The following is a 57,671-nucleotide window of genomic DNA, read 5'->3' as shown; positions in this document are numbered from 1 at the left end:
AGCTTGCCGAATGCGTGCAGCACGCCGAGGCGGCGGGTGACCGCTTCGAACGACCCGGCGGCGATCGAACGGACCAGCACGGCGTCGGGCAGCGCGCCGTCGAAGCCGGGGATCGACAGTCCGCTCGGGCTGCCGGTGTCGAACGCGATCGCCGCCAGCGGCACGGTTGCGACCACCGCGCCGCGCCGGTCCAGCCTTGCCGCCAGGCCTTTGGCGCGAGCGTCCGAATTGTCGCTGACGATCAGGATGCGGGGGATCATGTCACGCCTCGGATACCGGTATACCGAAGGCGCGAGCGGGCGGCCCGGCAGGCGGATAGATGAATCCATTGCAGCGCCATGGTCTAACCGAGGCTCCGTTCGAGCATCTGCAGATCACGCTCGCCGGCGCGAAACGTATCGCCGGTCTCGATCGCCGAGACGATCACTTCGGCCGGGCTGAACAGCAGCGGATCGATGGCATAGAAATCACCCTTGAATCGCTTGAACACCTCGGCGAAGGGGTGGCCGTGGTCCCGCGAGGCGCGGCTCGGCAGTTGCTCGGCGAGCTCCCTGGCGTCTTTCGCCGAGCCTTTTACGAAGAGCTGAACGCTGCCGCCATAGATGATGGCGTCGTTGGTTCTGCCCATGGCGGTCAGGAAATCCGGATGGGGGGCGGGGACAGGCGCCGTGCCGATGCCGTCGACGACGTTCTCCAGCGGAAATTTGAGATCGTTGGTCTTGTGCAAGGCAACCTCGAGCGCGCGCGCAACGATCTGCACGCCGCCCGCAAGGCTCTGTGTCGGCGCGTAGAGGAAGGTGAGCTTTTCGGTTGCCAGCCCGGTGGCCTTGCCGACCTTCTCAACAATCGCTCGGGGCGGCGGTTCGGCCGTCTCCAGGATAAGCACGGCGGATGAGGCGGTGTCGCGATAGGAAAGGGCTTCGAACAGCGGTTCGACGCGGGCGAGCGCCCGCGCCGGGCCGGATCCCATGGCGAAATAATCCTGGCTCGACAGGTTCCAGCCCGCATACTGGCTGCCCAGGCAGGCAAGCACCGGCTGCGAAGACCGCACTTCGACGGTGAATGGCCATTTCTGCGATGCGCGGTCCATGCCGACCGAAATGCTGCCGAGACCGCCCATCGCGGCCTCCGCCATGCGCAGCCCGGCCTCGACGCCGCCGGCGGCCTTGGCGCCGGCATCGATCAGGCACTCGCCCAATGGCCCCCTGGAAACGGCGATCCGCAGGCGTTCGGCGTTGCCGATCATGCCGTCGATGATGCGCTGTGCATTGTCATTCAGGAATGCCGAACCATCTTTCATGTCCGGTCTCCTTCCCACTGGTGTTGCAATCGGCTGGCTTGTTCCTTGATGAGCCGCCTGGTCAAATCGGCGCTCGGACCGCGCGCGAAAATGGTGCAGACAGGATCGCCAGCGATCAGACCAGTGCCGGGCGACTGATGGTCGGCAGTCCATTCAGGCCAGGCAACCGATGGAAACCGGGCGATCGGCGTCGCGGCGTAGGTCACCATCGATGCCATCGAATCGACGAAGCGCGGCAGGCGGTAAGCCCTGCCTGTCGCGGCGCGCAGATGCGCTTCGATCAGAGGCGCGTCGGCATCGTCGAAAATGTCGAGCGTGGCGCCTGGCCTCGGATTGATCTCGATGAGCTTGTAGCCATCCGGTCCGCGAATGAGATCGGCGCTGCACAATCCAATCAGGCCGGCGCGGCGCGCCAGAGCTGAAAGCCAGCCGCGGATCATCGCCGCCTGCCTGCGATCGAAGCGTCTCAACCGCACAGCGCCGCCATAGCGGTAGGGCGCTGAGGGGGCGGGCGACGCCCATTGTTGGCTGAAACCGACGATATCAGCAGTTTGGCCGTCGCCGACGAACAGGGCCGAGATGCTGCGGCCGGGAACGAAACGCTGGAAATAGCGGCCGGTGGCCGGGGTTTCTCCGGCGGCCCGTCTGATATGCGCGCCACCGGCGCCGCCTGCAGTCTTGACCACCCAGTTCTCCGGATTGGCCGGCCGGTCCCATCGGAATTCCGGATGCGGGATGCCGAGCTCGGCGCAATCGGCGGCCAGCAATTGCGGGTCCTTGATCCTGCGGATCGCGGCGCCGCTATTGCCGACGAGCGGGAAATGGCGCGCGACCTCGTCTACGGTCTCCGTCATCCGCTCGAAGCCCGAGCCCAGGACAATGGCGACCGGCTGGTCGTCTCCAGACAGTTGCCGAAGCGTCTCAATGATGCGCTCGCCGTCGATGCCGCCCTGTAGGTCGCCCGGCAGCATCGTCGCGCGTTCGGCGAGCGCGACCGTGTCGGTGTCGCAAAAGAAATCGGCGACCAGAGGACGATAGCCGGCGCGGCGCGCAGCGGCAGCCAGCGCCCTGCCTGAAATCGCCGCGATCAGGAGAGATCCGGCGTTATTTGGCGGTTTCGCGTGCAAGGGAAAATGCTTCCTGGAAATCCAGCGTGACGGTTTTTTCGGATTCGATCATTCTTTTGAAGAGGCCGAATTCGACCTTGTATTTCACGTTGCCGATGGCAAGCGGACCAATGCCGACAGCTTTTGCCGCTTCGAGTGGATCGCCATTGGCATTGACGGCCACGCCTTCGATGCCGGCCGGCGGAACCGCATTGACGTCGGCGGCAATAAGCAGACCATTGCCTTTCAACTGGGCTTTCGAAACCACCTGGACGCCAGCCTTGGCACACGCCAGGATCACCTCGCTCGCCTCGACCAGCTTCGTTTTGCGGGCGTCGCTCGATCCGTCAGCCGCATCTACGGCGATGTTGAATCGGCTTTTGATCTCGGCCGCGATCTGCTCGACCCTTTCGATGCCGTCATGACCGACAAGCGTGACCCTGGCGCCTTCCCTGGCGGCGATGACGGCTGTGCAGAAGCCGACGACGCCGGTGGCGCCGAAAACAGCGATCCTCGTGTCTTTCAGTCCGCGCTCGAATTTTTTCTCCAGCGCTTTTTCGACCTTGGCCACCATCGCCGCGGCCGTGGTGAATGAGCCGGCCGGATCGGCGAATACCGAAACCTGGAAAGGCGGCACCATCGCTCTTCGCGCTGCGTCGAACATGTCTAGCGCCAGCGAGGCGTCCTTGCCGGCGATGAAGATGCCGGTATCGACGCCCGCATCGGGCGGGCGCGAAAAGATCGCGTCCTGCACGAGGCCTGTCACCTCGCCAAGGCGTACATCGACATAGGGGACGACGGCGTCGAAACCTGCATCGAGCCCCATGTTCACGTCGAAAGGGCTCATATGCTTCAACGGCGTCAGCATGTGCAGGATGTGTTTGCGGGCCATTTCTCGCCTTTCCTCTTGAACCTTATCGTGCTGCGGAGCCGTCAGCTGCCGACGAGATCAAGTTTGGTCGAACTGATCTTCGCGCCGGAATTCCTGCCCTTGACGATCCTGATCTCGATGCCGTCTTCAACGGTCTGCTGAACCGCGCTGACGTAGCTGACTGCGGCGTCTTGCGATGGGGCGAAGGCAAACCCCGTTGGTCCCCACGAACTCTGGCCGATGCCGACGGCGCCTGCTTCATTGAGACCGTGGGCCACCCTCTCGACCCGCTTGGAGGTGAACACGCCGCCTTGCGCCGGGGCAAAATGGGTGCCGATCAGCATTTGGATCGCGGCGACGGCGGCGCCGAAGGCTGGAAGGTCGTGCTCGATCAAAGCCGGCATAATCCCCATCAGCACCCGCCGGCAGATCTCGCCGCTGCCGGACGCCGGGAAGGGTGGCAGCGAACGAAACGCCGCGATCTCGGCATCGCCATGCAGTCCATGCCCGCCGTGGTCGAGGATCATGATGACGCGCCACTCTTCCGGAAACGGCAGGCGCGCCACGACCGGCGGCGGCCTGCCGCTGTCGTCCTTGCCGGCGTCGACAATGACACCACCGCGTTCGAAACTGGCGATGCCGATGCCTGATCGACCGCCCCGCTCGAGCAGGGTCGCGTCGCCGCCGATATCGAGAGGCAGGTTGTGGAGCGTGCGCAGCGCCGAGGCGACGGCAAGGGCGATCTGCGTGCCGGACCCCAGGCCGGCATGGCTCGGGATCGACTGTTCGACCACCAGACCGTGCTGGCCGCGAATGCCGAGATGGCTGCAGAGCGTCGACAAATGCTCGCCGGCGCGACGGCTTTCGGTGCCTTCGACGATGGTCTCGCTGGACCGCGACAGGGTGACGACGGTTTCGGGTTCGCTCAACGGTAGCCCGACGCTGCCAAAGCGACGTCCGGTGTCGCCATTGAGATCGAGGAAGCCAAGATGCAGGCGGGCGGGCACTCGTATGGTAACAGAATTCGACATCTACCCCCCGATGGGTGCATCATAGACGCATCATGGAAGTTTAGGTGCCCGTCGCCATGATAGCTGTTTTCGTCGAAGGGGCAAGCCGGAGAGAGTGCATTCGTTTTATCTTCTTTTGGCCCGGCGCGAAAACGGACCGGGCAATTCGCGGAGGTCGAGATGAGCGAGACAGCTAAGGAAAAGGTCTATTCGGAAGCCGAGATTGCCGATCGGCTCGAGAAGGAGCTGCCGAAATGGCGCTACGAGAACGGCTGGATCCGGCGCAAATACAAGACCCACAGCTGGAAATCGACGCTGATGGTCATCAACACGGTCGGCCATCTCGCCGAGGCGGCGTGGCACCATCCCGACATCACCGCCTCCTATGCCTGGGTCGAGGTGCGCCTGACGAACCACGCAGCGAAGGGCATGACCGACAAAGACTTCGAGTTGGCCAAAAAGATCGAAGATGTCGTCCAGTGGCAGCCGGCAAAGGAAGGCGGCGCGCTGGAAGGCACTCCACCGACCGATCAGCGCTTCGCCTACATCAAATATGATTAAGCGCGGTCGGAATTTGTTGATGGCGTAAGAAAACATTCGCTAATCTGCTGACAGGCGGGGTTCACGGCCAATCCAGTTTCGTCTAGGATCGGGCCGGCACCAGAAAGTAGCGTAGTGAATGGCGGTTGCTTGGATCGGCAACCGGGAAACGCTGGTCGAGCGCGCGGCTGCACATGCCGCCGCGCTGTTGGGGTCAAGCCGGTGCCCGGTTTTCAGCTTGGATACGGACATACACGGCACCAGGGCGGCGATCGCGCTGGCTGAGCTAGTTGGCGCGGCATATGATCATGCCGATGGCGCGGCAGTTTCCCGGGAGACCGCGCTTTTTACCGACAAAGGCGCGATGACCGTTGCGCCCGGCGAGACGCGCCGGCGCGCCGATGTCGTGGTGATTGTGGGCGAACTCCCGCAAATCCATCATGAATTTGTCGGCGAGCTTGCTGAGACGGTTCCCGATCTTTCGGCCAAGAATCAACGCGAATTCTTTCTGGTCGGGTCGAACGAAACGTCCGCGCCGCGATTGAGCAACGGGCGGACGGCGACGCTACTCTCCTGCGGCGAGGCAAGCCTCGGCGCTACGCTGGCGGTGCTTAGGGCGCAGAGCCGGGGGCGTCAGACATCGCAACCAGTGTCGAATTTCGACGATTTCGCCAAAGCCCTGGAGGCTGCGCATTTTCCCGTCTTCCTGTTTTCAGGCGACGCGACCGAAGGGCTGGCGCTGGAGATGCTGCAAGGACTGATCGCCGACCTCAACCGCAAATCGCGCGCGTCTGGCCTGCATCTGCCCGCGAGCGAAAACGGGTGGGGAAGCGCGCTCGCCTCGACCTGGATGACGGGTTTTCCGCTGCGCACCGGCTTTGCGCGCGGCTTCCCGGAATTCGATCCCTGGCGTTACGATGTCGCGCGTATGATCGCTGCCGGCGAAGCCGACCTGCACCTGAGGATCTCTTCCTCAATTGTCCAGCCGCAGAAGAAAAAGAACCGCATGGCGCTGATTGTGCTGGCGAAAACGCAGGAGCCGATAGCGGGTGCTGCTGTAACCATCGCCATCGGCGAGGCGGGCGTCGATCACGAGGCGGTGGTCTATTCCAGCCGCACCGGTTCGCTGAGATCGATCGATGCGCAAGCGGCGTCCGAACTGCCCTCCGCTGCGACTGTCATCCGCCTGGTCGCCAGTCATGTCTCCTCCGAGGCCGCGTTGCCATGCTGACGAAAATCGCGGACGGCGACATTATCGATCCGGTCAACGGCCGTCTCGGCAAGGGCGACCTCTGGATCAGGGACGACAAGATCGTTGCGGCCCCGGCGGGGAGCGCTCCCGACCGGACCATCGACGCTGCCGGCTGCATCGTCATGGCGGGCGCCATCGACATCCATTCCCACATCGGCGGCGGCAACGTGAACACGGCACGGCTGCTCTTGCCGGAACAGCATGCCGCGCATCAGGCGCGGCCGGCGACGACGCCGCTCTCCAACGCCGGCTGGTCGACCTTCCAGACCGGCTGTCTTTACGCCAAGATGGGCTTCACCACGGTCGTCGAGCCGGCGATGTCGCCGGGAGCCGCACTTCACACCCATCTCGAACTGGCCGACATCCCGATCATCGACAAGGCGACGCTCGCCATTCTCGGCAACGACGATTTCCTGCTGTCGATGATCCGCGACGATGCCCCCTCAACGATGATCGAGGACTATGTCGCCTGGACGGTCGCCTCGACGCGGGCGCTTGGGGTCAAGGTGATCAACGCCGGTGCGGCGGCCGCCTTCAAGGAAAACGTCCGCACCTTCTCGCTGGACGATGTGGTGCCTTCCTACGGCGTCAGTTCGCGCAAGATCGTCAAGACGCTGCAGGCAGCCGTCGACAGTCTTGGCGTCCCGCACCCTCTGCATGTCCATTGCAACAATCTGGGCAGCCCTGGATCGGCGGATACGGCGGCCGCGACGATGGCGGCGGCGGAAGGATTGCCGCTGCACCTCGCCCATCTCCAGTTCTATGGCTACGGCACGGAAGGCAAGCGCAGGTTTTCCTCGGCCGCGGCGCGTCTTGCCGAACTGGTCAATGCGACGCCGGAAGTCACCATCGACATCGGCCAGGTGATGTTCGGCCAAACGGTCACCGTCTCCTCCGACGTGATGCGGCAGTTTTCGGCGCGTGGCAGTGCGAGCCCGAAGAAATCCGTCATTCATGACGGCGACGGCAATGGCGGCGGCATCGTGCCCTACAGCTATGGCAAGGATTTCTATGGCGCGATGCAGTGGGCGATCGGGCTCGAGCTTTTTCTCCTGATCGACGATCCCTGGCGTGTCTTCTTCACCACCGACCATCCGAACGGCGCGCCGTTTACCGTCTACCCGGCTCTGTTCGAGCTGCTGATGAGCCGGGAAGCGCGCACCGAAATGATTGCCGGGCTTTCACCTTCCGCCATGGCGCTCTCCACCCTGGCTGCAATCGACCGCGAATACACGTTCGAGGAAATTGCCATCATGACGCGCGCGGCCCCAGCCAAGCTGCTCGGGCTAACAGACCGGGGCCATCTTGGCGCCGGCGCCATAGCCGATGTCGCTGTCTACCGCAGGGACGGGAATATCGCGAAAATGCTGGGGCAGGCGGCGTATGTCTTCAAGGATGGCGATCTCGTCGTGCAGGATGGGGAGATCACCCATTACCGTTGGGGCAAGGCGCTCAGGCTCAATCCGTCGCCGGATAAGGCGATGGTGCGGCGTCTGGAAGACTATCACCAGCAGCGCTACGGCCTGTCGCTGGACTGGTTCAATTTCCCGGATTCCGCGATAGCGCGCGAACAGCCGTTCGGCGAGGTTGCATGCCGAATGTGAGCGTAAATGGCATAACGGTTGACGATACCTTTGCCGAGGCCTTCGGCATGCGCGCGACCGCCATCATCATCACCGCGCCGAACCGGAAATGGGCGCGGCAGGCGGCGATCACGATGACCGGCTTTGCCACCTCGGTGATCGCGTGCGGCTGCGAAGCGGCAATCGATGTCGAACTGCCGCCATCGGCCACACCGGATGGCCGGCCCGGCTGCCGCGTGATGATTTTCGCGATGGGAACAGACGAGCTGCAGAAACAGCTGCTCAATCGCGTCGGCCAGTGTGTTTTGACCTCGCCGGGTTCCGCCTGCTTCGCCGGACTGGAGGGCAGCGCCGATTTGAAGCTCGGTTCGGCGCTGCGTTATTTCGGCGACGGCTGGCAGATCTCCAAGAAAATCGGCGGCAGGCATTTTTGGCGCGTTCCCGTAATGGACGGCGAATTCCTGTGCGAAGCAACGACCGGGCTGACGAAGGGTGCCGTCGGCGGCGGCAATTTCTTCGTCATGGCTGAAAGCAGCGCCAAGGCCTTGATTGCTGCCGAGGCAGCGGTTGCCGCGATAGGCCTGGTGTCCGGCGCGATCGTGCCGTTTCCGGGCGGCATCGCCCGTTCGGGTTCCAAGATCGGTGGTAAATACAAGGGCATGATCGCCTCGGCCAACGAAGCCTACGCGCCGACACTGCGCGGTGTTGTCAGGAGTGAGCTCGGACCCGACATCAACGCCGTTCTGGAAATCGTCATCGACGGCGAGACCAACGATGCCGTTGCCGCCGCGATGAAGGCCGGCATCAAGGCAGTCATCGAGCTTGGGCCGAAGCGAGGCGCGGTTCGCATAAGCGCCGGCAATTACGGCGGCAAGCTCGGCAAGTTCATCTATTCGCTGAAGGATATGCTGCCATGAAGGCGCTGACCTTCACCCTTGTCGCCGAGCCGGCCGAGCGCCTTGACCTGTCACCGCTGACGCCGGAGCGGCTTGCCGGGATGGAAAAGCGCGATATCGAAAAAGTCCAGATCGGCATGTCGAAGCATGGATCGAAGGTCGGCGATATCTTTCGCGTCGCCGGCAACGATCCGCTGGACATCGTGTTCGAAGGTGGAAGCGCGCGCCTCGACCGCGTGGCGGAAGGCATGCGGGGCGGTTCGGTTCGCGTCGCCGGTAATGCCGGCGCCCAGGCCGGGCGTGCCATGCGCGGCGGCAAACTCACGGTCGAAGGCAATGCCGGTCCGCATGCCGGCTCCGGCATGCGCGGCGGCAGGCTTGAAATAACAGGCAACGCCGGTGATCACCTTGGGGCGCCGCTCGCCGGGGAACTGGCCGGCATGAATGGCGGCGTGCTGATCGTCAGGGGCAAAGCCGGCGCTTTTTCCGCCGACCGCATGCGGCGCGGCCTGATCGCGGTGCTGAAAGGCTCAGGCGACCATGCCGGCAGCCGCATGATCGCCGGCACGCTGGTGGTGGCCGGCGGCACCGGCGAGATGCCCGGCTATCTGATGCGTCGCGGTTCGATCCTTCTCGATCGCGCGCCGAGAAGTCTGTCGCCGAGCTTCGTCGAATGCGGCGCGCCAGAGAGCGTTTTCGCCGCCATCATCGATCGCCATCTGATCGCCGATGGTATTTTGAAACGGCCGCTTCTGGGCAATGCGCCGCAAAAATATGGCGGCGACAACGCGGTGCTTGGAATGGGTGAGGTTCTTTTCCCTCGCTGAGGCGTGCAGCAGACGGCATTGCGGTTAAGCCGCCGTGGTGATGGCCGGCATGTCTGCTGGGAGGGTTAGCGGCGGTCGTTGGCAATCAGTTTCGTCAGGCAATCACCCGCCTGGCTCTCAGGCACGCCGAGATCTCTGACACTGTCCATGTGGTTGCGGTTCGTGAGAACAAGCGACGTTGCCAGCGAACCCTGCTGCAGCAGGTTCTCTTCGAATCGATCTGCTTGCTGATGGAAAGGCGGCGTCTCATTGGCTCCGACCAGAACCGTCGCCCTGGTTTGAGGATCATGCCGATAGGCAAGAGGTGTAAACATGGCGACTTCCTCATCGGTGATTCCAATCTCGTTGGCGAGAAAGGAGTTCTGGAGCGGTTTCAAATCGTAGAGCCCGCCGAGCAGAAGGACTGCCCGCACATTCGATGGGGTATTCTCGCTGTTGAACAAAAACGTAGAAAGATGTGCTCCAGCCGAATGGCCGCTGACAGTCAGCTCTGCCGGGTTTCCGCCGTGGTCGGCGATATGGGCCAGAACCCACTGCTTGGCGCGGCGCACCTGGTCGACGATCGTAGCCATTCTGACCTTGGGCATCAGAGCATAGTCGACGATAGCGGCAATCGCACCGGCCTGGGTAATCGTCGTCGCCACGTATGAGTAGTCGCGCTTGGAGAACATTCTCCAGTAGCCGCCATGGATAAACATGTGCACCGGCAGGCCGCTTCTTTTGCCCGAGGGAAAGAACAGGTCGATGGTTTCGGTCTGATCCGGCCCATAGGCAACGTCGGCAGTCATTGGAATGGTTGCGCGAACGGCCTCGCTGCGGTGAACGATGTCCTGCACGATTTGGTCAAAATCCGCGACGTGGTCGCGGATGCGAAACGGATCGCTTTGCACTCTTCCTCCGCTCAGATGCTGATGGCGAGGTATTTCGCCTCCATGAACTCGGCAATGCCGTGATGCTGGCCGCCCTCGCGGCCGAGGCCGCTCTGCTTCACCCCGCCGAAGGGCGCTGCCGGATCGGACATCAAACCGCGGTTGAGAGCGATCATCCCGGCTTCGATCTTGGATGCCACCCGCATTCCACGCGCAAGATCGCGCGTGTAGATGTAGGCGGCAAGGCCGTATTCGGTGTCGTTGGCGCGCGCGATGATTTCGGCTTCCGTTTCGAATTTCGAGATCGGCGCCACCGGCCCAAAAATTTCCTTGTGCGCCATCTCCGCCTCGGCCGGGACGTCGCAGAGCACGGTCGGCGGATAATAGTATCCCGTTCCCGAGCCTGCCTTGCCCCCGCACAGCACCCGCGCGCCACGGGCGACAGCATCGTTGACCAGACGGTCGATCTTGTCGACGGCCTTCCTGGTGATCATCGGGCCGCACTCAGTGGCTGCGTCCGTACCAGCGCCGATCTTGAGTGCCGACATCCGCCTGGCGAGGCATTCGCCAAAGGCATCGTAAACGCCAGACTGGACATAGATGCGGTTTGCAGCCGTGCAGGCTTCGCCGGCGTTGCGCATCTTCGCCACCATCGCCCCATCGACCGCCGCGTCAAGGTCCGCGTCATCGAACACAAGGAATGGCGCGTTGCCGCCAAGTTCCATCGAACACGAAACCACGTGCTTTGCGGCCTCGGCCAGCAGAACGCGCCCTACACCCGTCGAGCCGGTAAAGGAGAGTTTCCTCACCCGCGGATCGGCCAGCAGCGCGGCCGTCACAGGGCCGGGATTGGATGTTGTCAGAACGTTCACCACACCTGGCGGAACGCCTGCTTCCTGGTAGAGCGCGGCAAGCGCGTAGGCCGTGAGCGGGGTCTCGCTGGCTGGCTTCAAAATTACCGTGCATCCGGCAGCCAAGGCGGGCGCGATCTTGCGCGTCGCCATGGCGGCAGGGAAGTTCCAGGGTGTGACAAGAACGCAGATGCCGATGGGCTCGTAGTCGACCACGATCCGGTTCGTGCCGGAAGGCGCCATTCCGAATTCACCGGTGATGCGAACGGCTTCCTCGGCATTCCAGCGAAAGAATTCCGCAGCATAGGCGATCTCGCCACGCGCGTCCCGGAGTGCCTTGCCGTTTTCCAGCGAGATCAGGGTTGCCAGCGTCTCGGAACGTTGCGTCATCAGCTCGAAGCAACGTCTGAGGATTTCGGAACGCTTGCGGGGTGCCGTCGTGCGCCAGCCATCGGCGGCCTTGGCCGCAGCCTCCACGGCGGCCGCGGCATCTTCGATTGTCGCATCGGGAACGGCGGCGATTACCGCCTCGGTGGAAGGGTCCACGACCTGGATTTCCCTGCCGTCGGCGGATTGCCTCCATTGGCCGCCGATATACAAGCCGTGGGAAAATCTATGGAAGTCGGCAGTGTCCTGCTCGTCCTCCAGCACCTGATGAGATATGTTCATGGCCTGCTCCTCGATTGCTCACATGACGTAGGTGGCGAGGTCGCCATCATAGGCAGCCTGGATCAGGCCCCGCATGGCTGCCAGATCGAATGGACGCGGATTGTTCTTGATGAGACGGTCGATGCCGAGCGCCTGTTCGGCCGTCCAATCGAGCTTGTCGGCGGGAAGTCCGAGCTTGGCCAGCGTAGGCGTGATCCCGATCGCTCCAAACAGCCGGCCGATCTCGTCGATCGCCGCGTCGGCCATCTCACCGGTACTCCGGTCCCTCCCGTCGAGACCAAGGGCAAGGCCGATCTCGGTCATCTCGGCGGCCGCGGCGACCCGGTTGTACTTCATGACATACGGCAACATGGTGGCGACACCCAGCCCATGCGCGGTGTGGGTAACGGCTCCGACCGGATATTGCACCGCGTGCGCCGCCGCAGTTCCGGCCGTACCGAACGCGCAGCCGGCTGCAAGCGCGCCCATCATCACTTCGGCCCGAGCGTCCTCGTCGGCGGGGTCGCGGTATGCCTTCTCGAGACTGCGGCCAAGCAGCTTGATCGCGAGCAGCGCAAAATGATCGGTCAGCGCGCTCTTGCCGATGAAGACATGCTGTTGCGGCAGGGTGGGGTCAGTGCCGCGCCTGACGGCGGTAAAAGCCTCGATCGCATGTGTCAGCGCGTCTGCGCCCGCAATCGCTGTCAGTCCCGGGGGACATGTCATCGTCAGCTCCGGGTCGCAGATGGCGGCTGCCGCTATCAGATGCGGGCTGGATATGCCTACTTTCATGGTGCGATCCGGATCGGAGATCACCGCGACAGGGGTCACTTCCGAGCCGGTGCCGGCTGTCGTTGGCACCGCGATCAACGGCAGTGTCGGACCGGGCACCTTGAACTCGCCGTAGTAGTCCTGGAGCAGGCCGCCGTGGCTGATGAGCAACGCGGCGCATTTGGCCATGTCGAGACAACTGCCTCCTCCGATCCCGATCACCATGTCCGGCGCAAACTCTCGCGCCATCTCTACGCAGACGGCAACCGTGTCTCGTGGCACATCGGGCAGCACACGATCGTGCACCAGCACATCGATCGATGCGCACTCGAGCGCCTCCATGATCTCTGCGAAGGAGACAGTTGCGGCAAAGCGCTCGTCCGTACAGACAAGAGCGCGACGGCCCAGCCTGGCCGCAACGGTTGGAATGATATGGCGCTGGCCCTTCCCGAAGAGGATCTCACGCGGCAGCCTTACGGCGGCGAAAAGGCTCATGTTCTGCGTCCCTCGATGATGTTGGGAGTGGCGAAAGCTCGTCGAGCTCCGCCATAAAAAATCCTCTATTAAATCGTATAAGATATAGGATTGTATTCAGCGAAGCATCGTGTTAGCCAGTGATCCTGTCAAGAGGCAAAGATGCAGGTCATGAACTTAAGCAATGCCCGAGAAGCCGACCCCGCTAGCGGACGCATCCAGCGATCCAACAGCCTGGTGGAGGACGTGTATGAAGCGATCTTCGCGCAACTCATGTCACTGAAGATCGCGCCTGGCTCACGGATCACCGTCGACAGCCTGGTCAAGGAACTCGATGTATCCCACACGCCAATCCGTGAAGCGCTTGGCCGCCTCGAAGGCGAAGGCCTTGTGCTGAAGACACATTTGATCGGCTACCGCGCCGCGCCGCAGATAACCAAGCGCCGGTTTGACGAACTTTATGAGCTTCGCCTGCTGCTCGAGCCGCATGGGGCGGCCAAAGCAGCCGCATTGATGGATGAGGCGAAACTTGCGGTGCTTCAGGAGTCCGCAGGGGGCATGGCGCGCCGCGAAGGCAAGGATGAACGCCTGCGTTACTCAAACTTCGCGCGGCAGGACGCCATTTTCCACGACAGGATCATGGAATTTGCGAACAATGATCTCGTGCGCGAGACTCTCGCATTCCAGCACACGCACTTCCACATCTTCCGCCTGATGTTCCATTCACGCGTTACCGAGGAAGCGCTCAACGAGCATGAGGCCATCCTGGCCGCCTTCGCTGCCTCCGATCCTGCTGCGGCGGAACAGGCGATGCGCCGTCATATCGAGCATTCTCGTGATCGTTTGCTGCTGGCGTTCGATTGAGACTGTCACGATGTCCGTCACCGCCCACATCGGGAGCGGCGCCGTCAAGCTGGATGCATCGTTGATCATGCAGGTAAACGCCCGGGACATCCCGGATTGCCATTTCTGAGACGCGCGCCGCCGGGCGAGTGCAATGCCCGCCGGACTTCCATTCACAAAAATCCTTCCATCCACAAAACGAGGAAACCGACCATGCCAGCCAAGAAAATACTAATGTTGACCGGTGAGTTTACCGAAGAATACGAGATCTTCGTCTATCAGCAGGCAATGGAGGCTGTCGGCCACATCGTCCACGTTGTCTGTCCTGACAAGAACGCTGGAGACCTGATCAAGACGTCGCTTCACGATTTCGAAGGTGACCAAACCTACACCGAAAAACCCGGCCACCATGCTTTGCTGAACAAGACCTTTTCGGAGGCGGAAAAACAGCTCGAACAATATCATGCCGTGTATTGCGCGGGCGGTCGTGGCCCCGAGTACATCCGCACGGATAAGCGCGTGCAGGCGATAGTCCGCCATTTCCACGAAAACAAGAAGCCGATCTTTACGATCTGCCATGGCGTCCAGATCCTGATCGCGGTCGACGGCGTCGTGCGTGGCAAGAAAGTGGGTGCGCTGGCTGCCTGCGAGCCGGAAGTGACCCTCGCCGGCGGAACCTACATCGATCTGTCCCCGACTGAGGCCTACGTGGACGGAACAATGGTCTCGGCAAAGGGCTGGACCGCACTTGCCGCATTCATTCGCGAGTGCCTGAAGGTGCTGGGAACGGAAATCCGCCACAACTGAGACAATCGTCCGATGCATTCCAGGCGGGATGCGTCGTGATTGCCAAGGCTGTCGCTGCAGGCGCGGCTCCAAAGGCTGAGAGGCGTCACGGTTGCGTCGGCCGCGTGGCGGCGGCCAGGGCGTCGATGTCGTCGTAGAGCGCCTGGCTGTGGCGGTAGAGCCGGTCGAAAACGGGTTGGGTGCGCCTGTAGGTCTCGGCCCATCTGGGGTTCGGGCCGCTTCTCGCGCGTCGAACAGGCGGCTGAGCGTTTCGTAGGCTACGGCGCCGAAATCCTGCCGGGTCACGGGGCCATCGCAGGGCAAGATCGCGGCGCGGGTCTATGCCGTGGAACTGATCAGCGATCATACCCTGATCACTTGCCAGTTCGGTGGGGCCACCGTAACCGTCAAGGCCGATAAATTGGCGCATTACGACATGGATGAGCCGATCGGCATCACTTTCCAGGACGCCGCTGTCTTCCTGTTCGATTCGGAAACCGGCGCCCGCATCGGCCGCGGCGCCGACTTTCGCTAATTCTCCTCCACAAACACCTCTTCGCGCTTCTTCTTGACCGCCGGCAGGAAGACGATGACGAGCACGGCGAGCGCGATGAAGAGCAGGCCGGCGCTGATCGGCCTCGTCACGAAGGTGGTCGGGTCGCCGCGCGCGAGAATCATGGCGCGGCGCAGGTTTTCCTCGAGCAACGGGCCGAGCACGAAGCCGAGCAGCAGCGGCGCGGGTTCGCAGCGCAGCTTGGTCAGGAGGTAGCCGAGGAAGCCGAAGAAGGCGACGGCGTAGAGGTCGTAGATATTGGTGTTGACGCTGTAAACGCCGATCGAGCAGAAGGCCATGATGATCGGGAAGAGAACGTAATAGGGGATGGTCAGGAGTTTTACCCAAAGCCCGATCAGCGGCAGGTTCAAGATGATCAGCATCAGATTGCCGATCCACATCGAGGCGATGATGCCCCAAAACAGCGCCGGCTGTTCGATCGCGACATTGGGGCCGGGCACAATGCCCTGGATGATCATCGCGCCGATCATCAGCGCCATTACGGGGTTGGCCGGAATGCCGAGCGTCAGCATCGGGATGAAGGAGGTCTGCGCGCCGGCGTTGTTGGCCGATTCCGGTCCGGCGACGCCTTCGATGGCGCCCTTACCGAATTCCCCCGGGTTTTTCGATACGCGCTTTTCGACCGTGTAGGAGGCAAAGGCTGCAAGGATCGCACCGCCTCCCGGCAGGATGCCGAGCGCCGAACCGATGATCGTTCCGCGCACGATGGGCGTCGCCATGCGGCGAAAATCCTCGCGGGTCGGCATAAGGCCGGAGACCCTTCGGATCATTACGGAGCGCTCGTGCTCGTTTTCGAGGTTGCGCAGTATCTCGGCGACGCCGAAGACGCCGACCGCCACCGCGACGAAATTCAGCCCGTCGGCATATTCGCGGATGCCGAGCGTGAAGCGCGGCGTGCCGGTGTAGATGTCGGTGCCGACAAGGCCGAGCAGCAGGCCGAGCACGACCATCGCCAGCGCCTTGACAATCGAGCCGTGGGCGAGCGCGACGGACGAGACAAGGCCGACGATCATCAGCGAAAAATACTCGGCCGCGCCGAATTCGAGCGCGATCGCCGTCAGCGGCGGGGCAAAGATGGCGACGAGGAAGGTCGACACCGTTCCGGCGAAGAACGAGCCTATCGCCGCGATGGCGAGTGCCGCCCCGGCGCGGCCGTTCTTGGCCATCTGGTAGCCGTCGATTGCGGTGACTGCTGACGAGGATTCGCCGGGCATGTTGATGAGGATGGCGGTGGTCGAGCCGCCATATTGCGCGCCGTAATAGATGCCGGCGAGCATGATCAGGGAGGAAACCGGGTCGCCGATCTGGAAGGTGATCGGCAATAGCATGGCGATGGTCGCGGTGGCGCCGATGCCGGGCAGGACGCCGATCAGCGTGCCGAGAAGGACGCCGATCAGGCAGAAACCGAGGTTTGCCAGCGACGTAGCCGTCGAAAAGCCGAGCGCGAGGTTGTCGAGGAGTTCCATGTTCAGCCCCTCACAATACCAGCCATGAGGGCAGCCACGGGCCGAAGCGCCGGAACGGCAGGCCGAGCGCATAGCTGAAGACGAGAAACGCAAACAGCGTCAGGCCGGCGGAGAGCACGAGCGCGGTCAGCGGCCTCATGCGGCCGCTGGCAAAGGATGCGATCAACGCCGTCAGGAAGATCGACGGGATGAAGCCGAGGCCGCGCACGGTCAGGCCGAAGAAGATCGGGGCAGGGAGGATGAACAGCATGCCGCGCCAGGCTATATGGCCGATTGGCTCGCTCTCGAAGCGCACCGCTTCGATGAGGATGACGGCGCCAAGCAGGATCAGCACGATTGCCAGGATCAGGGGAAAATAGCCCGGTCCCATGCGGAAGGCGGTGCCGATTTCGAGGCCGAGCGACTGCAACGCGAAAAATCCGCCTAGAAAGATGAACAGCGCGGCGCATATGCCGTTGGTCGTGTCGATTGTGAAAGGCTTCATGTCCTCCTCCCAGGCCCGCGCCGCGGGCGCGCCGGTGCAGTGCGAAAACGGGCCGAAGCGAAAACGGGGCGCCGGTGGCGCCCCGTTTCAAAACCTCAGTCGGCGTACTGGCCGGCGGCTTCGATGATCGGCTTCCAGCGCGCGATCTCGCCTTCCAGCTTGGCCTTCAGCGCGGCCGGCGTAGCGTCGGCGTCGGACGACGGCTTGGTGCCGAGCTCGGCGAAGCGGGCGGCGACGTTCGGGTCCTTCAGCGCGACCTGAAGCGATTTCGACAGGCGCTCGGTGACCTCGGCAGGCGTGCCCTTGGGCGCGTAGAGGCCATGCCAGATGCCGACCTGCACCTCAGGGAGACCGGCTTCCGTCGTCGTCGGGACATCCGGCAGAACATCGAGGCGTTCCGGCGAGGTGACGGCGTAGGCCTTGATCGTGCCGCCCTGGATCTGCTTGGTGGTATTGGTCGTCTGATCGCACATGATATCGACCTGACCGCCGAGAAGGTCGGTCATGGCCGGTCCGGTGCCCTTGTAGGGCACGGTGACCAGCGGCGTGCGGATCGCACTCATGAACAGCATGCCGCACAGATGCGAGGCCGCGCCTATACCGGCATTGGCGACGGTGACGGTATCCTTGTTGGCCTTGGCGTAGTCGACCAGCCCCTTCAGATCGGTCGGCTCGAGGTCCTTGCGGCCGACGATGGTCATCGGCACCTCGGTGACGAGGCCGACATATTCGAAGCTGTTCAGCGTGTCGTATGCGAGCTTTCGGTACAGCGTCGCGCTTGTCGCCATGCCGATGTGGTGGAGGAGCAACGTATAGCCGTCCGGCTCGGCGTTCGCGACGCGGCCGGCGCCCAGTGTGCCGCCGGCGCCGCCGACATTCTCGACGATGATCTGCTGGCCGAGATCCTTCGACATGGCTTCCGCGACGAGGCGCGTGACCGTGTCGGTCGGGCCGCCGGCCGAAAACGGCACCACGACGGTAACGGTGCGTTCGGGATAGGTTTGCGCGCCCGCGGCCAACGAATAAAGCGTGACGGCTGCGGCGGCGGCCAGAGCGGCGGCGAATTTTCTCATCGTGATTTCCTCCCAGGATATGAATTCACAACCGCTGCCTGGAATTCCTTTCAACACCGGCTGTGGATAGAGCAATAACTAGCGCAAGCTAACGGATTGCAATCGGTCTCAAACCGCAAACTGCTATTATACACAAGTCCGCGCAATAAGGTGGAAAGGTGCCATCGTGCCGGAGGCGGGCTGCGGAACACCCAATGGTCGAATCTGATGGCATATTTAACGAGTACCGGTTGCGAACCGCCCTGTGCCCTTCTCCAGACTATGGGGCAGAGGTGGAGATCGGCTCGCCTGATGTCGAGTTGCGAATGGCATGTTCCACGCCGCGGAGTTCGGCCAATCCCTTGAGCCGACCGATGGCCGGATAGCCGGGCTGGGCCCCACGCGTCAGGTCATCGAGGATATCCTGGCCATGGTCGGGGCGCATCGGGATGACGGCGTCCGGGCGGCCTGCCTTCTTGCGCCGCGCTTCCTCTTGAAGCAGGGCCGCCACCACCGCCACCATGTCGGTGTCGCCGGCAAGGTGCTCGTCCTCGTGGAACGAGCAGGGGGTGCCGGCCGCTTCCTTGCGCACATTGCGCAGATGCGCGAAGTGGATTTTTGGTCCCATCCGCTCGATCATGGCGGGCAGATCATTATCCGGTCTTGCGCCGAGCGATCCCGTGCACAGTGTCGCTCCGTTGGCCGGACTGTCGACTGCGTCCAGAATATACCTGTAGTCGGCCTCGGTCGACATCACGCGCGGCAGGCCCAGCAGCGGAAACGGCGGATCATCGGGGTGGCAGCAGAGACGCAGGCCGAGGCGTTCGGCCGTAGGCACGACCTCCGCCAGGAAATCGACGAAATGTTCGCGCAGGGTTGTTGCGTCGATGCGGTCGTAACTTGAGAGTTGAGCCGCGAGACCGTCGAGAGACGTGTCTTCGGTCGAGCCGGGCAGGCCGGAATTGACGCTTTTTGCCAGAATCTTCCGCGCAAGGTCATCCATCTGCGCGTATCGCCGCTCCGCCTCGGAGACGATCTCCGGTGTGTAATCGCCGAGTGCCCCTTGGCGTTTCAGGATTTGGATGTCGAATGCGGCGAAGTCGATCAGATCGAAGCGCATGGTGGTGCCGCCATGCGGCAGGCGCCAGGCGAGATCGGTGCGGGTCCAATCGAGCACGGGCATGAAATTGTAGCAGATGACCGAAATGCCGGCCCGCGCCAGGTTTTCCAACGATGTCTTGTAATTGGCAATATGGCTGCGCCATTCGCCGACCTGCGTCTTGATCGCTTCGGAAACCGGCAGGCTCTCGACAATCTCCCAGTTCAGATCGCTTGCGCTTCCATCCGGCAAAGACGCGACTTCGCGCTGACGTCTTTCGATTTCGGCGGGCAGCCAGACGGCGCCGTGAGGAACGTGGTGAAGGGCCGAGACGATGCCTTGCGCCCCGGCTTGACGCGCATCCGCGATCGTCACCTTGTCGACCGGGCCGAACCAACGCCACACATGTCTCATTCGAACACTCCGTTAAAAAGGATCGCCATGCGGCTGCCCGACCGCGCTTCCCGCCGCGGTGACCGGCTCGCTGCTTCTCTTCATCGGCTGCTACCAGATTCCGGTGTCGGCGCGAATGGCGATAGCGGCTGGCATCAATCAACGCCAGCGCGAAGTTCCTGGCTAGAGCAGCGCTTCGTACAGATCCCCGATCTTTTCTATTTCGAAATCCGCTGCCCTGCTTTTCAGGACGGCGGCAGAAGTGGGGTGGTCCAGCATCTCAGCCATCGCCTTTGCCAGGGCCCCGGCATCGCCGACCGGCACCAAGGCGCCGAAACGACCGTCACCGAGAATCTCGCGCGGGCCATGCGGCGCATCTGTGGAGACTACGGGGACGCCAGCAGCCATGGCCTCGACCAACACATTGCCGAAGCCCTCGCTCGTCGAGGAAAGGACGAACAGATCGGCTGCGGCATAACAGGCCGCGGGATCGTTGACGTAGCCAGCAAAGAGCACATCGGCGGCGATACCAGATTCCTGGGCATAGGTGCGCAACTCGGCAGCCAGCGGACCTTCGCCGAAGATTACAAGCCGAGCGCGGCGGCCGGCGCGCAGGTTAGCGAAGGCCTGGAGCAAGGTCCGATGATCCTTGACCGGCACCAGGCGCCCGGCGGTAGCGATGACCGGGCCATCGCCCATCGTCGCCAGCTTTGTCTGCCATGTATAGGAATCTTGCTGGAGCGCCGCAGCCGGTGGCAGCGGATTGTTGATGACGACAACCTTGGATTTGGGAAAGCCGCGGGCCGCAATGTCGCGGCCGACACCCAGTGAGACGGCGATGGCTTTGGTTGCGCGCGCTGCAACCAACGCGGAAAGCCAGACCGCTATTCTCGCGCCGAGACTGCTGGAAGGCAGTGAGGCCGCCGCGTGGAAGCTTGGAAAGAACCGCGCTCGGCTTCGCGCCAAGAGAAGCGCCAGCGCCACGACCAGATTGGCAAATTCGGGGGCGCTATAAACCGCATGCGGACCAAGGCGGCTGAACAAACGTGCGCTTCGCACGATGCTTTTCAGCGTCTCCCACTTGCCGTAACCCTCGTCCCGGATGGGAAGGTCGAAATCGACAAGATGCACCGCGGGGGAGAGCAGCGCGGCGTTGGGTCCTTCAGCGTTCCAGGTAAAAAGTGTGACATCGTGGCCACGTGATGCCAATTCATTTGCCATGAGGACGAAGACACGCTCGGCGCCGCCGCCCCTGAGACTGGCAATGTGAAAAACAATGCGCTTCGCCATGCCTGGATTCAGGCTCGGCTGACGTCGATGCCTGATCGGTTCGGCGGCTGGCGAATGTCGCGAACGATGCCCATGGCAATTGCCAGCAGCATGCCTAGCGCAAAGCCGGCGAAAGCTCCCAGGCCTGCCATCAGGGGGGTGCGGGGCGGCCACGAGCGTCCCTGTGGCGGCACGGCGGTGGAAATCACCTGTACATTCGTGGTGTCGATCTGCTCGCGCTCGGTGATTTGGCGCGAGCGAGACAGGAAGCTTTCATAGACTGCCCGCCTCGAGGCGGCGTCGCGTTCAAGCTCACGCAGGGCGACCTGGGACTCGCTGTCGGTGAAAACACTGCTCTTCAGATCGTTCATCTTGGCGCTGAGGGAAGCCAATGAGGCGTTGGCCTTATCCAGGTTGGCTTTTGCGGTGCCGACCGTGCGGGCGAACTCTGCCCTGAGTTGGGAACTGACGGTCTCGAATTCTGTCCTAAGCCGGACAATCGTCGGGTGGCGCGGACCAAAGGTCATGGATTGTGAATCGATTTGCTGCCGCAGGCTATTTGCCTTGTCGCGCAGTGCTGCGAGTGCTGCCGAAACCGCGGGGTCAGGATTGGCTCCATTGACACCGGAGGCAACCAAGGCGTCGTAACTTGCCTGCGCTGCGATGACGCGCGATTGCGCCTCTCCAATTTCGCTATTGAGCTGCGTCATCGTCTGCGAGCTGACAAGCTGGCCATTGCTGGCGGACAGGTTGTGGCTGCGCCTGTAGCTCTCGACCTTCTCTTCGGCCACTTGCACATCGCGCTTGAGTTGGCCGAGCCGGCCCTCAAGAGCAGCTGCGGCACGGCTGGCACCAGCAGCTTCGGCCTTGGCCAGTTCGTCCTGGAAAGCCTTCACTATGGCTTGCGAGATCAGGATCGCCTTGCCGGTGGTTTCTGCCGATACCGAGAGGGTTGTGACGAACGACGTTTCATCTGCAGCGACGCTGACCCGCTCCGCCAGGCTTTTCTGGGCGATAAGCTTCGGATCGGACTTGGCGCCACTCGCTGCAGCACCAGACGTGGAGGCGCTCTGGTCCGGGTCAAAAAACTCCGGATCGTTGGCCAGACCGAGTTCGTCCACTACCCGTGCAAGCACGTTGCCCGAGGTCAAGATGCGCTGCTTGCTGCGCGCGTTAAGGATTTGGCTGTCGACCTGGCCCGGTTGCGAGTAGAGATCGTTTTCCACAACCTGCAAATTGGCAGGATTGATGAGGATTTCTGTCGTAACGGTATAACGCTGTTTGCTCAGCAACCCATAGGCGGCACCGATGACGCCGCCGGCCACTGCCAGCATCAATGCCAAGACGAGCCCGGCACGCAGCCAGACAAACAGGCGTCGAAAATCGAGCTCAAGGAAATCGCCGATCTTGTCGAGCGTCACCGTCGGGACAGGCTCGGGCGTGTGCGGAGTGACAGGGGCGGAGGTGCGTGCCATGACTGGGGCATCCTGTTGCAGCCTTGCCCTGCTGGCGCGCCGTGCATTGGCGATCCGCTCGAGTGCGCTGATATCGGAATCCGCTGCAGAGGGAGGGGTTGTGCCGGAAGCGGCGGACATGGTGCTAACTCTTGTTATTCGCTACGCGGGCCAGCACTACAGAAAGAACGTTAACATCTCATTTTCCAAGTTGGCATATTTTGCCGAGTCACACGCCGCGTCCGTTCGGCGGTCCCTTGAATGGATCTCGTTGGCCAGAATGCCGCTTGAATACCCCGATTTGGATGGGCCATGAGTTATCCCGCTGCCGCATGGGAACGATTGCTGTCCAGCCAGGCGCGCCGTCAGAACGCGCTGTCGATTCTGTTTTTCCTATGCGCTGCGTTGGCGTTCCTGCTCCGCTTCACGGTTTCACCGCAGATTATGAACATGGTCGTCGACTATACGGCCGACGGTGGTTCATTCTACGAGAAACTGCATTTCGGCACCTATGCTATCTTTCTGCTGCTTCCGTTCGTTCTTTTCAGCCGGCCGTTTCTGCTGCAGGGCGACGAAATTGGAATCTTCAAGGCTTTGCTGCTCTATTCTGCGCTGATTTTCGCGCTGGTGCCGTATCTGTTCATCACCGGCCGCGCCGGCTCCTCCGGGTTCATCATCGATACCTATCTGGTGGCGGGCGCCGCAGGCCTGTTGATGCTGGCCATGAATGCGGAAGTGCGGCGGGCGTTGGGCGACGTCGTGCTTGGAATGGTGATCGTCAGCGCCGTGATGGGCACGGTCGAAGCGGTGACTCAACATCGATTTCTGCCTTACGGTCTCAACGAACTGCAGTTCAGGCCGATCGGGCTATCGGCGCACCCGTTGGCACTAGGAGCGCTCTGCGCCACTGTCATTGGATTCGTACCGCTGACACGCTGGCGCATATGGGTGCGGGTGCTGGCGATCTTCGTATTGCTCGTCGGTTGTGCTGCGTCAGGCGCTCGCGCCGCCCTGTTGCTAGCTGCCGGAGAAACCCTCATTCTGCTGATGTTCGTGCCTTGGCCGCGCCTGACCCTCAAACACCAGCGGCAGGCCAAGTCTGTCGTGCTGCTGTTCGCCCTGGCGGCCGGCGCAGTGCTGGTGGCCATACTGTTTTCGGGCGGACTGCTGAACCGATTCGGCAACACGATCTTTGACGAAAATTTCATGGCTCGGGTGACGATCTACCAAGTGTTCGGACTTGTTAGCTGGAAAGACATCCTGTTTGGCATGAACGTCGACGACCTGCTGGCGATCGTCAACGAGAAGCTGCATCTGCCCTACATCGAGAGCGCGCCGGTGGTCATCATCATGCTCTTCGGCTTGCCCATAGCCGTGCTCTTCATCACGCTGGTATTCTGGTTCATTTTTCGGCTGCTGCGCGCGGCGCCGCTGCCGGCATGGATCGGCACCATGACGTTCCTGCTTGCTGCGCTCTCGAACAACGCGCTCTCGTCAAAATCGCCGGAGATCGCGATTATCGTGGTGCTGCTGCTTGCCTATAGAAACGCGCCGTATAGAAACCGGCCGAACAGCACATCGTCGGCTGCGGCTGCATCCGAGCGCATACCGGATCGGCTCGGATAAGCACAGGCTCCAGACGCGTCAGCCGGCGCTATCCACAACCTCAACGTTGCCTGCGCGATTAAGCGTGTGAATGCCCGTGCGGGCCCATGCCGGCCCCGGGCCGATCGGGCGGGGCGGCGCAAAACGGACGTCGAAATCGTCAAGCCTATCCAGCCGCATCAAGCCGAGACCGCCGCCATAGGCTTTCGACCCGTTTTGCACCGGCAGAACTACGGCGTCACCCTGGCGAATAAAGGCGCCGCCGGGCCGAGCGGCCGAGTGATCGACGGCGATGGGATTGAGCGCATGCGCGACCCACGGCCCGCGCAGCGAGGGTGCGGAATAGAGCGTCATCGTATCCGACGCGCTGCCGTAACCGAACCGCTCCGTCCCCAACAGCCAGAAGCGCCCATCCAATTCGAGCAGCGTGGCGTCATTGAAATCCTTGTCCGTCATCAGCACGGTGTCGCGTACCCAGCGATCCGGAAACTGCGCGGCGCGGTAGAGCACAAGCTCGCGCGCCGCCCCACTTTCCGGAATCATGAAAATCTCGCCGGCCTGAGCGAACAGCTGCGGATACGACAGGTGGTGCATTTCCTCCAATACCACCCTCGGCACACCGAAGGTGCCATCTTCGCCCAGCTCGGCGACAGAAATCACGCCGCGACCCGTAGCGTAGGGAAATTCCTCGACAAACAGATAGTGGCGGCCATCCCGCTCGAGGACGAATGGATCGGCATAGAATCGCTGGCCATCGTCCGCCAGCACGGTGAACGGCTTACCGTCAAGTTGCCCGGTTTCGGCGACACCTGGCCCGTCGATCAGCCGATAGGCAACCTGCCAATAAAAGGGGCGCCGTCCAAGTCTGAGTTTTTGCACGGCGCGATCGACCAACGCCCTGCAGAAAAAGGGCAGATAATGCCGGACAAAACCGCCGTTCCTTAGGATCGGTGCCGGGTTATCGGCAACTGGCACAAGTTCGCCCGCGGAAAAACGGGCGACGCTTTGCGCAACCAGCGAGATGGCCCCAGCGAGCAGGTCGTTGCAGCTGCGAGATAGCCAGAGCCGGTCGCCGAGCATCGGTCGCCCGCGGGCGACTGTGACGCCATCGAGGCGAACGGCAAGTTCGGGCGATCGCCCGCTCGCCAGCATCTCGGCCACACCGGCGGGGAAGGTGCTGTGGCCGCAAAATTCGAGCGTCAGAACCGGCGTGCCTCGTCGTGCGGCAGTGCCGGTGAGATCGATTACGAGGTCGGCTGGACCAGAACCGCCAGACGACAACGGCTCGGACCGGCTTGCCAATGAGGGACCGAAGCGCCGGCTCTCGACCGCCAGCACAATATCCAGGCCGCGTGCGATCGGCGCAGGCGTCGGCGCGCGGCAACTCGAAACCACGTGACCAGCTGCGTTCAACCGCACCAGGAGCTCATTTTCCCAGCGCCGAGATCCGACGGTGTGGCCGATAATTAAAATATTAGTCAATCGAATATGTTCTTTTTCAAGACTACTGTGCCAGGATACCTATCGGTTTAGGCTTTCATAAGAGTTACCGGGGAGAACGCGGGCTTGGCTGTTAATCATATATTAAGATTTAAGGTCCCGAAGGCGGCTTCTGCCGCTATTATAGCTCTTGTGGCGAATAACCAGCAGGTCGCGATGCCTTCTGGCGACCAGGATCAGCAATGAACGTCCTTTCACATCCGAAACTGCCGTTCAGGCAAAAACTGCTGATCGTGTTCGGCACGAGGCCGGAGGCGCTCAAATGCTTTCCGGTAGTGCGTGCCGCGCTTGCCCATCCGGGTCTTGTTACCGAGACATGCATCACCGGCCAGCATCGCGAGATGGTCGACCAGGTCATCGAACTGACCGGCCTGCCGGTGCATCACGACCTCAACATCATGCAGCCCGGCCAGACATTGTTCGACGTCACCTCGCGCGTGCTGCTGGGCATGGCCGAAGTGCTGGAGAAGGCGAAGCCCGATATCGTCCTCGTGCAAGGCGACACGACCACGGCGATGACTGCGGCTCTGGCTGCTTTCTACAAACGCATCCCGGTAGCCCATATCGAGGCAGGATTGCGCAGCCACGATATCAACTCTCCCTTTCCAGAGGAACTGAACCGCAAGATTGCCGGCGACATAGCGACGTGGCATTTCGCGCCGACCATCCAGGCGCGCGACAATCTCATCGCCGAAGGAAAGGCTGCGAACACCATCTTCGTGACCGGCAACACTGTGATCGACACGCTGTTGCATTTTTCCGGCGCGATCGACGCCGACAAGTCGATGAGCGCCAAGCTCGCCGCCCATTTCCCGTTCCTCGATCCCGCCAAGAAAATGATCCTCGTTACCGGTCATCGCCGTGAGAATTTCGACGGCGGCATCCATCGTATCTGCACGGCGCTGAAGGGGTTGGCGGTGCGCGAGGACGTGCAGATCGTCTATCCGGTCCATCCCAACCCCAACGTGCGCTCGGTGGTCAACGCAGAACTGGGTGGCGTGGCGAATATCCACCTGGTCGACCCGCAGGACTATCTGCCGTTCCTGTTCCTGCAGAAGCAGAGCTATCTGGTGCTGACCGATAGCGGCGGCGTGCAGGAAGAAGCGCCTTCGCTCGGCAAGCCGGTGCTGGTGATGCGCGAGAATACCGAGCGGCCCGAGGGGATTGCGGCGGGCACCGCCCGTCTCGTCGGCACCGATATCCAAAAAATCCTGTCGAATGCCAACAGCCTGCTCGACGATCAGGCTGCCTATCGCGGCATGGCGGAACGACACAACCCGTATGGCGATGGCCGGGCCGGTAACCGGATCGTTGAGGAATTGCTGCATCATGGCTGAGATCAAAACCGTTTCCGTTATCGGCATGGGCTATATCGGCCTGCCGACCTGTGCCATCTTCGCCAGCCGAGGGCTCGACGTCATTGGTGTCGACGTCAACGAAGCGGTGGTCGAGAAGGTCAATCGCGGCGAAATCCACATCGTCGAGCCGGACCTCGATGGTTTGATCCAGAAGGTTGTAGCCAACGGCAAGCTTAGGGCCTTCAGTACGCCGCAGCCGGCGGACGCGTATGTCATCGCAGTGCCGACCCCGATGACCGAGGACCACAAGCCTGACGTGAGCTATGTGCTCGCGGCGGCACGAAGCATCGCCTCCGTGCTGAAGCGGGGAGACCTTGTGGTGCTGGAATCGACATCGCCGGTCGGCACGACGCGCATCATGACGGGACTACTTGCCGAATTGCGGCCCGATCTCAAATTTCCTCTGGTGCATGGCGAAGAGGCCGATGTCCTGGTCGCCTATTCGCCCGAGCGCGTGTTGCCGGGAAAGGTCCTTACCGAGTTGATCAACAACGATCGCTCAATCGGCGGACTGTCGCGCAAGTCGTCGGAACGCACCGCAGCACTCTATTCAACCTTTGTTGCCGGCGACCTGTTCACGACCCAGGCCGAAAGCGCGGAGCTGGTGAAGTTGACCGAGAATGCGTTCCGCGACGTCAATATCGCCTTTGCCAACGAGCTTGCGGCAGTGTGCCAGGATCTGTCGCTCAACGTCTGGGAGGTGATCGATCTGGCTAACCGGCATCCCCGCGTGAACATCCTTCAGCCGAGCCCGGGCGTCGGCGGCCACTGCATTGCGGTCGATCCGTATTTTATCATCGATGCCGCGCCTAACAGCACGCGGCTGATGGCTTCGGCACGCCGGATCAATTCCGAGCGTCCCTTGTCGGTGGTCAGAGATATAGAAGCCCTGCTAGATCCTTCCCGCAAGCAGACGATCGCTTGTCTTGGCCTCAGCTTCAAAGCCAATATCGACGATATGCGCGAGAGTCCGGCTGTCGAGGTGGTGAAGCTTTTGTCAGATATTCCCAACCTGAAGATCATCGCGGCCGAACCCAACACAAATAGGCTGCCGCATGAACTCGAGGGTAAAGGCATCGTCTTCACCGATGCGCTTTCCGCCATCGACCAGTGCGATATCGTCGTCCTGCTGGTCGACCATCGGCAGTTTAATCTGGTTGATCCCGAAGCGCTCAAGGACAAGAAGCTCATCGACACAAGGGGTTTGTGGACCTGGCGCAAAGCACGCAAGCCCGACGCCCGCATCGAAGGCAAGAAATCAGCGCTCGAACACCTGGCACTTCCTGCAGGTGCAGAGGAGGCCGCATGAACGCGCACGACCCGGCATGGGCGCAGCATCGCCTGTTAGCGTCACGGCGCCGGGAATTCCTTGGCGCGCCGATCCATGCGCTGACCATGGCCGAGACGCTGGCCATCGCCGATGAGGCGATGACCCTGCGGCGGCCGCTGCATCATGTGGTCGTGAATGTCGCCAAGCTCGTGAACATGCGCAACAACGCCGAACTGCACGAGGACGTGGCAACGGCGGATGTAGTCAACGTCGATGGCATCGGGGTGCTTTGGGGTGCGCGTCTTTGTGGCGTCGCGCTTCCGGAGCGCGTAGCGGGTGTCGATATCATGATCAATCTGCTGAGCCTCTGCGACAAGCGGGGCTACAGGCTCTTTCTCCTGGGCGCCGAACAATCCGTTCTCGATGCGGTTAGAATGCGACTTGCCAGGGATCATCCGGGCCTCATCGTCGCTGGCATGCGCAATGGCTATTTCAAGCCGGAAGACGAGGCCGGCATCGTCGAGGCGATCAACGCCTCGGGCGCCGACTGCCTGTTGGTGGCGATGCCGACGCCGCGCAAGGAGCGCTTTCTCAAGCGCTATCGTGACGAACTCACTGCGAGTTTCGTCATGGGCGTGGGCGGTAGTTTCGACGTCTATGGCGGCAAGGTTGCCCGGGCGCCAAAACTGATTCAAGCGATCGGTCTGGAGTGGTTGTTTCGCGTGGCACAGGAGCCGCGACGCTTGTGGCGCCGCTACTATGACACCAACACTGCCTACGCAGCGCTGCTGTGCCGCGAGTTCTGGAACCGCCGGGGACGCCGAAAGGTCGATCTGTAAGTAGCGACTACCCCAACAGGGCACCGGACTGGGGCTACAGCATCGGTCGGAAATCGGAACCGCTTTTTCCAAAACTACGATACGATGCTCTTCGCGGTTGAACAATTGCACGCGCCATCGCAGGTCTATGCGAGCCGTAGCCGCGCCCGCAGCTTGGCTACGAATTGCATCGCGGCGGCAGGATAAAACAGCCAGGTCAGCCCGAAGAAAACCACTGCGCCAGTGGTGCCGCCCGCGACGAGCGAGAAGATGGCCGGCATATCGCCGACTAGAGCGCTGGCAAGGCTGGCGGCCAGCCCCGTGCAGACCGAGATGACGATCGAAACGCCGATGTCTCGCCATGGCACCGGCACCGGCGTGAGCCGTTCGCTGATGATGATGCAGGCCAAAAGACCTGCCAGCGATCCGCCCGCCAGCGCCAAAGCAGCGCCGACCTCCGCCATCGGGGGGATCAACAGCACAGACAGTGCGATTGTCGCCACCGAGCCGAAGGAATTGGCGATGATCAGCAGCCACGGCCGCTTGTGCGCGTGCACCACGGTGCCATAGACGAAGCTGGCGAGATTGGCACACAGCACGCTGAAGGCGATGATCGGAAAGAGCAGGCCGAAACGGCCGTGATATTCGGAGGGCAGCAAGAGCTGCGTGATATCGCTGCTGAGTGCGACCAGCATCGCTGCAACCGGCAGGCAAAGGCGCATCATCAAGGCCATCAATTGCGACAGCAGCCGGCCCGATGCCGCAGGCCCGTCGTCGTCGAACCGGCTGACCACCTCGGGAAAGGCGCCCATATTGATGGAGTTGGCGACCATATCGATGGGCTGGCGGGCCAGTGCATAGGCTGCGGCGAAGATCGCCACCGCGCCGGCGTCGTAATAGATCTTGAGGAATACACGCTCTGCGCTGTGCAGGCCGAAGCCTACCAGCGCCATGATGACCAGGGGCACACCGAGGACGAAGAACTCTTTCTGGGTGAAGCGTGGCGGACCGGCAATCACGCGTCGGGATGCCATTAGGCCCGCCACGATACCGGCGATTAAAACGCCGAGGCTCGAGCCGAGCGATACCGTCAGGAAGGAATCCTGGAACATGACAATTGCGCCGATCGGCAGCGCGAGTTGCAGCACGGCGCGCAGGAACTCGAGCATCGAATAGACCGAATGACGCTGCTGCATCTGCAGCACCGTCAATGCGAAGCGGCCGATGGAACCGGCCATCAGGTAGCTGCAGACGGCGATCGCGAACTCGACCCAGCGCTCCGGCACGATCACTGCAGAGGCGATGACGGATATGATCAGCGCCAGGGCCGTGCTGGCAAGCAACACCCGCCCGGCCAGCATCAGGCTGCCACGGCTGACGTCGCCTTTGCCCCCAAGCCTGAGCAAAGCGATGCGCAGCCAGTTGGTGACGGCAACGTCTGTCATTTCGCCGACGGTCACAACCAGGGTCAGCAGGCCATACTCGGTCTGATCGATCAGCCGCGTTACGATGACCAGCAGGAGCAGCGCGGAAATCCGCGTCAGCAGGATCGCCGGGGCATAGATGAGCGTGGAGCGCAGCAGCAAAGAGTTGTCCCCGGAAAATTCACCTTCGATTAACCGTCGACCGGCGGAAAATCCAGCGCGATGACGGCAAAGGGTGAACAGATTCAGTTTGAACTAACGGATTCGTCGTAAACCTTGTTTGAAACCTTTGCTTGTCGTTCCGAATGGAGTCATGTTGCAGCGTCCACTCCACAATCAAAAAGTCCATGTCCTTGTCGCGACGCCTTCGGGCGTTTCGGGGCAGGGGGGCATCGACCGCATCATGGGCGCGCTGAAGCAGGAGTTTGAGCGGCAGGAGATCGCCGACATCGATGTACGCTTCCTTGCCAGCCGCGGCTCAGGGCATGTCGGGTTTTCGATCTTCTATATGTTTGACTTTTGCTTGCGGATGCTTGCGGCGCGTTTGGCGAAGCGCGCCGATGTCATCCACATCAATATATCAGTCTCCGGCAGCACCTATCGCAAGATGGTGATCGCCGCCTGCGCACGGCTGCTGTCGATACCCTATGTCCTGCATTTGCACGGGGCGCAGTACGAGACATTCTGGAAAGACGATCGCAGTTTCATGAGCCGCCGCATCGAAGCTCTGTTCGAGCGTGCCGGTCGGGTGATCGTCTTGGGCGGGCTTTGGCGCGACTTCGTCGCCAGCCGGGCACCGGGGGCGGCGGGCAACATTGTCATCGTTCCCAACGCCACGGCGGTTCCCTCCTTGGCGCATGTCGGTGGCGGCGACCATGCGCATATCCTGTTCCTTGGCCGCATCGGCGACCGCAAGGGCGTACCGCAATTGCTGGATGCGCTGCACCGCATGGATCCGATCAAAAGTTGGCGCGCCACGATCGCCGGCGATGGCGAAGTCGAGGAGGCCCGAACGAGAACGGCCGAACTCGGCCTTGCCGAGCGCGTTACCCTTCCTGGCTGGGTCGGGCCCGACGAGGTCGCATCGCTGATCGCTTCGGCGGATATTCTGGTGCTACCCTCCTTTGCCGAAAACCTGCCCGTCTCTGTCATCGAAGGCATGGCCGCAGGTCTCGCGGTAGTGACGACGCCTGTCGGCGCCGTGGAGGATATCATCACCAACGAGGAATCCGGGTTGCTGGTGCCGCCCGGCGATGTTGCGGCGTTGACCGAGGCGCTGACACGGTTGGTTGAAAATCCGGCATTGAGAGCCAGGCTTGGTGCTGCCGCGATGGCCGTGCATCGGGACCGGCTTGAGCTCGCACCGTTTGTCGGCGCGATTTGTGAAGTCTGGAGGTCCGTCGCGTCAAAGGCTCAATCGGTCAAGCGCTGACGCTGTCCTGTGTGACCGTGGACGCTGAGCTTGCGCGCCGTCGCTTGAGTTCGGCAGGTGACCCTATGACGCGCAGCTTTGGGTCAAGCGCGACACCGATCCATTGGCGTCACTGCGGCGCTCCAAGCCCAAATTCGCGATGGAATATCTCCAAATTCAACAGCGCCCAAATTAGCTTTTCGTGGTCTGCGGCACCCTTGGTGTGCTCCGAGACGATTTGATCAAGGTGTTTGGCGCTCAAATAGCTGCGAATGACGGATCGAGAGGAGCAAAGATGGTCGTCCACGTAGTTCCTCATTGACCCGCGAAACCATTCGGCGACGGGCACCTTGAACCCGACCTTGCGGCGGTTGAGAATTTCCTCAGGAAGCATGTTGGCCATACTGTTGCGCAAGATCAGCTTGCCCTTCCGCCAACCCACCTTGTAGCGATCGGGCAATTTGCTGACGAACGCAACCAGATCGCGATCGAGGAACGGCATTCTTCCTTCGATTGAACCGGCCATCATCATCCGGTCGCCTCGTTCCAAGAGATTGTCAGGCAACCACGATGTCTGATCGAAAAACAGCGCGCGGCGAAGATGGGATGCCTTCGCGCTCGAGGAGAACGGGAAGTCGTTGCGTTCATTGCGGCAATTGGCCGGCGCACCGATGAGGCGACCGTGTTCCCGCGCTGTCATGGCCCCAAACCAGGAGATCATCCGAGTGGCAAAGTCCCTTTCGCCCGCGCTTCGGGCAAATGTATCGAACTTGGCCGATGCGCCAGGCATGGCGCGTATCAGAGGGGCGAGAACGTTGTTGTGGAGCAAGGCTGGAACGAGCGACCGGTAGATTCCAGCCAGTGACTCCGCGCGATGTTTGGGATACCCGCCGAGAATCTCGTCTGCCCCTTCCCCTGTGAGCACCATCTTGACGTCCTGCGAGGCTCGCTCCGACATCAGGTAAATTGGAATGTCCGAACTTTGTGAAACAGGCGCCCCCAGATGGCGAATCAACTTGGGCAGGTGGTCAATCAGGTCGTCCGCCTCAATGACCAGTTCGCAATGATCGGTCTTGAAATGATCGGCGACGCGTCGGGCGAATGGGAGTTCACTGTAAGCCGGTTCGCTGAAACCGACCGAAAATGTACGAATAGGCTTGTCGCTGTGCTTGGTCATCAGGGCGACGATTGCTGACGAGTCGAGTCCTCCGGAGAGAAAGGCGCCAAATGGTGCATCGCTGCGCATTCTGATCTCGACGGAATGGTCGAGCAGTTCCAGAAATCGCCGCTTGGCGGTTTCGTCGTCGATGTCCTCGGTCAGATCGGTTTGATCTGGAGGCGTATAATAGCGCGTTTCCGTCACTGTCCCTTGCGACCAAACAGCATAGCTTCCGGGGTTGAGTTTGCGGATTTGTTTAAAAAGCGTGCGCGGTCCAGGCACGTACCGCCAGCGCAGATACTCGTGCACAGCGTCCAGATCGAGCTGCTGCGCGTTTGGCTGCGATGACAACAACGCGTTGATCTCCGAGGCAAACGACAGCAATTTTTCGCTTTCCATGAGGTAAAGGGGCTTTTTGCCGAAGGGATCGCGGCCGAGAATCAATTCGTGCCTCTGAGCATCCCAGAGCGCAAAAGCGAACATGCCGCTCAATCGGTCAAACATGGATAAGTGCCACTGATCATAAGCTCTGAGCAGCACCTCAGTATCGGAGCGCGTTCGAAAATGATGACCGAGGCCGATCAGTTCCTGGCGCAACTCGATATAGTTGTATATTTCGCCGTTGAAAATAATTCTGAGACGGCCGTCGTCGATATGCATCGGCTGATTTGAATCGGCGTTTAAGTCAATAATCGCCAGGCGGCGATGCACCAATGCCAATTGGTTCCCGCCGGCGTTCAAGTCCAAGAACTCGATGCCTTCGGCATCGGGACCACGATGCCGCAACGTGTTGGACATTCTGGCGGCCCGATCCTGTGGGTTCTCGACTCTCGGCCCGATCCAGCCGGCAATTCCGCACATTATCTTTTCCCTGGGCGCGCGTATTCGCGACGCTATTTACGACGAATGTATTAAACACTTGGTTGCCGACGAACCGGATCGCGGAGAAAGCCGCCAAGGTGGTTCAAAGGCGGGCTTGACCGGTTCGATAGGCTCTGCCGGTCCTGAATGAAGTGCTGCCGACGGTTGCCGCGGAGACGGCAGCTCGTGCCGTCGCGTGATTGATCACTAGCTTGTGGCGGGGACAGGATTGGCGTTGCCGCCCGGCTGCTCATCCGTCAAGAGGCGCAATGGCTACGGCAGGCCCAGTGCCCGCAACACCTCCTGGTCCGGGACCGCACGCCCTTCGGGCCGGATAACGGTCATCCCATAGGGATTGGAGAATTCCCAGACAGACCATGGTATCACGAAGCGTTCCGCCTGCTGGCGCACCGCCTTGAGATAGCGCAGACGGTCGGCGTCGAATGCGCCCATGCGGCCGTCCGCAGACATGAGGATCACACCGAATTCACCCATGAAGAGCCGCCGGCTTGGAATGCCATGCGCCTCGGCCCAGTCGACCGCCTGACGGAAGCTCGCCTCGAGTTGGCTCGGACCCCAATTCTGCTCGAAATATCGGGCGATTGCTTCACGCGCCGCGACCATGTTCATCATTTGCTCGACCGGGCTCAGGCCGGCGGCGTCCATCTGCGCCTTAAGGGTTTCGGTCACCTTTTCGGGCGTACTGCTGTCGGCCGGCCAGGGCAGGCCCGAGGCGAAGGCGCCTGTCCCGTCGGGCCGCTGGTGCGTGAAACTGTGCGGCTCGTACATATGGAAGCTGTAGTAGAGGTTCGGATCGTCAAAGCCCGGGGTGAGATTGACCAGCCCGGCAATGCTGCCGCCACAGGCGCCTGTTGCGACGATGGTGAGTTCGCTGCTGACTGCGCGAATATCGCGGACCGTGTCTGCCATGATCCGCTGCCAGTCATCGCTGCCGCTTGAATCACAGGGGTAGTATGCCGGCTCGTTGTAAGGCTCGAAGGCTATCTTGTCGGTGCCAACCCTGGCCAGCATGGTGGCCACCGCCACAACCATTTCGCGATAGCTGGCAACGCCTTCGCTGTCGGCACCGTCATAGATCATCTCCATGCTGTAGGCCGGAACCTGGGTGACGCCGTGCAGGTCGAAAACCACCTTAAGGCCGGCCGACGTGACCCGCTCGACCGCTGCGGCAAGTATGTCCAGCGCCTGCTGCCGTTTGGCGCCCTCGCTGGCAAGCAGAGGGCCGGGGTCGACGCTCAGCCGGACGAAGTCGAAGCCCATCGATCGAATGCGCGCAAACACTTCGCCATCCGGCCAATCGGTGAGCGGCCTATGTCCAGCGCGCCACTCCTCCTCACTGCGATAGGGCGGCCAACTGTAGGATCCATCGTCCTCGACCGGCGACCAGTTGAGCCATTCATGCACGCCGACGCCGCGCTGAAGCTGGATCGGCGCAGCGTTGGCGGCTATCGCCATGCCGAGCACCCACGCTGCAACCCACGCCATCCTTCTCATCGCCACTCTCCGCATCATGGTCGGAGATATTAACCGCAGGATCGGAAAAGGAGGATTGCCGTCGTGCGGCTTTTCGACAGCATGGTATATAAGAATCGAAACCTTGTCGGAGCGCGTATGAGAGTCGGCTGGTACATCAACCGGTTGCGCAGCATGGAGCCGGCCGAGGTGTTGCACCGGCTGGGCGAGCAGCGTCGAAGGATCGCTTCACGCCGCCGCGACGACGGCTGGGAGCGTTATGCTTCGCCCCAGTTGCACCCGGTGCTGCGTGGATTGCGCGATGCTGCGCTGGCTGCGACACCGGAGCAACGGCGAGCCATAGCGGCGGCGGCGCAAAACACGCTTGGCGGCCAGTTTTCCGCACTTGGGCGGACATGGCCACGGCGCGATCCCGATCGGCTGTTTCCTCCCGAGCTTTGGCGCCTTGATCCGGTGACCGGCAGGCTTTGGCCGGGTCCCGAGGCCCATACTTTCGATATCGATTTTCGCCATGGCGGCGGCCGCGGCGATGTAAAATACGTTTGGGAGATCAACCGGCTGCAGCAGTTGCCGCCACTGGGCGCCCACCTGCTTCTCGCCGGCGACGACCAGTCCCGGATGGCCATAGAGGCGGCGATCGACAGCTGGCATTCAGCCAATCCGCCGTTTCGAGGGGTTTGCTGGGCCTCCGGCATCGAAGTAGCGCTGCGAGCCATCAGCCTGATTGTCACCATGGACCTGGTCGGCGACCGATTAGGCGCGGCGACACGGCAGCAAGTGGGTGAAATACTGGCGGCAAGCGCCTATTGGCTGCCGCGGTTCCCTTCTCGATTTTCGTCCGCCAACAACCATCTCGTCGCAGAATTGGCTGGCGAGTATCTGATCGGCCTGGCGTTGGGGACCGAATCCAACGCTGTCCGCGGCGCCCTCCTGGCTGAGGCGCGCAAGCAGATTCTCGCCGATGGCGCCGGTGCCGAGCAGACCCCGACATATGCGGCCTTCACCGCCGAACTAATTTTGCTGTGCGCCGCTGCGGCACGCCAGGCCGGAACGCCGTTTCCCACGCCCGTCGAAGGGCGTCTGGCCGCATTTGCCAATTTCGTCGCTTGGCTCTCCCCAGCTGCCGGCTTTGGCGACAACGATGAAGGTCGCGTGCTGACGCTCGGGGACGAGTCGGACTATGTCCGATCCGTCGCCGCCGCCATCCATGGCTTTTTGCAGATGCCGGGCAACGCGGCGGCGCCACACGATTTTCGGGCGCTTTTCTTTGGCAGGCCGTCGGAACCGGCACCGGCGTCGCATGGGCTGCAAACGTTCACGCAGGGCGGGCTCTCCGTCTGGCGCGGTGAGATGAATGGCCGCAGCATCGATCTGACGTTCGACCACGGTCCTCTCGGCTATCTCTCGATAGCGGCTCACGGCCATGCCGACGCGCTGTCGCTCACCTTGTGCATCGATGGCGAGCCGGTGCTGGTCGACCCCGGCACCTGGCTCTACGGTTCGGGAGGCGTCTGGCGCGACTGGTTCCGCTCGACACCGGCGCATAACACGCTGAATATCGAGGGCAAAAGCCAAAGCATCATCGCCGGGATGTTCAACTGGTCGCACAAGGCGCTTGCGGCATTGGTGGAGAGCGAGCCGGGAACGCACTGGAAGCTGCGCGCCCGGCATGACGGGTATAGAAGCCGCTTCGGTGTCGTGCATCAGCGCACCGTGACGCACCAGGCCGACGGGATCGTCGTGACCGACCAACTGCTCGGCGGCAGGCGCGTGGCCGAGGTCGTCTTTCAACTCGCAGCCGGCCTCGGCACCAACCGAGACGGAAGCACGATCATAGTGCTGCGCGGCGACGAGCCGCTGATGACCATTCGGTTTCCGGACGCTGCGGTCGACATCCGCGCCGGCGGCGACGCACCGGGGCAGGGCGGCTGGGTTTCACCGCGTTTTGGCGCCAGGCAGCCAGCCGAACGCATCGCCTGGCACGGCGAAGTGGGCGAAGACGGAATTAAGATCCACCTCGCGGCAATCCCACCGTCGCAAAGATAGCGACCGGCGCAGCAGCAGAGCGGGCCATCCGCTGTTCCGGCCGTATTCGAGATTAATTACGTTCCGACATTTAGCGTTTTGTTACGGTTGAACTGCTAGTCTGGCGCAAATCCGGCATGCTTTTGCTCGTTGCAGCCGCAATAGCCACTTGGTTGCGGGCAACATGCAGTGGGTTTGGCAAGTTTTTTGCTCCGCAATTCGTCGGAACGCCATCTTACGGCCCAGGAGCCACTGCACCGATGTTTTCTGAATTCGCCAGAGTGATTGTGGAAAAGCTTTCGAACCTCAATCTGCTGACGCTCGGCCTCCTGTTTTTCACGGCACTGGGGAGCGCGGTGGTCGCTTACTGGCGGACTGTCGAGCATAAATCCCTGAGGGAATTTTTCGATTTCGCTTTCCCGGCAGAAGTCATCCTGCATCCGTCGGCGCGAGCGGATGTCCTATTCTGGGTCACCAAACGGGCGATAATGCCTTTCCTGCTCATCCCTGCCGGCGTCACCTTCGTTGCCGCCGTGGGCTATGGGACGCACCAGGCAATCGGCTGGCTGCTTGATATCCAGGCGCCGCTCATCGATGGCCCGGCCGGACCGGTGACGATCGTCATCTTCACCGCAACCATGCTGATCGCCTACGACATTTCGTACTATCTCTACCATGTCGCCCAGCACCACTTCCCGTTCCTGTGGGAATTGCACAAAGTGCATCATTCGGCCGAGGTGATGGTGGGAATCACCAAGGATCGGGTTCATCCGCTGGACGACCTGATGAACCGTATCTGGGATGGCGTCATCCCGGGAATATGCTTCGGCATCTGGAGCCTGATCGCGCTCGATCCTGTAGAGATCGCTATCTTCGGCATCAACGTCTACGTCATTCGCAACATCCTGATGATGGACTTTGTTCGCCATACCCATTTCAAGATATCCTTCGGCCCTTTGAACAACATCATCCTGTGTCCGCACTGGCACCAGGTGCACCACAGCATCGACCCTCGCCACTACGACAAGAATTTTGGCCTGCTGTTTTCGTTCTGGGATCGCCTGTTCGGGACGCAGTTTGTCCCGGATCCGGATGAAGACCTCAAATTTGGCCTGATAGATCGCGATGTGCGCGACTATCAATCGCTCTTTGGGCTTTACATCCTGCCGCTCAAGAAGATGGGAGGGCATGTCGTCCGACTGTTCCAGAGGCGTCCCGATGTCATCGCACAGCCACAGGATCGTTCCCCTTCATGAACACCATTGTTCCGATTGACGCTTCGAGCGCAGAGCGCCTGGAAGTTGTCCGCTCGGCGGATCGCCTGGCTGCGATCGAGGCCGATTGGATGCATCTTTGGCACCGCACCGATGGGCTGATCTTTCAGAGCCATGCCTGGATTTCGGCATGGTGGAATACCGTAGCGGACCGTGACCAGCGCGCGCTGCGGATCGGCCTGGTCTGGAATGGCGACAGGCTCGTTGCCGTCTTTCCCATGGCGATCGGCAAGCGCAAAGGCCTGCGGTTTCTCGAATGGGCGGCCGGCAGCTATACCGATTACGGGGATATTCTCGTTGCTCCGGAATGCTCCTCATCGGCGCTGCAGGACGTATGGGCCCAGATCTGTGAAGCCGGTGGCTTCGATATTGCCTTTCTCAATCATCTCTTGCCGGGTGCGGCGGTCCGCAAAATTTTCACTCCGGATACCTCCGGCGGGATCAGGCTTCGCCCCAATCACAGAGAGGAAGTCAGCTATCGCGTCGCCGGACAATGGGAGAGCGGAGCCGCGTGGTTCGCGGAGCAATCGAAAAAAACGCGGCAGAACTATCGGCGCGGCGTCAAGACGTTGGAAGAAGCCGGGGAAATGAAATTTCGCCTGCTTGCGCCAGACGAGCCACTGCAGCCGGTACTGGACCGGCTCTCTGCCCTGAAGCGCAGATGGCTGGTGGAGCGCAAGCGTGAATCCCAACTTTTCGAAGAGGGAGCGCCAGTACTCGCCGCACTCGTCGAGGCGCTGGCGCGCGCCGGCGTGCTGCACATTTTCGTACTTGAATGCAATGGCGCGATGGTCGCAGTCTCCATCAACTTCGTCCAGCACCACACCATGATGGCCTTCGTGACCACTTTCGATCCGGATTTCAGCCAGGCGTCGCCCGGCATGATCCTGATGATGGACTACATACGGTGGTCGATCGATCACGGCTTGGGCACGGTCGATTTCCTGTGCGGCGCAGAGTCGTTCAAGCACAAATTCGCCACCCAGGGTGTTGTCCTGCAATCCGTTCTTGGGACGCGCACGGCGCAAGGCTCGCTCGCTTCTCTTGCCGATCGTATGCGTCAGAGGGTCCGGCATGTACGCGGGCTACCGACAGCTTGATTTCGGCTTGACGGCCCCGGAACGCCGTGTGTGCGAGTATTATCGCCCCCTCATCAGTTCGCCGGGCAGCAGAACCGCTCAAAGTGCCGATTGCGTCTGAGATGGAACGACCCGCCAGACCTTGTTGCCGACATCATCCGCCACCAGCAGGGCGCCGCGCCGGTCTATCGCCACTCCGACAGGACGGCCAAAGGCCTTGTCGTCCTCGCTCAGGAAGCCGGTGAGGATGTCCTGAGGCGGGCCGGAGGGCTTGCCGCCGGCAAACGGTATGAAAATCACCTTGTAGCCGCTGCGCGGCTTGCGATTCCACGAGCCATGCTGGCCGACGAACGCGCCATTCCTGTATTGAGGACCGAACAGGTCGCCCGTGTTGAAGGTCAGTCCCAATGAAGCCGTGTGCGCCCCGAGCGCATAGTCCGGCTTGATCGCCTGGGCGACGAGGTCGGGCCGCTGCGGCTTGACGCGATTATCGACATGCTGGCCGTAGTAGCTGTAAGGCCAGCCGTAGAAGCCGCCATCCTTCACTGAAGTCATGTAGTCCGGCACGAGGTCGCTGCCGATCTCGTCGCGCTCGTTGACGGCGACCCAGAGTTCGCCGCTTTCCGGATTCCAGGACAGGCCGTTCGGATTGCGCAGCCCGGAGGCGAAGAGACGCGACTGCTTCGAGGCGAGGTCGATTTCCAGCACTGCGGCGCGGTTCTCCTCTTCCTCCAAGCCGTTCTCGCCGACATTGGAATTGGATCCGACCGTCGCATAGAGCTTCGTGCCGTCCTGTGAGGCGGTCATGTCCTTGGTCCAGTGGTGGTTCCTCCCCGCAGGCAGGTCGACGATCTTCTCCGCCGGTGCGGTGATCTCGGTCGCGCCCTCCTGGTAGGGAAAGGCCACAATTGCATTGGCGTTGGCGACGTAGAGCTTGCCGTTAAGTAGCGTCATGCCGAATGGCGAGAACAGCCCGGTGAGAAAGGCCGTTTTGGTTTCCGCCACTCCGTCGCCATCCTGATCGCGCAGCAACGAGATGCGATTGGCGCTAGACGTTTGCGCGCCGGCCTGGGTCTGGAAGAGGTCTATGAAGAAGCGGCGTATGCTGCGTAAGCTCTCTATGAAGAAGCTGCGTATGCTGCGTATTCTGAAGCCCTCGTCCGGCTTGGGCGGGGCATTGCTCTCGGCCACCAGCACGTCGCCGTTTGGCAGCAGGTATAGCCAGCGCGGATGGTCGAGCCCGCCGGCAAACTCGTTGACTGCAAATCCCTGGGCCGCCGTCGGCTTCGTGCCCTGCGGCCATGGCGCGGCCTTGGCGACATGGACAGTCGGCAGCCAAGTCGGATTGGGCTCCGGCAGGGTCGGGTTGGGGCCATAGGTCTCCGCGATCGGAACCGTCGCCTCTTCGCGCGACAGAAAGAAGACCGCTCCGCCGGCGACGACGAAAAGAACGATCAGCACGAGAAGGGTGGCAAGCAACTTTTTCACCAGAACCTCGAAAACGTCGAAAGAACGCAAACGCGCTTATCGCGTTCCGGTTGCGGATGGAGCGGCGGATAGTGCGAAGTAGGCCGCAAGCGCGCGGACGTCGTCGTCCGTGAGACCCTTCGCGGCATTGGCCATGAGATGGCCGAAGCGCGTTCCACCCCGCTTTCCCGCCCTGAACAGCCCAAGCTGCGCCTCGATATAGCGCTCGGGCTGGCCGGCGATGGAGGGATAAAGCGGGCTGCGGTCCTGTCGTCCGTGACAGCCGAGACAGGCTGGCACGCCGGCCTCCTTGATACCCCTCTCGGCGATTTCCCTGCCGCGCCGGACAAGTGCTGGATCGCCCTCGCCGCCGGGGTGCATCGTGGGCAGGGCGGCGAAATGCTTGGCCAGATCCGGCCAGGATTGAGGCCCTGCCGCAATGGCGGGCAGGCTCATCAAGCCGCTTGCCCGACCTTCCTCGGCATAGGCACGTAGGCTTTCAAGGAGATAGGCCTCGCTCTGCCCGGCGAGAACGGGGATCGCAGGACCGCGCCCGAGGCCGTCCCCACCGTGGCAGCGGCCGCAATCCGCGAGCGCCTGCCGTAGGGTAGCGGCAGCGCTTTCAGGAGGCGCAAGCCTTGCTCCATAGGCGAGGTCACGGTAGGTGGCTTCGCCCATCGACGGCAGTTCGCGCAGGAAGGCTACCATCGCCCAGACCTCGTCGTCGCGTTCCTGCGTCGGCCAGGCCGGCATGCCGGTGAAGCGCACGCCGTGCTTGACGATGCGGAAAAGTTCCGCGTCGGACCATTCGCCGACGGCCCCGGCAAGGTCAGGCGGCTGCGGCAGCATTCTCATGACGACAGGAGATCGCGGCTCCCCCGGCGCACCGTGACAGATGGCGCAGCCGCGCGCGAAGTGTCCGGCGGCGGGCTGGATCGCATGACGCGGCAGAGCTTCTGGAACGTCGACCGCCAGCGCATAGGTGCGCACAGCCGATCGCATGGCGAAATGGAGAAACCATTCCGTGATCTTCCAGTGGCCGCTTGACGCACCGACGTTGAAAAAGCCGATCCAGGCGGCCAGCACCACGACGAAGGGCAGAATGGCAAGCGCGATGGCGAGTTTCTTCCAACTGATATGCATCAGACCGCCTTCCGCGGCGGGGCGGCGAGCAAGCGCGCGAAAAGCGTCACGCCGCCGGCCAGATAGACCGCCGCGCCGACCAAAAGCATGATTACGCCGCCAAGTTCCTGATCCTGCTGCGCGGAAAGCGCGACGCCGAAGCAGCTTATCTCGCCCGCCCCGTAAAGCGGCCTCGGGGTCAGCGCCAGCAGCGCCCCGAGCAAGGTCATATGGATGGACGTCAGAAGCAAGGCGAAGGCGCCGGCGGCATTGCCTGTGATGTCCGAACCGCGGCGCGGCAGGCAGGCCAGCCACAGGAACAGCCCGGCGGCGAGGAACGTGGCCTGCTCGATGGCGGTCGCAAACAGCGAGCTTTGCGCCAGCGTCCGCAAGGCCGGCGCGTGCCAGGACCAGACAATGATAAGCTCGACGAGGGAGGCGGGGAGGGCGAGGGTGAACGCCCGGTTTGCATCTGGTTCCGGGCGGAGCGGGATCCCAATCGCCATCAGCGGCGCAGCGATCGCTACCACTCCCATATGCGCCAGCATGTGCGCCGAAAACGAATCCCGCCAGGCATCGAGCAGCGGTCCGACCCAGACCAGGGCGAGGACGAGGAGACCGAGGATGAGGCAGGCGCGTCTCACCGGATACACTCCGTCAGGAACAATGCGGGCATCGCGGTGAAGATCACGGCGATGAAGCTGAGACCCGAGAGCAGCAGCGTCGCAAAGCCCTGGAACAGGGTCCGGTCGCGTCTCGTCGGATCGTCATGCGGCGGATCGTCTGTGCCGAAGCCCCATTGCCGCCAGGCGAGCCATGCGGATAGCGCGATGAGCGAGAGGGCGATCAGAGTGGCGGCGGCGATGCCCGCGCGCACAGCGCTGAAACTCAGCCCGACGAGCTCGGGCTTAGCGCAATAGACCGCCGCGCCGATGTAGCAAACGAGGAAATGCGCAGCCCACACCACGGGCGCGGTAAACAGCGTCCAGAGCGTTTCAATCTCTTTCGGGATGAGCCGCATCGCCGCCTCACATCGCTGCCGGAAAGAGGCCAATGGTGGTGAAGGTGATGACGGCGGTGACCAGCAGGAAATGCCAGTAGAGCACCACATTGCTTAGCTCCATGTCATGCTTCGGCGTCAGTCGGCCGGCCAGCGAGCGGGCCAGGCAATAGCCCTGCATTACCGTGCCGAGCGAGGCATGGGCGAGCACCCAGATCACGAGGATCCACACGATTGCGGGATAGACGTGGCGCGTCGGGTCCATGCCGGGAGACCACGGCGCGCCCAAGCCTGCGGCGCACGCGGCAACGGTCGTCAGCAGCGACAGCACCAGCAAGCCGCGCACAGTGGCCGTGGCGCCGCGCCTGTTGAACATGCGGGCCGCCACCATCAGGCCCCACGCTGCAGCGAACAGGATGGCAGCCAGCAGCGACCAGATCGCATCAGGCCCGGCAATCCCCGCGGTGAAGTCGGCATGGATCGTCCAGTAGAAGAAATAGCCGAAGACGAGGCTGGCGAAGGCCGTGCCGTCGCCCACCATGGTGATGAACATCGCCCACCAGCCGACCGAATCGGGGCCGGAGGCATAAAGCGGCAGGCTGAGGCTCAGGCCGACATCCTTTTCCGGCTTCTCGGGGATTTCGCCAGTGCCCGTCCAGAGCCAGTAGATGACGGCGCAAAAACAGGTGATTGCGGCCATCGCCGTCGCGATCCACCAGTGGAAGGTAAGCGCGATGAAGGAGGCTCCGAGCGAAAGGGCCGAGACGATGGTCACATTGGAAGTGCCGCCGACACGCAGCACCTGGATCGGGTCGGCGTCGAGCACAGAGGTGACCAGTCCCTCGCGCCGTCCCTCTTCCGCGTCGGGGAGGTAATAGCGGCCTTCATTGACCTTGCGCGCAAGATCCTTCTGGTCCCAGAGGGGATAGCGGCTGCGCACGATGGGTATCGAGCGCACGCCCCAGTTCTCCTCCGGTTCGGAAATCCATTCCAGCGTGCCGGCATTCCACGGGTTGAGTTCGCCGCGCGGCTCCCGGTGCTTCGGCCTGAGCACGTCGAAGACAACCACCAGCATGCCCGCGGCGAAAATGAAGGCTCCGGCCGTCGAGATCAGGTTCAGCCAATCCCAGCCGATTTCGGCCGGATAGGTGAAGACGCGCCGGGGCATGCCGCGCAGGCCGCTCAGATGCATGGGGAAGAATGCGATGTTGAAGCCGCAGAACATCAGCCAGAAGGCGAGCCGCCCCAACCGGTCGGAGAGCTTCTTCGCGTCGATCAGCGGGTAATAATAGTAGAGCCCGGCCACGACCGGGAAAAGCATGCCGCCGATCAGCACATAATGGAGGTGCGCGACGACAAAATACGTGTCGTGCGCCTGCCAGTCGAAAGGTGCGAGCGCCACCATCACGCCCGTCAGTCCGCCGATGACGAAGATCGCAAGTCCTCCGGTGCCGAACAGCATCGGGGTCGAGAAGATCACCCGGCCGGCCAGCATGGTGGCGATAAAGACGAAGATCTGCACGCCCGTCGGGATCGCCACCGCCTCGGAGGCCGCCGAGAAGAAGGCAAGCGAGATCTGCGGCAGGCCTGTCGCAAACATGTGGTGTACCCACAGGCCGAAAGAAAGGAATCCCGTTCCCACTGCCGCGAGCACGATCCAGGAATAACCGATGATTGGACGCTGGGAAAAAGTCGGCACGATCATCGCCATCAGCGCGATAGCCGGCAGGAAGATGATGTAGACTTCCGGATGGCCGAATATCCAGAACAGATGCTGCCACAGCAGCGGGTCGCCGCCGCGCGCTGCGTCGAAGAACGGCCAGTCGAACATCCGTTCCATCTCGAACAGGAGGTCGCCGGCGATCAGCGGCGGGAAAGCGAACAGGATCATTCCAGCAACGATCAACAGGTACCAGGCGAAGAGCGGCATCAGGTTGATGCGCATGCCCGGCGCGCGGCATTTCATGATGCCGACGATGAGCTCGACGGCGGCCGCGATCGAGGCGACTTCGATGAAGGAAAGGCCGAGCAGCCAGATGTCGGCGCCGATGCCGGAGAACTCCTTGTCGGTGGCGAGCGGCGGATACATGAACCAGCCTGCCGACGGCGCCGCGTTGAAGAAGATGGAGCCGCAGACGAAGATACCGCCGAGGAAAAAGCTCCAAAAACTGAACGCCCCCAGGCGCGGAAACGGCATCTCGCGCGCGCCCAGCATCGGCGGCAGGAGGAAGATCGCGACTGCCTCGAAGATCGGCACCGCGAACAGGAACATCATCACCGTACCGTGCAGGGTGAAAGCCTGGTTGAAGAAGTCGGCCGACAGGAAGTCGTTGTCGGGCACGGCGAGCTGCAGGCGCATCAGCAGCGCGAGCGCGCCGGCGAACAGCATGAAGGCGAAAGCCGCCGAGCCGTACCAGAGGCCAATCTGGAAATTGTTCACCGAGGTCCAGTAGCGCCAGCCGGCCGGATTGGCCCAGACGGCGCGCAGCCGCTCCTCCTGCGCCTTGTATTCCTCCGGCGACCGCTTCTTGATCGCAGCGCTCATTGCAGGCCTCTCAGCCAGGCGGCGATGGCGCGAATGTCGTCCGGCGGCAACATGTTGAACGCCGGCATCCTGGAGCCGGGCTTGATTAGTTCGGACCGGGCGATGAAGCGGGCGACGGCGTCTTCGGTGTTGGGCAGGATGCCGGCTCCGACGGTGGCGCGGGAACCGAGATGCGAAAGATCCGGGCCGATCAGGCCGCGCGCATCGGTGCCCGCGACGAAATGGCAGGACCCGCAGCCATGGCGCAGAAACAGCGCGCCGCCGCTCGCGCCGGCGCCTTCCGCGGGAATTGCTTGGGCGGCGAGCCAGGACCGGAATGCTTCGGGCTCCATCGCCACGGCCGAGAACGCCATCAGCGCGTGAGACGTGCCGCAATATTCCGCACAGGGCCCGCGGAAGATGCCGGGTTTCGTAGCCATAAGCGAAAGCCGGTTGGTGCGACCGGGGATCATATCCATCTTGCCGCCGAGCGGTGGGATCCAGAAGGAATGGATCACATCGGCGCTTTTCAGGGTGAATTCGACGCGCTCGCCGACCGGCAGCCTGATCTCGTTGGCGGACGCGACCGGCGGTCCCTGAGCTGGGCGGTAGACAACTTCCCACCAGAACTGCCTGCCGGTGATTTCAATCCGCAGGCCGGCGGCGCTCGCCTGGGCGAAGGGCCGAAGCCCAGGCATCAGCCACAGTGCATAGGCGAGCAGGGCACAAAGCGTGACCGACGGGAAGACCACGCCGCCCCAAAGGATGATCCTGCTGGCAGACTTTTCGGCCAGCCTGCGGCGGTTGAATAGGGCTGAATGAAGAAGCACGCCGACCACGCCCAGCCAGATGACGGCACCGCCACTTAGCATTATCCAAAACAGTATGGCTATCTGCTGCGCTTCCGCTCCCGCGGGCTCAAGTACCGACCAGGCGCCGGCAAAGCCGCTCGCGAGCGATAATGACGCAGCGGACAGGCTGAAATATTGAACCATTTCCAACCCCTCTGCCGTAAACCGGCGAGAGGGGCGGAAGGTTCCGGGCAACTGAGCTTTCGAACTAGCTGCATTCGCCGTTGCTATTTTGGCAATTTTTCAACGAGTGACGAAACAATTGCGCTCGATCCCCGTTTGCCCGTCATAGTTAGCGTTGGGGCTAGTGTTAGGGCGAATGTTGGGGGCGAGCCTTGGTTGCGAAAGGAGGCGACGATGAGCGCAACCGGCTCGAAGGTTTTTGACAAAAACCCTGCAGACGACAAACATCTGGCTGGACGAGATCATGGCACTTCCTGCGGCGGGTGGCCGAGAGGATGAAATCCACTCGACCCGTGAGTCCCGAGGTGCGACGAAATCCGTGTTCAAAGTTCTCGCCAGGCATGTCGACGTCGGCCAGTCGGTCAAGGTGCGAGACGCGTTGCCGAAGCAGATCCAGGCGCTTTGGCCCGATTGCAGCAGCAAGACAAAAGTCTGAGCTCTCGATACGGTTCTCAGCTGCCTCGGCCCGGCCGGTCCTTTTCCTCGCGATACAGTCGCTCAGTGGCCCGATCGCTTTCTCTACGCTCTGCAGGCCCCCGACGGCGCCACGTGAGGAGTGCGTAAGCGATCAGGATTGCTAGCAGTAGCGGACCGCCGGCAACGACGATCATCCACATACTGTTCTCGAACATGGAACATCTCCTTTCCCTCGTTGCCGAGAAGGAGCGAAACCGTTGCTCCCTTCCGCTCCAGGGGTGGACAGTGCACTGTAGTTCTCTTCACCGAATAACCTGTGCGCCGCCAACTCAACTGCTAAGCGCAGGCGGCCTGGTTCATTCCTCCAGAAAAACAGCTTGTCCGCGACGGGGTGTTGCACTCGGCACGCGCTGATGGAAGAATGGACATCCCTCGGAAACGTTCCATTATGCGGGCCATTCGCTGGCTGGCTTTCAGGCGTTCACTATATATGTCTCGACCCCTAACATCCGGTCGCAGACGCACTACGTGATGATAGGGAACCACAAAGGCTTTCCGATAGTTGAATGAAGGGCGACAGCAACCAGACCGGCCGGGGCGAGGATACCATGCGCGAGAACCAGTCCGACGTCTTCGATCTGTTTTCGGAGATTTACACGAATGCGGCGCAAGAGGAGATAAGCATCCAGCAATATCTCCTTGCCTGCCGCGAGGATAAATCGATGTATGCCTCGGCGCCCGAACGGATGGTCGAGGCGATCGGCGAGCCTACCCTGATCGACACCAGCATGGATGAGCGGCTCGGCCGCATTTTCGCCAACAGGACAATCAAGGTCTATCCCACCTTCTCCGAGTTTTATGGCATGGAGGACACGATCGAGCGCATAGCCGGCTATTTCCGCTATGCCTCTCAAGGGCTCGAGGAACGCAAGCAGATCCTCTATCTGCTTGGCCCTGTCGGCGGCGGTAAGTCCTCGCTCGCAGAACGGCTGAAGAAGCTGATGGAGCAGCGTCCGATCTATACGCTGAAGGTGGGCGGCCAGATCAGCCCGGTTTTCGAATCGCCGCTCGGGCTTTTCAATCCTGACCGCATGGGCGACCTTTTGGAGGACAAATACGGCATCGCGCGGCGCCGGCTGAACGGCCTCATCTCGCCGTGGGCGGCCAAGCGCCTCGATGAACTGTCCGGCGACATCTCCAAGTTCAGCGTCGTGAAGCTGATGCCTTCGCGGCTGCGCCAGATCGGCATCGCCAAGACCGAGCCGGGCGATGAGAACAACCAGGACGTTTCGGCCCTGGTCGGCAAGGTCGATATACGACAACTCGAGAATTTCAGCCAATCCGATCCGGACGCCTATTCCTACAGCGGCGGCCTGAACCGGACCACGCAAGGGTTGCTTGAGTTCGTCGAGATGTTCAAGGCGCCGATCAAAGTCCTCCATCCGTTGCTGACCGCTACCCAGGAAGGCAGCTACAACGGTACGGAGAACTTCGGATCTTTCCCTTATCAGGGCATCGTCGTAGCCCATTCCAACGAGTCGGAATGGCTGCAGTTCAAGAACAACAAGAACAACGAGGCGTTCCTCGACCGCATCCTGGTGGTCAAGGTGCCGTACTGCCTGCAGGTCACCGAAGAAAGGCAGATCTACGAAAAGCTGCTGCGCGAAAGCGAGTTGGCTTCCAGTCCCTGTGCACCGGAGGTGCTGGACATTCTCAGCCGGTTCACCGTCTCGACCCGTCTGGCCGAGCACGACAACTCGCCGCTTTACACCAAGATGCGCGTTTATGACGGCGAGAACCTCAAGGACATAGATCCCAAGGCGAAGTCGGTTCAGGAATACCGCGATGCCGCCGGTGTCGACGAGGGCATGACCGGCGTCAGCACGCGCTTTGCTTTCAAGATCCTGTCGCAGACATTCAACTACGACACCAAGGAAGTGGCCGCCGATCCTGTGCATCTGATGTACATTCTGGAGGAGGCTATCAAGCGCGAGCAGTTCCCGAAGGAAACGGAGGCTGCCTATCTCGACTTCATAAAGTCGGAACTGGCGACGCGTTATGCCGAGTTCATCGGCCATGAGATTCAGAAGGCCTATCTGGAATCCTACAGCGAATACGGCCAGAACCTGTTCGACCGCTACATCGCCTACGCCGATGCCTGGATCGAGGATCAGGACTACAAAGACCCCGATACAGGCCAGATCCTCAATCGCGAGGTACTGGACAACGAACTGTCGCAAGTCGAAAAGCCGGCCGGCATTGCCAATCCCAAGGACTTCCGCAATGAGGTCGTGAAGTTCACGTTGCGCGCCCGGGCGAGGAACAATGGCCGCAACCCCTCATGGACAAGCTATGAAAAGCTCCGCGAAGTCATCGAGAAGCGGATGTTCGGCCAAGTCGAGGATCTGCTCCCGGTGATCAGCTTCGGCTCCAAGCAGGACAGCGTAACGGAGAAACGGCATACTGAGTTCGTGCATCGGATGGTCGGACGCGGTTACACCGAACGTCAGGTCCGCCGGCTGGTGGACTGGTACATGCGGGTGAACAAGGCGGGCTGAGTCCGGCCGGGATGGTTCCATGCCGATCTTTGTCGATCGCCGACTGAACCCGAAGGACAAGAGCCTCGGCAACCGCCAGCGCTTCCTGAAGCGTGCGCGCGAAGAGCTGAAGCGAAGCATCCGGGATCGGATTCGTACCGGCAAGATCGCTGATGTCGACAGCGAGCACGCTGTCTCGATGCCGGCGAGGGGCACAGCCGAGCCGAGCTTCAGCGATGCGAAAGACAGCGGCAGGCGGCAGCACATCCTGCCGGGCAATAAGCATTTCGCCCCGGGCGACCGGGTTCCTAAGCCCGGTCAGGGCGGCGGCGGTTCGTCTCCCGGGAAAACGGTCTCGGAGGACGATTTTCGTTTCGTGCTCTCGCGCGAGGAGGTGCTCGACCTCTTCTTCGAGGATCTCGAACTTCCCGACATGGTCAAGCTCAACCTCAAGGAGATACTTGCCTTCAAGCCGCGCCGCGCCGGGTTCGCCGCGACCGGTTCGCCGACCAACATCAATGTCGGGCGCACGATGCGAAACAGCCATGGTCGCCGGATTGCGCTCAGGCGCCCGAAGCAGGAGGAGCTTGATGCGATTGCGGAGCAACTCGCAATCCTGGAGGCAGAGCCCCAGAGCGCGGGGCCGGTACGCCAACGCATCGCAGCGTTGCGGGAAGAGCTCGAGCGTCTTGAGCGCCGCCGCAAGCGGATCGCCTATGTCGATCCCGTCGACATCCGCTTCAACCGTTTCGACCCCCAGCCCGTGCCGAATGCCAATGCGGTCATGTTCTGTCTCATGGACGTATCCGGCTCGATGGGTGAACGCGAGAAGGATCTGGCCAAGCGCTTCTTCGTGCTGCTGCACCTGTTCCTGAAACGGCGCTACGACCGCACCGAAATCGTCTTCATCCGCCATACGCACGAGGCCCAGGAGGTGGACGAGGAAACCTTCTTCTACAATACGCAAAGCGGCGGTACGGTCGTTTCCACGGCACTCGAGGAGATGCGCCGCATCATCGAGCAACGCTATCCCAGCAACGAGTGGAACATCTATGCCGCCCAGGCATCGGACGGCGACAATTTCGTCACCGATTCCGAGCGCTGCATCGGCCTGATGGACGGCCAGATCATGCGCCTGTGCCAGTATTTCGCCTATGTCGAGATCATCGACGAACGCGAGAGCCATATTTTCGGCAGCACCGACAATGGAACCTCGCTGTGGCGCGCCTACAGCGCTGTCAACCAGAGATGGCCGAACTTCCAGATGAGCCGTATCGCCAACGCAGCCGACATCTATCCGGTCTTTCGCCAGCTCTTTGCCAGGCAGCCGGTCTTCCAGAAAAGCGCTTGAGGGGAGCCGATGGCGAACCAGACCAGCAAGTCCGGCCAAACCAGCAAATCAGGCCAAACCAGCAAATCAGGATTGCTCTTTTCAGGGTCTGACTGGGATTTCAAGACACTGTCGCGCGCCTACCAGGCGATCGAGGCGCTCGCGATCGAAGAGCTTCACCTCGACGTCTATCCGGTGCAGATGGAGATCATTTCGTCCCAGCAGATGCTCGACGCCTATTCCTCGGTCGGCATGCCGCTGATGTATCGCCACTGGTCCTTCGGCAAGCATTTTCTCTACCAGGAATTGCTCTATCGCAAAGGCGGGCGGGGGCTCGCCTATGAACTGGTGATCAATTCCAATCCTTGCATCGTCTACCTGATGGAGGAAAACACCATGGCCCTGCAGGCCCTGGTGACAGCTCATGCAGCGCTTGGCCACAATCATTTTTTCAAGAACAATCATCTGTTTCGGCAATGGACGGATGCCAGCGCTATCCTGAGCTATCTGGACTTCGCCAAGGGTTACATTGCCCGTTGCGAGGAGCGGCACGGCGTCGCCGCGGTGGAGGCGATCCTCGATGCTGCCCACGCACTGATGGAACAGGGCGTGTTCAGATACCGCCGACCGCCGAAGCTCTCGTCGGAGCGGCAGCGTGAAGGCGTTCGCGAGCGCCTGGAGTACGAAGAGCGGTCTTACAACGATTTGTGGCGCACGCTCCCGCCTTCGAAGGACGGGACCAAGGCCAAGGAAACGGACGCCGGCATCGCAGAGCGGAAGAAAACGCTCAACCTGCCCGAGGAGAACCTGCTCTACTTCCTGGAAAAAAACAGCCTGGTCCTGGAGCCTTGGCAGCGTGAAATCATCAGGATCGTCCGCGTCGTCGCGCAATATTTCTATCCGCAGCGGCAAACGCAGGTGATGAACGAAGGCTGCGCCACTTTCGTGCACTACACACTCATGAACATGCTGTTCGATCGCGGCCTGATCAGCGAAGGTGCGATGCTGGAAATCCTGCGCAACCATTCGAACGTGATCTTTCAGCCGGGCTTCGACGATCCGCGTTTTTCCGGCATCAATCCTTATGCCTTGGGCCTCGACATGATGCAGGACATCCTGCGCATATCGACTGAGCCGACCGCCGAGGATCGTGACTGGTTCCCCGATATCGCCGGCAACGGCAATTGGCGCGAAACTCTGCTCGACGCGTGGGCGAACCATCGCGACGAATCATTCATCCGCCAGTATCTGAGCCCCGCCCTGATGCGGAAATGGCGGTTCTTTATCCTCGCCGATGCCGCTAGCGAACCGCATTACGAAGTCGCGTCGATCCACAATGAGCGTGGTTACGAAAAGATTCGCGCGGGGCTCGCCCAGAACTACGACATCGGTGCGAGCCGGCCGGATATCCAAGTGGTGGATGTGGATCTGCTCGGTGACCGACAATTGCGGCTGGAGCACAAGGTGAAGAACGGCATCATGCTGGAGGAGGCCAGTCGCGACGCCGCCCTTCGCCATATCCGGACCCTGTGGGGCTATGAGGTCAGCCTGGCGGCGATCGATGCGCAAACGGGCGGGACGCTCAACGAACGTTCGACCAGCCAAATCGGGGAATGACCAGAACCTGGGATGGCCGGCGACGGCGTCGTTCTACAGCCGGGTTTCCACTCTTGGGTCCGATGCTCTGGCCGTCGGACCCGGGAAGGTCGGTTTCGTCGGAATCTCGGATGGTGTCTCGGGAGGAATTTCGACGGGCTGCCTTTGCGGGCTGGGAACGGGATCGGGCGAAGGCGGAGGAACGCCCGGAGGCTCATCCGGCGGAGTTTCCGGCGGAGCAGGCGGCCGGGCAGGCTCAGGATTCGGATTATCCGGCATCGGCACGGGATTGTTCGGATCAGGATCAGGATCGGACATGGGATATTCTCCGAAGCTTGCTTCACATCTCCTGCGCGCCGCGACAATCATAAAATGCGCGCACCTCCCTGACCCGTGCCTCGTAACACGCAGCGACGCTACTTGTTCGTCCGCATCCTTTGCCTTGGATTGATCCCGCCAAGGGCGTTGGTGTCGTTCTCGACATCGCCTTCGATCGTGTTTTCGCCTTCGAGTAAGAGTTCGTCGCCTTCCTTGATCGTGCCCTTGGAGGTCCCGATACCGGGATTGCTCCTCAGATCGGCATCGCTCGGCTTTTTCCACTTTGGATGTTTGGTTCCGCTCATGGCACAACTCCTTCGAAAAGGGTCCTGTTGTAGAAAACAGCAGGGCGCGATGAATGTTCCGCCGAAACTCACTTTCATGCGCCGTTGTCCGAGAGGCGGCTAAAGCCCGAACGGATAGGTGTCGGGAACGCCCGTTCCCATATGCTCCGGCCCAAGCGGCGTCACCGCGACGGTTTCGTCAAACCAGGCGAAGGCGTCAAACTGCTGGGCAAGAGACGCATCCGCGTAATGGCTGCGCAGTTCGGTTTCCGGCCGATAAATCACGCCGATGAAGCGCTCCAGCCGGCGCTCCAGAAGCCGCTCGCGAAGATCGTCGTCGCGTTTGATGTCGAGCAGGAAACGCGAGACGCCGCAATCATGGCAAAGCCGCTCGTAGCTATCGTTGTGGGAAGGCCGCACCTGCTTTATTTCCATCTCGCTGTCCCAGTCGGAGGCCGCGGCCACTGTCCCGGAATGCGTACTGAGCCCGATCAAGGCCGCCTCGTCGCCGAAACGCTGGCGGCAGAGCTGGCCGATGTTTACTTCGTCCCTGACAATTCCCATTTCGGTATAGCGTGCATCTCCGATGTGGGAATTATGCGCCCACACGACCGCCTTGGCGTTCGGCCCGCGGGCTTCCAGCAGATGCTCGAGTGTCTCGAACATATGGGTGTCGCGCAGGTTCCAAGACTGCGCGCCGCCATAGTACATAATCCGATAGTAGCGTTCCGCGGAAGCGATCAGCCGGGCATTCTGGGTGGCATCCAGAAAATCAACGCCGTCCTGCTGCGCATAGTCGAGCTGCTTGGCAAGCAGTTCGCGGCATTGTTCAAGCACGGCCTGCTCGCATTTCTCGTAGCCCGATGTGAGCGCGACACGGCCGTAGGTGGATGGTTCATGTTGCCAAGGCGTCAGGCAGCCATAGCGTTCACGCGCGATCTTTGCTGCCGGCGGATCGACCCGATCGAGATATTGCAGAACCGCGCCGATCGATCCGCTCATATTGTAGATGTCGAGGCCATAGAAGCCCGCCAGCCGGGACGATATCCTGATCCGCTCATTGTGTTGTCGCATCCAGTCGACAAACGCGGCAACGTCGGTGTTGCGCCACATCCAGGTGGGAAACCGCTGGAACGGCGGACCGGCGTTGGCCCGCGGCGGCCGATGGCGGACGTAGCGGTCGATCGCCGCTGCGTCAGGCCAGTCGGCTTCGACCGCGACGATGGTGAAGCCGTGCTTCTCGATAAGCCTGCGGGTGATCGCCGCACGGGCCCGGTAGAACTCCGACGTACCGTGGCTCGCTTCACCGAGCAGGACGACGCGCCGGTCGCCAAACCGGTCGAACAATTCGCCGAACGCCGGATCGTCGAAATCCGGCAGCGGTTCGGCCGCTGCCGCGATCATTTCCGGCAGGCTGCGCGTGCGTGCGCGTCCGGACCGACGATCAGCAATACGGCTGCCGCTCTCGGGCCAGCCCTGCTCGCCGATGAGCGGGACAAACCGCACGCCGCCGAAATCCTCCTCGCTGTAAGTTGCAGCGCCGGTTCGGGTGACCTTGAGAAGGCGCTGATCATCCGGTTCGTCGCCTACCGGGATCACGAGCCTGCCGCCGACGTCGAGCTGTTGCTGAAGGGCAAGCGGCGCACCGGGTCCGCCGGCGGCGACCAGAATGGCGTCGAAGGGCGCTGCGTCGGGCCAGCCTTTAGTGCCATCGCCGGTGCGGACTTCAATATTGTCATAGCCAAGCTCTTCGAACCGCTGTCTCGCCGTTTCGGCCAACCCGGCGTGGCGTTCGATCGTGTAGACGCGTTCGACGATCCGGCTCATCACGGCAGCCGCGTACCCTGAGCCGGTGCCAACCTCCAGGACATGGTCGCCCGGTCCGATCTCTGCCATCTCGATCATCAAGGCGACGATGTAGGGCTGCGATATCGTCTGACCTTCGGCGATCGGCAGCGGCCCATCCTCGTAGGCGAATTCTTCAAAGCCGGGTGCGACGAAAGCCTCGCGTGGAACCTCACGCATCGCTTCCAGCACCTCGCGGTCATGGATGCCACGGCGGCTGAGCTGGACTTCGACCATTCGGTCGCGTGCATCGGGAAGATCGAGCATCTTTTGCTCCTCTTTCGGGCTGGCGGTGCTCCGCACTGATTGTCCCCCAATCGTGCCTAACGGCTCCCCGGCGACAATCCCTCGATCGGCGTGCACTCTGCTCGCGCTTGATCTCATTTCGGCGGCTCGTCTCCTTAACCGTTGGCGAGCTTCCAGGTTCCTGCAAAAGAGCGATTGGCAGGCGCGGATGGCGGCTCCAGCCGAACTTATTTCCGTGAAAATCCTTTCTCCGAGGCAATCTCACTCCAGATATCGACGGGCGAACGCATTCTGGAGATGTTTCGATGAACGACGAGGCTCGGACCACTGCGCAGACAACAGGCCTTGATCAGGTCAATCTCATGGATCGCTATTGGCGCGCCGCGAACTACATTTCGGTCGGCCAGATCTACCTGCTCGACAATCCGCTGCTGCGCGAGCCCGTGAAAGCCGAGCACGTCAAGCCGCGGCTGCTCGGCCATTGGGGCACGACACCTGGCCTCAACTTCATCTACGTCCACCTGAACCGCGTTATCCGGGAACGCGGTCTCGACGTTCTGTTTATCTGCGGCCCAGGTCATGGCGGCCCGGCGATGGTGGCGAACACGTGGCTTGAGGGCACCTACAGCGAGATCTATCCTGAGATCGGCCAGGGCGAAGACGGCCTGAGGAGACTCTTCAGGCAATTCTCCTTCCCCGGTGGAGTGCCGAGCCACGCTGCTCCGGAAACGCCCGGCTCGATCCATGAAGGCGGAGAACTGGGATATGCGCTGGTCCATGCCTTCGGCGCAGCCTTCGACAATCCTGATCTGGTGGTCGCCTGCGTCGTCGGCGACGGTGAAGCGGAGACCGGTCCGCTCGCGGCGGCATGGCACTCCAACAAGTTCCTCAACCCGGCATCCGACGGCGCCGTGCTGCCGATCCTGCATCTCAACGGCTACAAGATCGCCAACCCGACGATCCTTGCCCGCATGGATGACGTGGAATTGCGGGGCCTGTTCGCCGGCTATGGCTACGAGCCACTTTTCGTCGAAGGACACGAGCCGATTCCCATGCATCGGTTGATGGCCACGAAGCTGGACACTGCGCTGGACAGAATCCGCTCGATCCAGAAGCGCGCCCGAGCGTCGGGCTGGCAGGGAGAGCGTCCGCTGTGGCCGATGATCGTGCTGCGCAGCCCGAAGGGGTGGACCGGACCGAAGGAGGTCGACGGCAAGAAGGTCGAGGATTTCTGGCGCTCGCATCAAGTTCCGGTGTCGAACGCGCGCGGCAACGAGGCGCACCGCAAGATCCTCGAAGATTGGATGCGGAGCTATGAGCCGGAAAAGCTGTTCGACAACAGTGGGCATCTGCGTCCAGAGTTGGCGGCGCTTGCGCCAACGGGGTCAAAGCGCATGGGCGCAACCCCCTATGCCAATGGCGGATTGCTGAAGCGCGACCTCGTGCTTCCCGATTGGAAAAGCCTGGCGCTCGACGTGGCGCGTCCGGGAGGTGCCACAGCCGAGGCGACGCGGATTCTCGGAAGCTATCTCCGCGACGTCATACGCCTGAATGCGGAGGCCAGGAATTTCCGGCTGATGGGGCCGGATGAGACGTCCTCCAACCGCCTTGACGACGTCTTCGAGGTTACGGACCGGGTCTGGATGCAGCGGATCGAGCCCTACGACGTCCAGCTCTCCCGTGACGGCCGTGTCATGGAAGTGCTCAGCGAGCATCTCTGCCAGGGTTGGCTGGAGGGCTATCTGCTGACCGGCCGGCATGGCATGTTTTCCTGTTACGAGGCGTTCATCCACATCGTCGATTCCATGGTCAACCAGCATGCGAAATGGCTGAAGACATCCCGCGAGCTTGCCTGGCGCAAGCCGATCGCTTCACTCAATTACCTGCTGACCTCTCATGTCTGGCGGCAGGATCACAACGGCTTCAGCCACCAGGATCCGGGCTTTGCCGATCTCGTCGCCAACAAGAAGGCCGATACCGTCAGGCTCTATTTCCCGCCGGATGCCAACACGCTGCTCTGGATCACCGACCATTGCATGAGAACCTACAACCGCATCAACGTTATCACCGCCGGCAAGCAGCCGGCGCCGCAATGGCTGTCTGTTGAAGATGCAGAAACGCACTGCAGCGCGGGGGCGGGGATCTGGGAATGGGCCGGAACGGTTGCGAAGGGCGAGGATCCGGATGTGGTGATGGCCTGCGCCGGCGACGTGCCGACACTGGAGACGCTCGCTGCCACCGACATCTTGCGTTCG

Annotated in this window: 49 protein-coding genes (2 of these 49 cut by a window edge); 23 read left to right on the top strand and 26 right to left on the bottom strand. The window is 61.8% G+C overall.

All coding sequences use genetic code 11. From position 1 onward, the window contains the following. The 5 genes from EOA78_RS03250 to EOA78_RS03230 form a co-directional block, all read right to left on the bottom strand. Nucleotides 1-260 carry the 5' portion of a RimK family alpha-L-glutamate ligase gene (locus EOA78_RS03250; RefSeq protein WP_127313861.1) on the bottom strand. Its footprint begins 685 nt before the window's first position, so the window shows 260 of its 945 coding nt (coding positions 1-260); its start codon is at nt 258-260; its stop codon lies beyond the left edge, outside the window. An 83-nt stretch (nt 261-343) separates the two neighbouring features. After that, nucleotides 344-1,300: a methenyltetrahydromethanopterin cyclohydrolase gene (mch, locus tag EOA78_RS03245; RefSeq protein ID WP_127313860.1), complete on the bottom strand. Its 957-nt coding sequence runs from the start codon at nt 1,298-1,300 to the stop codon at nt 344-346. Beyond that, complete coding sequence (locus EOA78_RS03240) at nt 1,297-2,427, bottom strand: ATP-grasp domain-containing protein (RefSeq protein WP_245477291.1); 1,131 nt, start codon at nt 2,425-2,427, stop codon at nt 1,297-1,299. Before EOA78_RS03240 ends, mch begins: the two co-directional genes overlap by 4 nt. Beyond that, nucleotides 2,405-3,298: an NAD(P)-dependent methylenetetrahydromethanopterin dehydrogenase gene (locus EOA78_RS03235; protein WP_127313859.1), complete on the bottom strand. Its 894-nt coding sequence runs from the start codon at nt 3,296-3,298 to the stop codon at nt 2,405-2,407. Before EOA78_RS03235 ends, EOA78_RS03240 begins: the two co-directional genes overlap by 23 nt. A 41-nt stretch (nt 3,299-3,339) precedes the next feature. Beyond that, the gene (locus EOA78_RS03230; protein ID WP_127313858.1) at nt 3,340-4,308 is read right to left on the bottom strand and encodes a beta-ribofuranosylaminobenzene 5'-phosphate synthase family protein; all 969 of its coding nucleotides are present in this window, start codon (nt 4,306-4,308) and stop codon (nt 3,340-3,342) included. A gap of 159 nt (nt 4,309-4,467) precedes the next feature. Here EOA78_RS03230 and EOA78_RS03225 point away from each other — a divergent pair, with 159 nt between their 5' ends. The 5 genes from EOA78_RS03225 to EOA78_RS03205 all read left to right on the top strand — a co-directional run bounded on the left by EOA78_RS03225 (nt 4,468) and on the right by EOA78_RS03205 (nt 9,385). Continuing rightward, a complete protein-coding gene (locus EOA78_RS03225) occupies nt 4,468-4,848 on the top strand; it encodes a 4a-hydroxytetrahydrobiopterin dehydratase (RefSeq protein WP_127313857.1) in 381 nt (126 codons plus the stop codon). A gap of 118 nt (nt 4,849-4,966) precedes the next feature. Then, complete coding sequence (locus EOA78_RS03220) at nt 4,967-6,058, top strand: tungsten formylmethanofuran dehydrogenase (protein WP_127313856.1); 1,092 nt, start codon at nt 4,967-4,969, stop codon at nt 6,056-6,058. Beyond that, nucleotides 6,052-7,683 carry a formylmethanofuran dehydrogenase subunit A gene (locus EOA78_RS03215; RefSeq protein WP_127313855.1) on the top strand — a complete coding sequence of 544 codons (1,632 nt, stop codon included), beginning with the start codon at nt 6,052-6,054 and terminating at the stop codon, nt 7,681-7,683. Before EOA78_RS03220 ends, EOA78_RS03215 begins: the two co-directional genes overlap by 7 nt. Beyond that, entirely contained in the window at nt 7,671-8,579 is a 909-nt protein-coding gene (gene fhcD, locus EOA78_RS03210; protein ID WP_127313854.1) for a formylmethanofuran--tetrahydromethanopterin N-formyltransferase, read from the top strand. Before EOA78_RS03215 ends, fhcD begins: the two co-directional genes overlap by 13 nt. After that, complete coding sequence (locus EOA78_RS03205; RefSeq protein ID WP_127313853.1) at nt 8,576-9,385, top strand: formylmethanofuran dehydrogenase subunit C; 810 nt, start codon at nt 8,576-8,578, stop codon at nt 9,383-9,385. Before fhcD ends, EOA78_RS03205 begins: the two co-directional genes overlap by 4 nt. Before the next feature lie 65 nt (nt 9,386-9,450). Here the strand turns inward: EOA78_RS03205 and EOA78_RS03200 are convergent, their stop codons facing one another. Genes EOA78_RS03200 through EOA78_RS03190 form a run of 3 tightly spaced genes read right to left on the bottom strand, consistent with a single transcriptional unit; the run spans nt 9,451 to nt 13,019 of the window. Further along, nucleotides 9,451-10,275, bottom strand: a complete 825-nt coding sequence (locus EOA78_RS03200) for an alpha/beta hydrolase (RefSeq protein WP_127313852.1) — start codon at nt 10,273-10,275, stop codon at nt 9,451-9,453. Between the two features lie 11 nt (nt 10,276-10,286). Then, the gene (locus EOA78_RS03195; protein WP_127313851.1) at nt 10,287-11,774 is read right to left on the bottom strand and encodes an NAD-dependent succinate-semialdehyde dehydrogenase; all 1,488 of its coding nucleotides are present in this window, start codon (nt 11,772-11,774) and stop codon (nt 10,287-10,289) included. A gap of 18 nt (nt 11,775-11,792) precedes the next feature. Next, the gene (locus EOA78_RS03190; RefSeq protein ID WP_127313850.1) at nt 11,793-13,019 is read right to left on the bottom strand and encodes an iron-containing alcohol dehydrogenase; all 1,227 of its coding nucleotides are present in this window, start codon (nt 13,017-13,019) and stop codon (nt 11,793-11,795) included. A 141-nt stretch (nt 13,020-13,160) separates the two neighbouring features. Here EOA78_RS03190 and EOA78_RS03185 point away from each other — a divergent pair, with 141 nt between their 5' ends. The 3 genes from EOA78_RS03185 to EOA78_RS03170 all read left to right on the top strand — a co-directional run bounded on the left by EOA78_RS03185 (nt 13,161) and on the right by EOA78_RS03170 (nt 15,162). Beyond that, the gene (locus EOA78_RS03185) at nt 13,161-13,862 is read left to right on the top strand and encodes a GntR family transcriptional regulator (protein WP_127313849.1); all 702 of its coding nucleotides are present in this window, start codon (nt 13,161-13,163) and stop codon (nt 13,860-13,862) included. A gap of 192 nt (nt 13,863-14,054) precedes the next feature. Then, nucleotides 14,055-14,648 carry a DJ-1/PfpI family protein gene (locus EOA78_RS03180; RefSeq protein WP_127313848.1) on the top strand — a complete coding sequence of 198 codons (594 nt, stop codon included), beginning with the start codon at nt 14,055-14,057 and terminating at the stop codon, nt 14,646-14,648. 325 nt (nt 14,649-14,973) lie between these two features. Further along, entirely contained in the window at nt 14,974-15,162 is a 189-nt protein-coding gene (locus EOA78_RS03170) for a hypothetical protein (RefSeq protein ID WP_127313846.1), read from the top strand. Here EOA78_RS03170 and EOA78_RS03165 read toward each other — a convergent pair. The 6 genes from EOA78_RS03165 to EOA78_RS03140 form a co-directional block, all read right to left on the bottom strand. Further along, complete coding sequence (locus EOA78_RS03165) at nt 15,159-16,667, bottom strand: tripartite tricarboxylate transporter permease (protein WP_127313845.1); 1,509 nt, start codon at nt 16,665-16,667, stop codon at nt 15,159-15,161. The genes EOA78_RS03170 and EOA78_RS03165 overlap by 4 nt on opposite strands. A gap of 10 nt (nt 16,668-16,677) precedes the next feature. Then, nucleotides 16,678-17,151, bottom strand: coding sequence for a tripartite tricarboxylate transporter TctB family protein (locus tag EOA78_RS03160; protein WP_127313844.1), 474 nt, complete (start codon nt 17,149-17,151; stop codon nt 16,678-16,680). A 95-nt stretch (nt 17,152-17,246) separates the two neighbouring features. Beyond that, entirely contained in the window at nt 17,247-18,224 is a 978-nt protein-coding gene (locus EOA78_RS03155; protein ID WP_127313843.1) for a tripartite tricarboxylate transporter substrate-binding protein, read from the bottom strand. A 259-nt stretch (nt 18,225-18,483) separates the two neighbouring features. Further along, nucleotides 18,484-19,716: a mannonate dehydratase gene (gene uxuA / locus EOA78_RS03150; RefSeq protein WP_127313842.1), complete on the bottom strand. Its 1,233-nt coding sequence runs from the start codon at nt 19,714-19,716 to the stop codon at nt 18,484-18,486. Between the two features lie 162 nt (nt 19,717-19,878). After that, on the bottom strand, nt 19,879-20,985 hold the full coding sequence (locus tag EOA78_RS03145) for a glycosyltransferase (protein WP_127313841.1): 1,107 nt from the start codon (nt 20,983-20,985) through the stop codon (nt 19,879-19,881). An 8-nt stretch (nt 20,986-20,993) separates the two neighbouring features. After that, nucleotides 20,994-22,385 carry a GumC family protein gene (locus EOA78_RS03140; RefSeq protein ID WP_245477285.1) on the bottom strand — a complete coding sequence of 464 codons (1,392 nt, stop codon included), beginning with the start codon at nt 22,383-22,385 and terminating at the stop codon, nt 20,994-20,996. Between the two features lie 52 nt (nt 22,386-22,437). On the opposite strand from EOA78_RS03140, the gene EOA78_RS36840 reads away from it, so the two are divergent. Further along, entirely contained in the window at nt 22,438-22,734 is a 297-nt protein-coding gene (locus EOA78_RS36840; protein WP_245477266.1) for a hypothetical protein, read from the top strand. Then, a complete protein-coding gene (locus tag EOA78_RS03135; RefSeq protein ID WP_127313839.1) occupies nt 22,731-24,044 on the top strand; it encodes a VpsF family polysaccharide biosynthesis protein in 1,314 nt (437 codons plus the stop codon). Before EOA78_RS36840 ends, EOA78_RS03135 begins: the two co-directional genes overlap by 4 nt. An 18-nt stretch (nt 24,045-24,062) precedes the next feature. Here the strand turns inward: EOA78_RS03135 and EOA78_RS03130 are convergent, their stop codons facing one another. Continuing rightward, nucleotides 24,063-25,175: a hypothetical protein gene (locus EOA78_RS03130; protein ID WP_245477265.1), complete on the bottom strand. Its 1,113-nt coding sequence runs from the start codon at nt 25,173-25,175 to the stop codon at nt 24,063-24,065. A 530-nt stretch (nt 25,176-25,705) separates the two neighbouring features. On the opposite strand from EOA78_RS03130, the gene wecB reads away from it, so the two are divergent. From wecB to EOA78_RS03115, 3 genes are all read left to right on the top strand, one after another. After that, nucleotides 25,706-26,860 carry a UDP-N-acetylglucosamine 2-epimerase (non-hydrolyzing) gene (gene wecB / locus EOA78_RS03125; protein WP_127313837.1) on the top strand — a complete coding sequence of 385 codons (1,155 nt, stop codon included), beginning with the start codon at nt 25,706-25,708 and terminating at the stop codon, nt 26,858-26,860. Next, nucleotides 26,853-28,190 carry a UDP-N-acetyl-D-mannosamine dehydrogenase gene (gene wecC / locus EOA78_RS03120; RefSeq protein ID WP_127313836.1) on the top strand — a complete coding sequence of 446 codons (1,338 nt, stop codon included), beginning with the start codon at nt 26,853-26,855 and terminating at the stop codon, nt 28,188-28,190. The genes wecB and wecC overlap by 8 nt, the downstream gene beginning before the upstream one ends. A gap of 86 nt (nt 28,191-28,276) precedes the next feature. Continuing rightward, nucleotides 28,277-28,990 (top strand): WecB/TagA/CpsF family glycosyltransferase, encoded by a 714-nt coding sequence (locus tag EOA78_RS03115; protein WP_245477260.1) that lies wholly within the window; start codon nt 28,277-28,279, stop codon nt 28,988-28,990. A gap of 125 nt (nt 28,991-29,115) precedes the next feature. Here the strand turns inward: EOA78_RS03115 and EOA78_RS03110 are convergent, their stop codons facing one another. Then, on the bottom strand, nt 29,116-30,555 hold the full coding sequence (locus EOA78_RS03110) for a polysaccharide biosynthesis C-terminal domain-containing protein (protein ID WP_127313834.1): 1,440 nt from the start codon (nt 30,553-30,555) through the stop codon (nt 29,116-29,118). Nucleotides 30,556-30,706: 151 nt separating this feature from the next. Here EOA78_RS03110 and EOA78_RS03105 point away from each other — a divergent pair, with 151 nt between their 5' ends. Then, a complete protein-coding gene (locus tag EOA78_RS03105; protein WP_127313833.1) occupies nt 30,707-31,825 on the top strand; it encodes a glycosyltransferase family 4 protein in 1,119 nt (372 codons plus the stop codon). Between the two features lie 109 nt (nt 31,826-31,934). Here the strand turns inward: EOA78_RS03105 and asnB are convergent, their stop codons facing one another. Further along, nucleotides 31,935-33,761, bottom strand: coding sequence for an asparagine synthase (glutamine-hydrolyzing) (gene asnB, locus EOA78_RS03100; RefSeq protein WP_245477255.1), 1,827 nt, complete (start codon nt 33,759-33,761; stop codon nt 31,935-31,937). Here asnB and EOA78_RS35805 point away from each other — a divergent pair. After that, a complete protein-coding gene (locus EOA78_RS35805; RefSeq protein WP_164783616.1) occupies nt 33,754-33,975 on the top strand; it encodes a hypothetical protein in 222 nt (73 codons plus the stop codon). The genes asnB and EOA78_RS35805 overlap by 8 nt on opposite strands. A gap of 122 nt (nt 33,976-34,097) precedes the next feature. Here the strand turns inward: EOA78_RS35805 and EOA78_RS03095 are convergent, their stop codons facing one another. Next, on the bottom strand, nt 34,098-35,339 hold the full coding sequence (locus tag EOA78_RS03095) for a cellulase family glycosylhydrolase (protein ID WP_127313831.1): 1,242 nt from the start codon (nt 35,337-35,339) through the stop codon (nt 34,098-34,100). Nucleotides 35,340-35,456: 117 nt separating this feature from the next. Here EOA78_RS03095 and EOA78_RS03090 point away from each other — a divergent pair, with 117 nt between their 5' ends. From EOA78_RS03090 to EOA78_RS03080, 3 genes are all read left to right on the top strand, one after another. Next, nucleotides 35,457-37,364: a heparinase II/III-family protein gene (locus EOA78_RS03090; RefSeq protein ID WP_127313830.1), complete on the top strand. Its 1,908-nt coding sequence runs from the start codon at nt 35,457-35,459 to the stop codon at nt 37,362-37,364. Nucleotides 37,365-37,603: 239 nt separating this feature from the next. Then, nucleotides 37,604-38,599, top strand: coding sequence for a sterol desaturase family protein (locus EOA78_RS03085; RefSeq protein ID WP_127313829.1), 996 nt, complete (start codon nt 37,604-37,606; stop codon nt 38,597-38,599). A 236-nt stretch (nt 38,600-38,835) separates the two neighbouring features. Continuing rightward, entirely contained in the window at nt 38,836-39,717 is an 882-nt protein-coding gene (locus EOA78_RS03080) for a GNAT family N-acetyltransferase (RefSeq protein ID WP_245477249.1), read from the top strand. Nucleotides 39,718-39,795: 78 nt separating this feature from the next. Here EOA78_RS03080 and EOA78_RS03075 read toward each other — a convergent pair whose 3' ends face one another. The 6 genes from EOA78_RS03075 to coxB form a co-directional block, all read right to left on the bottom strand. After that, a complete protein-coding gene (locus EOA78_RS03075) occupies nt 39,796-41,112 on the bottom strand; it encodes a sorbosone dehydrogenase family protein (RefSeq protein ID WP_245477320.1) in 1,317 nt (438 codons plus the stop codon). A gap of 108 nt (nt 41,113-41,220) precedes the next feature. Continuing rightward, nucleotides 41,221-42,306, bottom strand: coding sequence for a c-type cytochrome (locus EOA78_RS03070; protein ID WP_164783621.1), 1,086 nt, complete (start codon nt 42,304-42,306; stop codon nt 41,221-41,223). Next, nucleotides 42,306-42,929, bottom strand: a complete 624-nt coding sequence (locus EOA78_RS03065) for a cytochrome c oxidase assembly protein (protein WP_164783620.1) — start codon at nt 42,927-42,929, stop codon at nt 42,306-42,308. The genes EOA78_RS03070 and EOA78_RS03065 overlap by 1 nt, the downstream gene beginning before the upstream one ends. Further along, nucleotides 42,926-43,306 carry a hypothetical protein gene (locus EOA78_RS03060; protein WP_127313825.1) on the bottom strand — a complete coding sequence of 127 codons (381 nt, stop codon included), beginning with the start codon at nt 43,304-43,306 and terminating at the stop codon, nt 42,926-42,928. Before EOA78_RS03060 ends, EOA78_RS03065 begins: the two co-directional genes overlap by 4 nt. 7 nt (nt 43,307-43,313) lie before the next feature. After that, a complete protein-coding gene (gene ctaD, locus EOA78_RS03055; protein ID WP_127313824.1) occupies nt 43,314-45,830 on the bottom strand; it encodes a cytochrome c oxidase subunit I in 2,517 nt (838 codons plus the stop codon). Beyond that, nucleotides 45,827-46,804 carry a cytochrome c oxidase subunit II gene (gene coxB / locus EOA78_RS03050; RefSeq protein WP_127313823.1) on the bottom strand — a complete coding sequence of 326 codons (978 nt, stop codon included), beginning with the start codon at nt 46,802-46,804 and terminating at the stop codon, nt 45,827-45,829. The genes ctaD and coxB overlap by 4 nt, the downstream gene beginning before the upstream one ends. Before the next feature lie 238 nt (nt 46,805-47,042). Between coxB and EOA78_RS03045 the strand changes: the two genes are divergently transcribed. The 4 genes from EOA78_RS03045 to EOA78_RS03025 all read left to right on the top strand — a co-directional run bounded on the left by EOA78_RS03045 (nt 47,043) and on the right by EOA78_RS03025 (nt 52,744). Beyond that, entirely contained in the window at nt 47,043-47,279 is a 237-nt protein-coding gene (locus tag EOA78_RS03045) for a hypothetical protein (RefSeq protein ID WP_245477244.1), read from the top strand. 589 nt (nt 47,280-47,868) lie between these two features. Beyond that, entirely contained in the window at nt 47,869-49,818 is a 1,950-nt protein-coding gene (locus EOA78_RS03035) for a PrkA family serine protein kinase (RefSeq protein WP_127313889.1), read from the top strand. Nucleotides 49,819-49,837: 19 nt separating this feature from the next. Continuing rightward, nucleotides 49,838-51,148 carry a YeaH/YhbH family protein gene (locus tag EOA78_RS03030; RefSeq protein ID WP_127313821.1) on the top strand — a complete coding sequence of 437 codons (1,311 nt, stop codon included), beginning with the start codon at nt 49,838-49,840 and terminating at the stop codon, nt 51,146-51,148. Between the two features lie 9 nt (nt 51,149-51,157). Next, nucleotides 51,158-52,744, top strand: a complete 1,587-nt coding sequence (locus tag EOA78_RS03025) for a SpoVR family protein (protein WP_127313820.1) — start codon at nt 51,158-51,160, stop codon at nt 52,742-52,744. Between the two features lie 395 nt (nt 52,745-53,139). Here EOA78_RS03025 and EOA78_RS03020 read toward each other — a convergent pair whose 3' ends face one another. Beyond that, nucleotides 53,140-53,346, bottom strand: coding sequence for a hypothetical protein (locus EOA78_RS03020; RefSeq protein ID WP_127313819.1), 207 nt, complete (start codon nt 53,344-53,346; stop codon nt 53,140-53,142). A 99-nt stretch (nt 53,347-53,445) separates the two neighbouring features. Continuing rightward, complete coding sequence (locus tag EOA78_RS03015; RefSeq protein ID WP_127313818.1) at nt 53,446-55,437, bottom strand: protein-L-isoaspartate(D-aspartate) O-methyltransferase; 1,992 nt, start codon at nt 55,435-55,437, stop codon at nt 53,446-53,448. Between the two features lie 284 nt (nt 55,438-55,721). Between EOA78_RS03015 and EOA78_RS03010 the strand changes: the two genes are divergently transcribed. Further along, nucleotides 55,722-57,671, top strand: partial view of a phosphoketolase family protein gene (locus EOA78_RS03010; RefSeq protein WP_127313817.1) — the 5' portion only. The gene runs 462 nt beyond the window's last position; 1,950 of the gene's 2,412 nt are visible here — the first part of the coding sequence; it begins with the start codon at nt 55,722-55,724; its stop codon lies off the right edge, out of view.

The organism is Mesorhizobium sp. M5C.F.Cr.IN.023.01.1.1, from assembly GCF_003997585.1.
GTDB lineage: Bacteria > Pseudomonadota > Alphaproteobacteria > Rhizobiales > Rhizobiaceae > Mesorhizobium > Mesorhizobium wenxiniae.
Note: the sequence above shows the minus strand (reverse complement) of the source record. Positions and strands in the feature narration are given on the sequence as shown.

Coding starts and splice junctions, on each gene's coding strand:
- mch (WP_127313860.1), bottom strand. CDS start 1,300: ATGAAAGATGGTTCGGCATTCCTGAATGACAATGCACAGCGCATCATC.
- EOA78_RS03235 (WP_127313859.1), bottom strand. CDS start 3,298: ATGGCCCGCAAACACATCCTGCACATGCTGACGCCGTTGAAGCATATG.
- EOA78_RS03230 (WP_127313858.1), bottom strand. CDS start 4,308: ATGTCGAATTCTGTTACCATACGAGTGCCCGCCCGCCTGCATCTTGGC.
- EOA78_RS03225 (WP_127313857.1), top strand. CDS start 4,468: ATGAGCGAGACAGCTAAGGAAAAGGTCTATTCGGAAGCCGAGATTGCC.
- EOA78_RS03220 (WP_127313856.1), top strand. CDS start 4,967: ATGGCGGTTGCTTGGATCGGCAACCGGGAAACGCTGGTCGAGCGCGCG.
- EOA78_RS03215 (WP_127313855.1), top strand. CDS start 6,052: ATGCTGACGAAAATCGCGGACGGCGACATTATCGATCCGGTCAACGGC.
- fhcD (WP_127313854.1), top strand. CDS start 7,671: ATGCCGAATGTGAGCGTAAATGGCATAACGGTTGACGATACCTTTGCC.
- EOA78_RS03205 (WP_127313853.1), top strand. CDS start 8,576: ATGAAGGCGCTGACCTTCACCCTTGTCGCCGAGCCGGCCGAGCGCCTT.
- EOA78_RS03195 (WP_127313851.1), bottom strand. CDS start 11,774: ATGAACATATCTCATCAGGTGCTGGAGGACGAGCAGGACACTGCCGAC.
- EOA78_RS03190 (WP_127313850.1), bottom strand. CDS start 13,019: ATGAGCCTTTTCGCCGCCGTAAGGCTGCCGCGTGAGATCCTCTTCGGG.
- EOA78_RS03185 (WP_127313849.1), top strand. CDS start 13,161: ATGCAGGTCATGAACTTAAGCAATGCCCGAGAAGCCGACCCCGCTAGC.
- EOA78_RS03180 (WP_127313848.1), top strand. CDS start 14,055: ATGCCAGCCAAGAAAATACTAATGTTGACCGGTGAGTTTACCGAAGAA.
- EOA78_RS03165 (WP_127313845.1), bottom strand. CDS start 16,667: ATGGAACTCCTCGACAACCTCGCGCTCGGCTTTTCGACGGCTACGTCG.
- EOA78_RS03160 (WP_127313844.1), bottom strand. CDS start 17,151: ATGAAGCCTTTCACAATCGACACGACCAACGGCATATGCGCCGCGCTG.
- EOA78_RS03155 (WP_127313843.1), bottom strand. CDS start 18,224: ATGAGAAAATTCGCCGCCGCTCTGGCCGCCGCCGCAGCCGTCACGCTT.
- uxuA (WP_127313842.1), bottom strand. CDS start 19,716: ATGAGACATGTGTGGCGTTGGTTCGGCCCGGTCGACAAGGTGACGATC.
- EOA78_RS03145 (WP_127313841.1), bottom strand. CDS start 20,985: ATGGCGAAGCGCATTGTTTTTCACATTGCCAGTCTCAGGGGCGGCGGC.
- EOA78_RS36840 (WP_245477266.1), top strand. CDS start 22,438: ATGACTGGGGCATCCTGTTGCAGCCTTGCCCTGCTGGCGCGCCGTGCA.
- EOA78_RS03135 (WP_127313839.1), top strand. CDS start 22,731: ATGAGTTATCCCGCTGCCGCATGGGAACGATTGCTGTCCAGCCAGGCG.
- EOA78_RS03130 (WP_245477265.1), bottom strand. CDS start 25,175: ATGCTGGCGAGCGGGCGATCGCCCGAACTTGCCGTTCGCCTCGATGGC.
- wecB (WP_127313837.1), top strand. CDS start 25,706: ATGAACGTCCTTTCACATCCGAAACTGCCGTTCAGGCAAAAACTGCTG.
- wecC (WP_127313836.1), top strand. CDS start 26,853: ATGGCTGAGATCAAAACCGTTTCCGTTATCGGCATGGGCTATATCGGC.
- EOA78_RS03115 (WP_245477260.1), top strand. CDS start 28,277: ATGGCCGAGACGCTGGCCATCGCCGATGAGGCGATGACCCTGCGGCGG.
- EOA78_RS03105 (WP_127313833.1), top strand. CDS start 30,707: ATGTTGCAGCGTCCACTCCACAATCAAAAAGTCCATGTCCTTGTCGCG.
- asnB (WP_245477255.1), bottom strand. CDS start 33,761: ATGTCCAACACGTTGCGGCATCGTGGTCCCGATGCCGAAGGCATCGAG.
- EOA78_RS03095 (WP_127313831.1), bottom strand. CDS start 35,339: ATGAGAAGGATGGCGTGGGTTGCAGCGTGGGTGCTCGGCATGGCGATA.
- EOA78_RS03090 (WP_127313830.1), top strand. CDS start 35,457: ATGAGAGTCGGCTGGTACATCAACCGGTTGCGCAGCATGGAGCCGGCC.
- EOA78_RS03085 (WP_127313829.1), top strand. CDS start 37,604: ATGTTTTCTGAATTCGCCAGAGTGATTGTGGAAAAGCTTTCGAACCTC.
- EOA78_RS03080 (WP_245477249.1), top strand. CDS start 38,836: ATGGCGATCGGCAAGCGCAAAGGCCTGCGGTTTCTCGAATGGGCGGCC.
- EOA78_RS03070 (WP_164783621.1), bottom strand. CDS start 42,306: ATGCATATCAGTTGGAAGAAACTCGCCATCGCGCTTGCCATTCTGCCC.
- EOA78_RS03060 (WP_127313825.1), bottom strand. CDS start 43,306: ATGCGGCTCATCCCGAAAGAGATTGAAACGCTCTGGACGCTGTTTACC.
- ctaD (WP_127313824.1), bottom strand. CDS start 45,830: ATGAGCGCTGCGATCAAGAAGCGGTCGCCGGAGGAATACAAGGCGCAG.
- coxB (WP_127313823.1), bottom strand. CDS start 46,804: ATGGTTCAATATTTCAGCCTGTCCGCTGCGTCATTATCGCTCGCGAGC.
- EOA78_RS03035 (WP_127313889.1), top strand. CDS start 47,869: ATGCGCGAGAACCAGTCCGACGTCTTCGATCTGTTTTCGGAGATTTAC.
- EOA78_RS03030 (WP_127313821.1), top strand. CDS start 49,838: ATGCCGATCTTTGTCGATCGCCGACTGAACCCGAAGGACAAGAGCCTC.
- EOA78_RS03025 (WP_127313820.1), top strand. CDS start 51,158: ATGGCGAACCAGACCAGCAAGTCCGGCCAAACCAGCAAATCAGGCCAA.
- EOA78_RS03020 (WP_127313819.1), bottom strand. CDS start 53,346: ATGAGCGGAACCAAACATCCAAAGTGGAAAAAGCCGAGCGATGCCGAT.
- EOA78_RS03015 (WP_127313818.1), bottom strand. CDS start 55,437: ATGCTCGATCTTCCCGATGCACGCGACCGAATGGTCGAAGTCCAGCTC.